Annotated in this window: 66 protein-coding genes (1 of these 66 running past the window's edge); 38 read left to right on the top strand and 28 right to left on the bottom strand. The window is 62.9% G+C overall.

Translation table 11 applies throughout. The features are described 5' to 3' along the window. Together G3O01_RS35995 and G3O01_RS36000 are read left to right on the top strand one after the other, a co-directional pair. Nucleotides 1-1,048 (top strand): glycosyltransferase (locus tag G3O01_RS35995; RefSeq protein ID WP_205811772.1); only part of this gene is annotated, 1,048 nt, incomplete at its 5' end. Then, nucleotides 1,045-1,716, top strand: a complete 672-nt coding sequence (locus tag G3O01_RS36000) for a lytic transglycosylase domain-containing protein (protein WP_205811773.1) — start codon at nt 1,045-1,047, stop codon at nt 1,714-1,716. The genes G3O01_RS35995 and G3O01_RS36000, both read left to right, overlap by 4 nt. A 51-nt stretch (nt 1,717-1,767) precedes the next feature. On the opposite strand, the gene G3O01_RS36005 is transcribed toward G3O01_RS36000, so the two are convergent. Together G3O01_RS36005 and hpnA are read right to left on the bottom strand one after the other, a co-directional pair. Further along, nucleotides 1,768-2,289, bottom strand: coding sequence for a hypothetical protein (locus G3O01_RS36005; RefSeq protein ID WP_205811774.1), 522 nt, complete (start codon nt 2,287-2,289; stop codon nt 1,768-1,770). A 108-nt stretch (nt 2,290-2,397) separates the two neighbouring features. Beyond that, nucleotides 2,398-3,405, bottom strand: a complete 1,008-nt coding sequence (gene hpnA, locus G3O01_RS36010; protein ID WP_205811775.1) for a hopanoid-associated sugar epimerase — start codon at nt 3,403-3,405, stop codon at nt 2,398-2,400. A 187-nt stretch (nt 3,406-3,592) separates the two neighbouring features. Here hpnA and G3O01_RS36015 point away from each other — a divergent pair, with 187 nt between their 5' ends. After that, nucleotides 3,593-3,889: an acylphosphatase gene (locus G3O01_RS36015; RefSeq protein ID WP_205811776.1), complete on the top strand. Its 297-nt coding sequence runs from the start codon at nt 3,593-3,595 to the stop codon at nt 3,887-3,889. A 66-nt stretch (nt 3,890-3,955) separates the two neighbouring features. Here G3O01_RS36015 and egtD read toward each other — a convergent pair whose 3' ends face one another. Next, complete coding sequence (gene egtD, locus G3O01_RS36020; RefSeq protein WP_205811777.1) at nt 3,956-4,936, bottom strand: L-histidine N(alpha)-methyltransferase; 981 nt, start codon at nt 4,934-4,936, stop codon at nt 3,956-3,958. 484 nt (nt 4,937-5,420) lie between these two features. On the opposite strand from egtD, the gene rarD reads away from it, so the two are divergent. Continuing rightward, nucleotides 5,421-6,311: an EamA family transporter RarD gene (gene rarD, locus G3O01_RS36025; protein WP_205811778.1), complete on the top strand. Its 891-nt coding sequence runs from the start codon at nt 5,421-5,423 to the stop codon at nt 6,309-6,311. A 15-nt stretch (nt 6,312-6,326) separates the two neighbouring features. On the opposite strand, the gene G3O01_RS36030 is transcribed toward rarD, so the two are convergent. Further along, complete coding sequence (locus G3O01_RS36030; RefSeq protein ID WP_205811779.1) at nt 6,327-6,869, bottom strand: Mpo1-like protein; 543 nt, start codon at nt 6,867-6,869, stop codon at nt 6,327-6,329. Between the two features lie 116 nt (nt 6,870-6,985). On the opposite strand from G3O01_RS36030, the gene G3O01_RS36035 reads away from it, so the two are divergent. Further along, on the top strand, nt 6,986-7,696 hold the full coding sequence (locus G3O01_RS36035) for a Crp/Fnr family transcriptional regulator (RefSeq protein ID WP_205811780.1): 711 nt from the start codon (nt 6,986-6,988) through the stop codon (nt 7,694-7,696). On the opposite strand, the gene G3O01_RS36040 is transcribed toward G3O01_RS36035, so the two are convergent. The 3 genes from G3O01_RS36040 to G3O01_RS36050 all read right to left on the bottom strand — a co-directional run bounded on the left by G3O01_RS36040 (nt 7,693) and on the right by G3O01_RS36050 (nt 9,266). Further along, entirely contained in the window at nt 7,693-7,950 is a 258-nt protein-coding gene (locus tag G3O01_RS36040) for a hypothetical protein (protein WP_205811781.1), read from the bottom strand. The genes G3O01_RS36035 and G3O01_RS36040 overlap by 4 nt on opposite strands. Next, nucleotides 7,943-8,692: a DNA/RNA non-specific endonuclease gene (locus G3O01_RS36045; protein WP_205811782.1), complete on the bottom strand. Its 750-nt coding sequence runs from the start codon at nt 8,690-8,692 to the stop codon at nt 7,943-7,945. The genes G3O01_RS36040 and G3O01_RS36045 overlap by 8 nt, the downstream gene beginning before the upstream one ends. A gap of 214 nt (nt 8,693-8,906) precedes the next feature. Then, nucleotides 8,907-9,266, bottom strand: a complete 360-nt coding sequence (locus G3O01_RS36050; protein ID WP_205811783.1) for a DUF3564 domain-containing protein — start codon at nt 9,264-9,266, stop codon at nt 8,907-8,909. A 217-nt stretch (nt 9,267-9,483) separates the two neighbouring features. On the opposite strand from G3O01_RS36050, the gene G3O01_RS36055 reads away from it, so the two are divergent. From G3O01_RS36055 to G3O01_RS36065, 3 genes are all read left to right on the top strand, one after another. Beyond that, nucleotides 9,484-9,906 carry a rubrerythrin family protein gene (locus tag G3O01_RS36055; RefSeq protein WP_205811784.1) on the top strand — a complete coding sequence of 141 codons (423 nt, stop codon included), beginning with the start codon at nt 9,484-9,486 and terminating at the stop codon, nt 9,904-9,906. A gap of 215 nt (nt 9,907-10,121) precedes the next feature. Further along, entirely contained in the window at nt 10,122-11,459 is a 1,338-nt protein-coding gene (locus G3O01_RS36060; protein ID WP_205811785.1) for a heterodisulfide reductase-related iron-sulfur binding cluster, read from the top strand. Between the two features lie 22 nt (nt 11,460-11,481). Next, nucleotides 11,482-12,063: a DUF3501 family protein gene (locus G3O01_RS36065; protein WP_205811786.1), complete on the top strand. Its 582-nt coding sequence runs from the start codon at nt 11,482-11,484 to the stop codon at nt 12,061-12,063. Here G3O01_RS36065 and G3O01_RS36070 read toward each other — a convergent pair. Further along, entirely contained in the window at nt 12,060-12,524 is a 465-nt protein-coding gene (locus G3O01_RS36070) for a GNAT family N-acetyltransferase (RefSeq protein WP_205811787.1), read from the bottom strand. The two genes, G3O01_RS36065 and G3O01_RS36070, sit on opposite strands and share 4 nt — an antisense overlap. A 102-nt stretch (nt 12,525-12,626) precedes the next feature. Between G3O01_RS36070 and G3O01_RS36075 the strand changes: the two genes are divergently transcribed. From G3O01_RS36075 to G3O01_RS36095, 5 genes are all read left to right on the top strand, one after another. Beyond that, entirely contained in the window at nt 12,627-14,090 is a 1,464-nt protein-coding gene (locus G3O01_RS36075) for a PLP-dependent aminotransferase family protein (RefSeq protein WP_205811788.1), read from the top strand. Nucleotides 14,091-14,127: 37 nt separating this feature from the next. Next, a complete protein-coding gene (locus tag G3O01_RS36080; protein WP_205811789.1) occupies nt 14,128-14,664 on the top strand; it encodes an SRPBCC family protein in 537 nt (178 codons plus the stop codon). 73 nt (nt 14,665-14,737) lie between these two features. Further along, entirely contained in the window at nt 14,738-15,826 is a 1,089-nt protein-coding gene (locus G3O01_RS36085; RefSeq protein ID WP_205811790.1) for an alpha/beta fold hydrolase, read from the top strand. 85 nt (nt 15,827-15,911) lie between these two features. Then, nucleotides 15,912-17,030, top strand: coding sequence for a 3-deoxy-7-phosphoheptulonate synthase (locus tag G3O01_RS36090; protein WP_346779249.1), 1,119 nt, complete (start codon nt 15,912-15,914; stop codon nt 17,028-17,030). Between the two features lie 58 nt (nt 17,031-17,088). Further along, entirely contained in the window at nt 17,089-17,412 is a 324-nt protein-coding gene (locus G3O01_RS36095) for a thioredoxin family protein (RefSeq protein ID WP_205811791.1), read from the top strand. A 718-nt stretch (nt 17,413-18,130) separates the two neighbouring features. On the opposite strand, the gene G3O01_RS36100 is transcribed toward G3O01_RS36095, so the two are convergent. After that, nucleotides 18,131-18,415 carry a hypothetical protein gene (locus G3O01_RS36100; RefSeq protein ID WP_205811792.1) on the bottom strand — a complete coding sequence of 95 codons (285 nt, stop codon included), beginning with the start codon at nt 18,413-18,415 and terminating at the stop codon, nt 18,131-18,133. A gap of 47 nt (nt 18,416-18,462) precedes the next feature. Further along, on the bottom strand, nt 18,463-19,443 hold the full coding sequence (locus G3O01_RS36105) for a glutathione S-transferase family protein (RefSeq protein WP_205811793.1): 981 nt from the start codon (nt 19,441-19,443) through the stop codon (nt 18,463-18,465). 161 nt (nt 19,444-19,604) lie between these two features. Here G3O01_RS36105 and G3O01_RS36110 point away from each other — a divergent pair, with 161 nt between their 5' ends. The 5 genes from G3O01_RS36110 (at nt 19,605) to G3O01_RS36130 (ending at nt 24,890) form a co-directional block, all read left to right on the top strand. Then, complete coding sequence (locus tag G3O01_RS36110) at nt 19,605-20,519, top strand: LysR family transcriptional regulator (protein WP_205811794.1); 915 nt, start codon at nt 19,605-19,607, stop codon at nt 20,517-20,519. A gap of 187 nt (nt 20,520-20,706) precedes the next feature. After that, on the top strand, nt 20,707-21,327 hold the full coding sequence (locus G3O01_RS36115) for a cytochrome b (protein ID WP_205811795.1): 621 nt from the start codon (nt 20,707-20,709) through the stop codon (nt 21,325-21,327). Continuing rightward, nucleotides 21,327-22,883 carry a glycosyltransferase gene (locus G3O01_RS36120; RefSeq protein ID WP_205811796.1) on the top strand — a complete coding sequence of 519 codons (1,557 nt, stop codon included), beginning with the start codon at nt 21,327-21,329 and terminating at the stop codon, nt 22,881-22,883. Before G3O01_RS36115 ends, G3O01_RS36120 begins: the two co-directional genes overlap by 1 nt. Nucleotides 22,884-23,103: 220 nt before the next feature. Beyond that, nucleotides 23,104-24,228, top strand: a complete 1,125-nt coding sequence (locus G3O01_RS36125) for an aromatic ring-hydroxylating dioxygenase subunit alpha (RefSeq protein WP_205811797.1) — start codon at nt 23,104-23,106, stop codon at nt 24,226-24,228. Nucleotides 24,229-24,425: 197 nt separating this feature from the next. Beyond that, the gene (locus G3O01_RS36130; protein WP_205811798.1) at nt 24,426-24,890 is read left to right on the top strand and encodes an SRPBCC family protein; all 465 of its coding nucleotides are present in this window, start codon (nt 24,426-24,428) and stop codon (nt 24,888-24,890) included. Between the two features lie 150 nt (nt 24,891-25,040). Here the strand turns inward: G3O01_RS36130 and G3O01_RS36135 are convergent, their stop codons facing one another. Beyond that, nucleotides 25,041-26,159 carry a porin gene (locus tag G3O01_RS36135; protein ID WP_205811799.1) on the bottom strand — a complete coding sequence of 373 codons (1,119 nt, stop codon included), beginning with the start codon at nt 26,157-26,159 and terminating at the stop codon, nt 25,041-25,043. Nucleotides 26,160-26,833: 674 nt separating this feature from the next. Beyond that, nucleotides 26,834-27,019: a glycine zipper 2TM domain-containing protein gene (locus G3O01_RS36140; protein ID WP_205811800.1), complete on the bottom strand. Its 186-nt coding sequence runs from the start codon at nt 27,017-27,019 to the stop codon at nt 26,834-26,836. A gap of 230 nt (nt 27,020-27,249) precedes the next feature. On the opposite strand from G3O01_RS36140, the gene G3O01_RS36145 reads away from it, so the two are divergent. From G3O01_RS36145 to G3O01_RS36160, 4 genes are all read left to right on the top strand, one after another. Continuing rightward, nucleotides 27,250-27,606, top strand: a complete 357-nt coding sequence (locus G3O01_RS36145; RefSeq protein WP_205811801.1) for a YciI family protein — start codon at nt 27,250-27,252, stop codon at nt 27,604-27,606. A gap of 148 nt (nt 27,607-27,754) precedes the next feature. After that, nucleotides 27,755-28,168 carry a YciI family protein gene (locus G3O01_RS36150; RefSeq protein WP_205811802.1) on the top strand — a complete coding sequence of 138 codons (414 nt, stop codon included), beginning with the start codon at nt 27,755-27,757 and terminating at the stop codon, nt 28,166-28,168. A gap of 31 nt (nt 28,169-28,199) precedes the next feature. Further along, nucleotides 28,200-28,619, top strand: a complete 420-nt coding sequence (locus G3O01_RS36155) for a VOC family protein (RefSeq protein ID WP_205811803.1) — start codon at nt 28,200-28,202, stop codon at nt 28,617-28,619. 8 nt (nt 28,620-28,627) lie between these two features. After that, nucleotides 28,628-29,905: an RNA polymerase sigma factor gene (locus tag G3O01_RS36160; RefSeq protein WP_205811804.1), complete on the top strand. Its 1,278-nt coding sequence runs from the start codon at nt 28,628-28,630 to the stop codon at nt 29,903-29,905. A gap of 3 nt (nt 29,906-29,908) precedes the next feature. Here the strand turns inward: G3O01_RS36160 and G3O01_RS36165 are convergent, their stop codons facing one another. Both G3O01_RS36165 and G3O01_RS36170 read right to left on the bottom strand, forming a co-directional pair. Beyond that, nucleotides 29,909-30,085: a DUF1427 family protein gene (locus tag G3O01_RS36165; protein WP_205811805.1), complete on the bottom strand. Its 177-nt coding sequence runs from the start codon at nt 30,083-30,085 to the stop codon at nt 29,909-29,911. A 32-nt stretch (nt 30,086-30,117) separates the two neighbouring features. Further along, nucleotides 30,118-31,074: an NADP-dependent oxidoreductase gene (locus tag G3O01_RS36170; RefSeq protein WP_205811806.1), complete on the bottom strand. Its 957-nt coding sequence runs from the start codon at nt 31,072-31,074 to the stop codon at nt 30,118-30,120. 139 nt (nt 31,075-31,213) lie between these two features. On the opposite strand from G3O01_RS36170, the gene G3O01_RS36175 reads away from it, so the two are divergent. Further along, on the top strand, nt 31,214-31,945 hold the full coding sequence (locus G3O01_RS36175) for a DUF429 domain-containing protein (protein ID WP_205811807.1): 732 nt from the start codon (nt 31,214-31,216) through the stop codon (nt 31,943-31,945). Nucleotides 31,946-31,965: 20 nt separating this feature from the next. Here G3O01_RS36175 and G3O01_RS36180 read toward each other — a convergent pair whose 3' ends face one another. The 4 genes from G3O01_RS36180 to G3O01_RS36195 all read right to left on the bottom strand — a co-directional run bounded on the left by G3O01_RS36180 (nt 31,966) and on the right by G3O01_RS36195 (nt 33,845). Beyond that, the gene (locus G3O01_RS36180) at nt 31,966-32,259 is read right to left on the bottom strand and encodes a DUF1330 domain-containing protein (protein ID WP_205811808.1); all 294 of its coding nucleotides are present in this window, start codon (nt 32,257-32,259) and stop codon (nt 31,966-31,968) included. 129 nt (nt 32,260-32,388) lie between these two features. Next, a complete protein-coding gene (locus G3O01_RS36185) occupies nt 32,389-33,192 on the bottom strand; it encodes a helix-turn-helix transcriptional regulator (protein WP_205811809.1) in 804 nt (267 codons plus the stop codon). A gap of 3 nt (nt 33,193-33,195) precedes the next feature. Next, entirely contained in the window at nt 33,196-33,657 is a 462-nt protein-coding gene (locus G3O01_RS36190; RefSeq protein WP_205811810.1) for a low affinity iron permease family protein, read from the bottom strand. Then, on the bottom strand, nt 33,654-33,845 hold the full coding sequence (locus tag G3O01_RS36195; RefSeq protein ID WP_205811811.1) for a hypothetical protein: 192 nt from the start codon (nt 33,843-33,845) through the stop codon (nt 33,654-33,656). Before G3O01_RS36195 ends, G3O01_RS36190 begins: the two co-directional genes overlap by 4 nt. Here G3O01_RS36195 and G3O01_RS36200 point away from each other — a divergent pair. The 12 genes from G3O01_RS36200 to G3O01_RS36255 all read left to right on the top strand — a co-directional run bounded on the left by G3O01_RS36200 (nt 33,838) and on the right by G3O01_RS36255 (nt 41,765). Beyond that, entirely contained in the window at nt 33,838-34,140 is a 303-nt protein-coding gene (locus G3O01_RS36200) for a YXWGXW repeat-containing protein (protein ID WP_205811812.1), read from the top strand. The genes G3O01_RS36195 and G3O01_RS36200 overlap by 8 nt on opposite strands. A 258-nt stretch (nt 34,141-34,398) precedes the next feature. Then, nucleotides 34,399-35,058 (top strand): RNA polymerase sigma factor, encoded by a 660-nt coding sequence (locus G3O01_RS36205; protein WP_277403076.1) that lies wholly within the window; start codon nt 34,399-34,401, stop codon nt 35,056-35,058. Next, nucleotides 35,055-35,507 (top strand): hypothetical protein, encoded by a 453-nt coding sequence (locus G3O01_RS36210; protein WP_205811813.1) that lies wholly within the window; start codon nt 35,055-35,057, stop codon nt 35,505-35,507. The genes G3O01_RS36205 and G3O01_RS36210 overlap by 4 nt, the downstream gene beginning before the upstream one ends. Next, nucleotides 35,504-36,031 (top strand): periplasmic heavy metal sensor, encoded by a 528-nt coding sequence (locus G3O01_RS36215; protein ID WP_205811814.1) that lies wholly within the window; start codon nt 35,504-35,506, stop codon nt 36,029-36,031. The genes G3O01_RS36210 and G3O01_RS36215 overlap by 4 nt, the downstream gene beginning before the upstream one ends. 99 nt (nt 36,032-36,130) lie before the next feature. Beyond that, entirely contained in the window at nt 36,131-37,621 is a 1,491-nt protein-coding gene (locus tag G3O01_RS36220; protein WP_205811815.1) for a DUF1800 domain-containing protein, read from the top strand. A 2-nt stretch (nt 37,622-37,623) separates the two neighbouring features. Continuing rightward, on the top strand, nt 37,624-38,784 hold the full coding sequence (locus G3O01_RS36225; protein WP_205811816.1) for a DUF1501 domain-containing protein: 1,161 nt from the start codon (nt 37,624-37,626) through the stop codon (nt 38,782-38,784). 60 nt (nt 38,785-38,844) lie between these two features. Continuing rightward, nucleotides 38,845-39,078 (top strand): YXWGXW repeat-containing protein, encoded by a 234-nt coding sequence (locus tag G3O01_RS36230; RefSeq protein ID WP_205811817.1) that lies wholly within the window; start codon nt 38,845-38,847, stop codon nt 39,076-39,078. Nucleotides 39,079-39,226: 148 nt separating this feature from the next. Further along, nucleotides 39,227-39,712 carry a VOC family protein gene (locus G3O01_RS36235; protein ID WP_205811818.1) on the top strand — a complete coding sequence of 162 codons (486 nt, stop codon included), beginning with the start codon at nt 39,227-39,229 and terminating at the stop codon, nt 39,710-39,712. 65 nt (nt 39,713-39,777) lie between these two features. Next, a complete protein-coding gene (locus G3O01_RS36240; protein WP_205811819.1) occupies nt 39,778-40,254 on the top strand; it encodes a VOC family protein in 477 nt (158 codons plus the stop codon). A gap of 106 nt (nt 40,255-40,360) precedes the next feature. Next, nucleotides 40,361-40,885 (top strand): GNAT family N-acetyltransferase, encoded by a 525-nt coding sequence (locus G3O01_RS36245; protein WP_205811820.1) that lies wholly within the window; start codon nt 40,361-40,363, stop codon nt 40,883-40,885. 254 nt (nt 40,886-41,139) lie between these two features. Further along, on the top strand, nt 41,140-41,412 hold the full coding sequence (locus tag G3O01_RS36250) for an AbrB/MazE/SpoVT family DNA-binding domain-containing protein (RefSeq protein ID WP_205811821.1): 273 nt from the start codon (nt 41,140-41,142) through the stop codon (nt 41,410-41,412). 8 nt (nt 41,413-41,420) lie between these two features. Further along, a complete protein-coding gene (locus tag G3O01_RS36255) occupies nt 41,421-41,765 on the top strand; it encodes a type II toxin-antitoxin system PemK/MazF family toxin (RefSeq protein ID WP_205811822.1) in 345 nt (114 codons plus the stop codon). 12 nt (nt 41,766-41,777) lie between these two features. On the opposite strand, the gene G3O01_RS36260 is transcribed toward G3O01_RS36255, so the two are convergent. Further along, a complete protein-coding gene (locus tag G3O01_RS36260) occupies nt 41,778-42,497 on the bottom strand; it encodes a GNAT family protein (protein ID WP_205811823.1) in 720 nt (239 codons plus the stop codon). 195 nt (nt 42,498-42,692) lie between these two features. On the opposite strand from G3O01_RS36260, the gene G3O01_RS36265 reads away from it, so the two are divergent. The 3 genes from G3O01_RS36265 to G3O01_RS36275 all read left to right on the top strand — a co-directional run bounded on the left by G3O01_RS36265 (nt 42,693) and on the right by G3O01_RS36275 (nt 45,205). After that, nucleotides 42,693-43,907 carry a DUF2252 domain-containing protein gene (locus G3O01_RS36265; protein WP_205811824.1) on the top strand — a complete coding sequence of 405 codons (1,215 nt, stop codon included), beginning with the start codon at nt 42,693-42,695 and terminating at the stop codon, nt 43,905-43,907. Nucleotides 43,908-44,155: 248 nt separating this feature from the next. Beyond that, entirely contained in the window at nt 44,156-44,482 is a 327-nt protein-coding gene (locus tag G3O01_RS36270) for a hypothetical protein (protein ID WP_205811825.1), read from the top strand. Nucleotides 44,483-44,620: 138 nt separating this feature from the next. Next, nucleotides 44,621-45,205: a flavin reductase family protein gene (locus G3O01_RS36275; protein ID WP_205811826.1), complete on the top strand. Its 585-nt coding sequence runs from the start codon at nt 44,621-44,623 to the stop codon at nt 45,203-45,205. A gap of 17 nt (nt 45,206-45,222) precedes the next feature. Here G3O01_RS36275 and G3O01_RS36280 read toward each other — a convergent pair whose 3' ends face one another. The 9 genes from G3O01_RS36280 to G3O01_RS36320 all read right to left on the bottom strand — a co-directional run. After that, the gene (locus tag G3O01_RS36280) at nt 45,223-46,068 is read right to left on the bottom strand and encodes an AraC family transcriptional regulator (RefSeq protein ID WP_205811827.1); all 846 of its coding nucleotides are present in this window, start codon (nt 46,066-46,068) and stop codon (nt 45,223-45,225) included. Between the two features lie 75 nt (nt 46,069-46,143). After that, nucleotides 46,144-47,625, bottom strand: coding sequence for a DHA2 family efflux MFS transporter permease subunit (locus G3O01_RS36285; protein ID WP_205811828.1), 1,482 nt, complete (start codon nt 47,623-47,625; stop codon nt 46,144-46,146). Nucleotides 47,626-47,759: 134 nt separating this feature from the next. Then, nucleotides 47,760-48,431 (bottom strand): glutathione S-transferase, encoded by a 672-nt coding sequence (locus G3O01_RS36290; protein WP_205811829.1) that lies wholly within the window; start codon nt 48,429-48,431, stop codon nt 47,760-47,762. Between the two features lie 106 nt (nt 48,432-48,537). Next, a complete protein-coding gene (locus G3O01_RS36295) occupies nt 48,538-49,761 on the bottom strand; it encodes a dienelactone hydrolase family protein (RefSeq protein ID WP_205811830.1) in 1,224 nt (407 codons plus the stop codon). 84 nt (nt 49,762-49,845) lie between these two features. After that, a complete protein-coding gene (locus G3O01_RS36300; RefSeq protein WP_205811866.1) occupies nt 49,846-51,486 on the bottom strand; it encodes an AMP-binding protein in 1,641 nt (546 codons plus the stop codon). A gap of 55 nt (nt 51,487-51,541) precedes the next feature. Next, a complete protein-coding gene (locus G3O01_RS36305) occupies nt 51,542-51,940 on the bottom strand; it encodes a RidA family protein (protein WP_205811831.1) in 399 nt (132 codons plus the stop codon). After that, nucleotides 51,937-52,380, bottom strand: a complete 444-nt coding sequence (locus G3O01_RS36310; RefSeq protein WP_205811832.1) for a thioesterase family protein — start codon at nt 52,378-52,380, stop codon at nt 51,937-51,939. The genes G3O01_RS36305 and G3O01_RS36310 overlap by 4 nt, the downstream gene beginning before the upstream one ends. After that, nucleotides 52,377-53,552 (bottom strand): acyl-CoA dehydrogenase family protein, encoded by a 1,176-nt coding sequence (locus tag G3O01_RS36315; protein ID WP_205811833.1) that lies wholly within the window; start codon nt 53,550-53,552, stop codon nt 52,377-52,379. The genes G3O01_RS36310 and G3O01_RS36315 overlap by 4 nt, the downstream gene beginning before the upstream one ends. 2 nt (nt 53,553-53,554) lie before the next feature. Beyond that, on the bottom strand, nt 53,555-53,975 hold the end of the coding sequence (locus tag G3O01_RS36320; RefSeq protein WP_205811834.1) for an enoyl-CoA hydratase family protein. 431 nt of this gene lie beyond the right edge of the window; the window shows 421 of its 852 coding nt (coding positions 432-852); its start codon lies beyond the right edge, outside the window; it ends in the stop codon at nt 53,555-53,557.

Consider the following 53,975-nt stretch of genomic DNA (forward strand, 5'->3'; position numbering starts at 1 on the left):
TCCGGGCGTCGCCGCCGTCGTGCCGGCGCGCAATGAAGCCGACGTGATCGCGCGGGCCGTCACGTCGCTGCTCACGCAGGACTATCCGGGCGAATTTCACGTGATCGTCGTCGACGACCACAGCACCGACGGCACCGCCGACGCCGCCCGCGCCGCTGCGCTCGCGCTGCAATGCCCGGACCGCTTGACGGTGATCAGCGCGAAGCCTCTGCCAGCCGGCTGGTCGGGCAAGGTCTGGGCGCAGTCGCAAGGCATCGAGGCGGCGCGCTCGCTCGGTTACACGCCGGAATATCTGCTGCTGACAGACGCCGACATCGGCCATCCGGCCGACGCGCTCACGCAGCTCGTGATGCGCGCCGACGCCGAAAAGCGCGATCTCGTCTCGCTGATGGTCCGCCTGCGCTGCGATTCGTTCTGGGAAAAGGCGCTGATCCCCGCTTTCGTGTTCTTCTTCGCGAAGCTGTACCCGTTCTCGTGGGTCAACAACCCGCGCAACCGCACGGCGGGCGCGGCTGGCGGCTGCATGCTGGTGCGCCGCACGGCGCTGGAAGAAGCGGGCGGAATCGAGTCGATCCGCGCCGAATTGATCGACGATTGCAGCCTTGCCGCGCGCATCAAGCATCGCGGCGAAGGCCGCCATCCGATCCGTCTCGACGTGGCGGCGCGCAGCATCTCGCTGCGTCCGTACGATAGCTGGCGCGAAATCTGGAACATGATCGCGCGCACCGCGTTCACGCAGCTGCGGTATTCCGCGTGGCTGCTGGCGGGCACGCTGCTCGGCATGACGATCATCTATCTGGTGCCGCCCATCGTCGCCATCTTGCTCGGACCGAAGGGCTGGCCGGCGTGGCTCGCGTGGGCCGCGATGTGCTGCGCGTATGCGCCGATGCTGCGTTACTACCAGCGCTCGCCGCTGTGGGCGCCGTTCCTGCCGCTGATCGCGCTGTTCTACGTCAGCGCGACGTTCGGCTCGGCCGTGCGTTACTGGCGCGGCAAGGGCGGTCAATGGAAGGCGCGTGTGCAGGCGCCCGCCGGGACCAATCAATGAAGCGGGCCGTCTGCCTGATCGCCCTTGCGCTCGGCCTGATGCAGAGCGCAATTGCCGACGATCAGACCCGTCCCGACCACACCTCCGACTATCTGCGCCAGAAATTCGGCCTCGCGAAAGAGAAGGCCGAGCAGATCTCCAACGCGGTGCGCGCCGCGTCGGAGAAATACGCGCTGCCGCCCGCGCTGATTCTCGCGATCATCTCGATCGAATCGCGCTTCAAGGAAAAGGCCAAAGGCGGCAACGGCGCGACGGGGCTGATGCAGGTCGTGCCCGGCGCGCACAGGCGCATGCTGAAGGACGTGAAGGATCTGACCGATCCGGAAACCAACATCGAAGTCGGTTCGGCGATTCTGTACGGCTACGTGAAATCGGCGGGCGGTGACCTGAACGCCGCGTTGAAGAGCTACGGCGGATCGCAGGCGTACGCGGAGAAAGTGACCGGCCGCGTGAAGTCGTTCGCGGACGTGGTGGACGCGGACGCCAGCGCGGTCGCGGGCGTGGACCAGCCGCTGCCGTCGCGCGACGGCGGGTGCGATGCGCGCTACACGTCGCTGTGTATCGGGCCCGTGGTCTACATGAGTCCCATCCCCGATGCGGCGAGCAGCCCGAGCGTTTCTCAGCGCGCGACCAGCCTGCTCAACGCGATACTGCCGCTGTCGCACTGAACCTGAAGCTGCGTCAGGCGCGCGGTGGACGGCCAGCCGGGCCGTCCCGCATCACTTCTGCGTCAGCATCATGTACATCTGGATAACCATGTCCGGCGAGAACTGGAACGGCACCCAGCCGTGGCCGGTGTGGCGCAACACCAGCAGGCGGTCGCCGTTCGACTGCTTCTGCGCAGCCATGACCGGATTTTTCGTCGACACGAAATGCCAGCCGGAAGGCAGGTTCGGCGGGACTTCGGGTTGCATCGACGCGCGCGCGTTCGACAGTTCTTCGATCAGCTGACCCAGTTGCAGCGGATGCAGCGTGACCGACTTGCCGCCGATCGTCATCGTGATTTCGTTCTGGCTCGGGCGCTCGATATGCAGCGTCGGCTTCTCTTGCGCGACGGGCTCGGCTTCCTGCGCTTGCGGTTCGGCAGCAGCAGTCTCAACGGGCGCGTCGGCAACCGCCGTCTGTTCGCCGTTCACGTGCTGGTCGATCGCCTCGGCTTTGGCTTCGCGCGAAGCCGTGGCAGCGTGAATGAGCTGATCGACTTCCGATTCGAGCGCGCCAATCTGTTCCTGAAGATTCATGCGTAGTTCTCTGGTAAGACCCGCGATTTTACCTTCTGCGTGCTGACGGCAGCTTTCGTGTCGGCAACGCGAGTTGTAACAAAGCGTGTGCGAACCGCTTGCGAGACCTCATTTCAGATAGCCGGACTCGCGGAACCAGTCGAGTGCGTCGCGCAGACCTTCGCGATACGGCCGCGCTTGGTAGCCGAGTTCGCGCTCCGCTTTCGCCGACGTGAAGTACATCTTGTTCTTCGACATCTTCAGTGCGTCGACGGTGACGAACGGCTCGCGCTTCGTGAACTTCGCGACGGCTTCCGCGCCCATCGCGAGCGGATAGAGCGGCCAGCGCGGCAGCGCGATGGTCGGCGGCTTGCGTCCGACCATGCCGGCGATATCCGCGAGCATCTGCTGGAGCGGCAGATTTTCGCCGCCGAGAATGTAGCGCTCGCCGATCTTGCCGCGTTCGAGCGCGAGGAAATGGCCCATTGCGACATCATCGACGTGCACGAGATTCAGGCCCGTATCGACGAACGCGGGCATCTTGCCGAGCGCCGCCTCGACAATGACGCGGCCCGTCGGTGTCGGCTTCACATCGCGTGGACCGATCGGTGTCGACGGATTGACGATCACGGCGGGCAGGCCGTCGTTCGCGATCATCCGTTCCACAGCGCGTTCCGCCAGTACCTTGCTGCGCTTGTACACGCCGATAGCCTGTTGCGGCGTCATCGGCGAGGTTTCATCGACGGATGCGCCCGAGTCCGTCACCTTCAGCGTCGCGACACTGCTGGTGTACACGATGCGCTCGACGCCTTCCTTCAAAGCAGCGCGCATGGTCGCTTCAGTGCCTTCCAGATTCGAGCGTTCGATCTCGAGCGGGTCCGGCGCCCACAGCCGGTAATCCGCCGCGACGTGCAGCAGATAACGCACGCCGCGCAGCGCGGCGCGCATCGACGCTTCGTCTCGCATGTCGCCGACGGCAATTTCCGCATCGAGCGATTCGACGTTGCGGCGCGGGCTGGTCGGACGCACGAGCACGCGCACCGCAAAGCCTTTCTGCTGCGCGATGCGTGCGACGGCCGAGCCGACGAAACCGGATGCGCCGGTGACGAGTACGAGATCGCGGGTTTGATCGGTCATTGCTTGCTGGGACGTGGTTGAAGGTTCGCAGAGGTCGGATTGTACGTGCTGCCGATGCCGCACGCCGCGCTCACGGCCTTAGCGCGTCGAAGGACGAGAAAAGCGCGTGAGCAAAGCGCGCTCGGCGCGACTAGAATGCCCGCGTAAACGCCTGAAAGGCATGGAAACGCATAAAGGAGGTAAGAGCATGTCCGGCACGGATCTCGATTCGCGGCTCGAAACGTATTACGTGCGGGTGCGCGGCATGGTACAGGGCGTCGGCTTTCGTCACGCGACGGTGCGCCAGGCGCACGCGCTCGGCATCCGCGGATGGGTGGCGAATCTGGAAGACGGTTCTGTCGAAGCGATGTTGCAAGGGCCGGCGAATCAGGTCGACCGGATGCTGTCCTGGCTGCGTCATGGGCCGCCGGCGGCGCGCGTGACGGAAGTTACGCACGAAGAGCGCGCCAGCGACAAACGCTTCGAGCGCTTCGAACAGCATTGAGTCGCAGCGGTTGAAAAAAAGCGCGCCGGCGTGTGCCCGCGCGCTTCTTCGTTGCTTACTGCACAATCAACGCGCTACCAGCAGGCTTTCCGCAAAGCCCCAATCGCGCTCGATCCATTGATGACTGCACGTGAAGTTTGCGTCGTCGGCGATCGCGTGCAGTTCTTCCGGACGATACTTGTGGCTGCTTTCCGTCCAGATCGTCTCGCCTTCCTGTAACTCGACTGTCAGCTTCGCGGCGTGAACCTGTGCTTGCACGCGGCGCTTCGCGCGCAGATGCATTTCGATGCTGCGCACATCCGGATTGAAGCGCGCGACGTGCTCGAAGGCATCGAGGGGGAAATCGCCGTCCAGCTCGCGGTTGATCCGCGCGAGCAGATTCAGGTTGAACGCGGCCGTCACGCCGATGGGATCGTCGTACGCGGAAATCAGCACGGGTACCGGCTTTTCGAGGTCGGTGCCGAGCAGCAGCGCGTCGCCGGGCGCGAGCATATTGCGGATGTCGCGCAGAAAACGCGTCGCCGCGAGCCGGCCGAAATTGCCAATCGTGCTGCCCAGAAACAGCACGAGCAGCGGTTCGTCTTTCGCGCGGCGCTTGCTCACTTCGGCGAGGCCGGCGAGGTAATCGCGCTCATATCCGACGATCGAAATGCGTTCGATATCGCCGAGTTCGCGGCGACACAATTGCAAAGCGGTGCGCGAAATTTCAATCGGGCTGTAAGTCGTGGGGCGTTTTTTGCAGAGCGCTTCGAGGATGCGGCGCGTCTTGCGGCCGCTGCCGCTGCCCAGTTCCGCGACGATTGCATCGTGCGGCAGGTGCGCGACGATATCGCTCGCGTGCTCGGCGAGCAGGCGCTCTTCGGCGCGCGTGACGCCGTATTCGGGCAGCGCGGTGATCACTTCAAAGAGGGCCGAACCCACTTCGTCGTAGAGATACTTCGACGGCAATTCTTTCTGCGGATGCTTGCTGAGGCCAGCGCGAACGGCGGCGGCGAATTCCGGCGATACGTCGTGCGACAGATGGTGCGATACGGCTGGCTGAGTCATGTTGGCTCCGTATTGTCTCGTTCCAGTGATGGCCTGCGGACTACTGCGGAAGAGCGAATGCGTTGGAGTGAGTGGACCGGTGCGTTCAGGCCTTACAAGCGTGAGCGCGATCGATGACCGGCGCGTGTCTGCGTTCGTGCGTTGAACGCGCACAAGCAGATTGAAAGCCGCGATGCGGCTATGAACGGAACACGGAAGCAAAAAACAGGCACGTGTTTCCGCCGACGATTCGCCGACGTCATGCGGCGCGGATAGTGAAGTTAGTTTTTATAGTCCATCGCGCGTGAATGTGCACGGGAAGTGCACGGCGCGAAAACGCGGGCGACTCGCGCACAACGGCTAGAATGCGCGCTTCACGCGAAGACGTGCCCGCTGACTGGGGTACCGCTCGCGCCGCGCAGTTAAAACAAGACTTAACTATGGACGACACATCTCGCGACATCGCACCGCGCTGCACGCCTGACCTTTCGCAGCGGACCAGCCGATGAGCGCCTATCAACCGGGACGCGGCATCGCGTTCTCCGTGAGCGCATCGACGCTATTCGCCCTGATGTCCGTGTACGCGAAGCTGCTCACGCCGCTGACGGGCCTCGATCTCTTCGCCTGGCGCGTGATCTGGACCGTGCCGGGCGCTTTCACGCTGATCGCACTGCGTTCGCGCCTGCCGCACCTGCGCGCGTTGTTGCAGCGCGTGATCCGCGAGCCGCGTACGGCACTGACGCTGGTCGTGAGCGCCGTGCTGCTTGGCGCACAGATCTGGGTGTTCCTGTGGGCGCCGTTGCATGGACGGATGCTGGAAGTGTCGCTTGGCTATTTCCTGTTGCCGCTGTCGATGGTGCTGATCGGCCGCTTTTACTATCGGGAGCGCCTGGAGCCGCTGCAGTGGCTTGCGGTTGCGTTCGCGGCGCTCGGCGTGCTGCACGAGCTTTGGGTGACGCACGCATTCTCGTGGCCGACGCTGCTGGTCGCGATCGGATATCCGCCGTACTTCGTGTTGCGCCGCAAGATCAATGCTGATTCGCTGACGGCGTTCGCAATCGAAATCTCGCTGCTGCTGCCTTTCGCGCTTGCGATGGCGCTGCAGGGCGGCTCGCTCGCGCTGCTGTCGGGTCGCATCGACATGTGGCTGCTGTTGCTGCCGGGGCTTGGCGCGCTCAGCACGATCGCACTCGCTACCTACCTGAAAGCAAGCCGTTTGCTGCCGATGGCGCTGTTCGGCATTCTCGGCTACGTCGAGCCGGTGTTGCTGGTGATCGTCTCCGTGACGCTGCTTGGCGAGAGCCTCACCGCGCAACAGCTTGGCACGTATGTGCCGATCTGGATTGCGGTCGGATTGACCGCGTTGCATAGCGCGCGGTTGCTTGCGCCGCGTTGAGCCGTTGCCGTTTCTCTAACGATGACGCGCTGCTGCATGCGCTGCGTCGAGCCGCGTCGGGCCGACTCTGGCTTCGATTGCTTCACGCAACGCGGGGCGCCAGCCAAACGCGAACAGCGCTTCGGCGAGCACGAACAGCGGTCCGATCAACAGGCCAACCACATCGTCGACGAAGGCGGGCTTGCGATGTTCATACGCGACATGTCCCACGAACTGGAACACCCAGCCGACCACGAACAGGCCGATTCCGGACGCAAGCCACGTCAAGACAGGCTGCTGCGCGAGCCACGCGCCACATGCAACGCATAACACCGACACGACCGTCATCATCAATCCGAGCGCCACGTCGAGCGTGAAGTAGTAGATCACGCTCAGACCGAACAGCACCCACGCCGGCGACACCGCGCACGGCAGCGTCGCGATAGTCCATGCGGGCCGGCTGAGCAGCACGGCGAGCGCGAGCACGATCATCGGAATGCCGATGAAGTGCGTCGCGATGTTGCGGCGGTCGCGATGATAGGCGGCGTATTGCGCGAGCTGGTCGGTGAGCGTTCTCATGGATGCCGTTTCTTTTCGAAAGTCATCATAATCGCGAGCGGCGCGCTGCGACACATTCGGCTAGCCGACAATTCGAACCCATCAGGCGTTATTCGACCGTCAAAGCGCATCGAACGATGACATCGACTGAGCTTATCAATCTGCTCGACCGCAGCGCGTGGTTTCGCACCGCGCCTGATGCGTTGCGCACGCAATTGCTCGAACTCGGACGCACGCGGCAACTGCCGGCGGGTCAGCGCCTCTTCAATCGGGGCGATGCCGACGACGGCTTCTATTGCGTGCTGGATGGCTTGATGCGAATAGGCGCGGCAAGTGCAAGCGGCAAGGAAGCATTGCTCGCGGTGATCGAGCCGGTGAACTGGTTCGGGGAGATTGCGCTGTTCGACGGCCAGACGCGTACGCACGATGCCTACGCGGAGCGCGACACGCTGCTGTTTCATGTGCCGCGCGCGCCGCTAACTGCGCTGCTCCAACGCACGCCCGCGTTCTGGCATGCATTCGGCCTGCTGCTCACACACAAGCTGCGCCTCGCATTCGATGCAATCGAAGAAGCCGCGCTGTTACCCGCCGCGCAACGCATCGCGCGGCGTCTCTTGCTGATGGCAGAGGGATACGGCGGCAGCGACGCGGGCGCGCTGCGCCGCGTGCTCAAGGTGCCGCAGGAAGATCTCGCGATGATGCTGGCGCTCTCGCGTCAAACCACCAATCAGATCCTCAGGCAGTTTGAAACGCAAGGCGCGCTCGCGCTGCGCTACGCGGAGATCGAGATTGTCGATGCAGAGAAGCTGCGAGCGTTCGCTGCATCGACGGATAGCGGCGGACGTTAGAACGGATTGTCGATCACGCCCGGCTTCGCGTCGGGCTCTTCCTTCACCTGATCCGGCAAGTGCGCTTCCGCCTGAAGCGCGGCGACGATGCCGTCGATCGCTTCTTTCAGCGCCAGCGCCGCTTTCAGGCCGCGCTTGTCCTTCGTGATGTCGAGCGTGCCGTTCACGACGACGCGCGTCGTGCCGTTGGAGACAGTAAGGGCGTCGCCCTGAATGTTGAGGACGTCGTCGTCGTTCGAATACGCTTTAAACACCTTTCAGCCCTCCCGGACGCTGGTCTTTAAGGCCTTCCGGAATGCCCGGAAAGCGGATGCCGCTCATCGATTCAAGCTCATGCACGGACTTCACCTCGTAGCGGTCAGTCGCGACGTTGTCGACGACGATCGCAAACGCGAGCTTCTTCGACGGCACGTAGACGACCTTGAACAACTGCGTCGGCACGAATACGCGCGTTGGTCCAATGGTCTGCAATTGCGAGCCGGAGAACATCGGGCCCGTGACAACATACGTGTCGTCGTACTTCACGGTCAGCTTGCGCACGGCCGTTTCGATGTGCGACCACAGGCGCTGGTTGTTCACGCGATTCTGCGGGACGATGTTCGCGAGCGAGAACGATTGTGCCATCGCGTCGGGATTCCATCGGTTGCCGGCGGGGCTCATATGACCGCGGTCGAAGCCGCTGCGCTTGTAGTCGGCGAGCGTCGCGCCTTCACCGTCGGGCAGCCGCGTGTCCTCGAAGAACTTGTTGGTGCGCACCATGTCTTTCGCGGCTTCGATATGGTCGCGCGTCAGATGCTCGGCGGACCACAGCGGACCATGCGTGATGCCTGAATGCAGAACAGCGAAATCCGAATAGCACAGCATGCGCGACTTCGGTGTCATTTTCGCGTTCGTGAGCACGGGCCACTGGGCGTTGGGCGTGAAATCCGTGCACGACGTTGCCGCCGATACATGGCTCGCGGCCATGATAAGCAGGCTGACTAACCACTTCTTCATAGATGGGAAATGCGAATGAGGGGGCCGCAAGTATAGCCGTGCGACCTATGCACAATGCAAGGGCTTACATGCCGTTACGCGGTGGTGCTGCGAGGAATGGCAAAAGCGTCACGACGCATTGCCGCAGGGCAAGTTCTACGCGAATGGGGATTGCCGTGAAGAAGGCCCGCGCGCGCCAGGGGATGAGCGACGCGGGCTCGAATACGAAGCAGGCTTAGCGTCCGAACACGCTGTGTTCGGCATTGACGGGCAGGCGGTCGACGGCCTGAAGGCGCCAGTAGCCGCTCATCGGCGAGTGCGTCCGGTCCGACGACCACGCCGCGCTACCTTGTACCGAACTGACCCGCTGCCGTCCGTCCACGTGCAGGCCATTCAGGGTGCATAAAGGTGCATCCGCGCTCGGTGCGCAGAGCTGGGTGACGCCGTTGGCGTCATAAAGTTCGCCCCATGGGGGCAGGTCGATCCCATCGTGTGCTTCTCTCGACCAGCGACGTTCGTCGGTGTCGAGCCATAGCACGGCGTAATCGTGATTGACGGTGGGGTCCGAACCGTTGATCAGTATCGTCAGCCGCATGCAGAAATCCCCCGGTGAAAGTTGAATGTGTGCGCTTCCTCAGTCTACTGCGGGCTGACCGTTATGCAAGGCAAACAGCTATCGGCTGGATTGAAAAACCCAATTGGGAACGCATCACCGAAATCCTAGATTTAAGGCACGGCTCAGGTGCGCGCGTCTGGCCGGTCGTTGCCTATAGAAACGCGCTCCCACATACAGGCTTTGGATGGAGGCTCAGATGTCGCAACTCAAGGGTTCGAAGACGGAGGAGAATCTGAAGGCCGCATTTGCGGGTGAATCACAGGCCAATCGCCGCTATCTGTACTTTGCAGCGAAGGCCGATGTCGAGGGACAGAACGACGTCGCGGCGCTATTCCGTTCGACAGCCGAAGGCGAAACGGGCCACGCGCACGGTCACCTCGAGTATCTGGAAGTCTCGGGCGATCCGGCGACGGGGCTGCCATTCGGTTCATCGCGCCTGAACCTGCAGGCGGCCATTGCGGGTGAAACGCACGAATACACCGACATGTATCCCGGCATGGCGAAGACGGCACGTGAAGAAGGCTTCGACGAAATCGCGAACTGGTTCGAAACGCTGGCAAAGGCGGAGCGCAGTCACGCGAATAGGTACACGAAGGCGCTCGAAGCACTGGTCGACTGAGTTGTACGCACCGGAGGTCTGGCCGGTGCATGGTGTCGGTTCCGTCTGCTGCAGGCTTGGCATGCAGACGGAACGCGACATTGCGAAATAAGCGCGAGACGAAGCGAGACGATCGCGATTTCGTGCACCGCATGCGAACAAAACAACGAACGCGCATTCGATAACGAAGCGCATAAAATCCCCCACAGCCCTGCATGGGCCAGGAGACTGAAGCCATGCCTCAAAAGGAAGGCAGTCTCGAAGCGCCGATTCGCCATCCGCTCGACTGGCAATCGGACGCGTTCTACGATCAGAATGCGATCGACGAAGAATTGACGCGCGTGTTCGACATCTGCGCAGGTTGCAGGCGTTGCGTGTCGCTATGCGGCGCGTTTCCCGCGCTGTTCGATCTCGTCGATGAAACGGACACCGGCGAGGCGCACGAGGTCGACAAGAAGAAATTCGGCGCCGTGGTCGACCAATGCTATCTGTGCGACCTGTGCTACATGACGAAATGCCCCTACGTGCCGCCGCATCAATGGAACGTCGATTTTCCGCATCTGATGCTGCGCGCGAAGGCGGCCGCATTCAAACGCGGCGAAGTGCAGTTGCGCGACAAGTTTCTGTCGAATACCGATGCGCTCGGCACGTTCGCCGGTATTCCGATCGTCACGCAGACGGTCAACGCGGTGAATCACACGAAGGCGGCGCGCGGTCTGATGGAAAACGCGCTGGGCGTCGACAAGGACGCATGGCTTCCCGACTTCGCAACGCGCAAGTTTCGCAGTGCCGCGAAGAAATCGCCGCAAGTGCAGACGAAGGACGGCGAGCGCACGCCCGGCAAGGTCGCGATCTACGCAACCTGCTACGTGAATTTCAACGAGCCCGGCATCGGTCACGATCTGCTCGCTGTGCTCGCGCACAACGAGATTCCGTACGAACTCGTATCCAGCGAGGCATGCTGCGGCATGCCGCTGCTCGAGCAAGGCAATCTGCAAGGCGTCGCCGCGAAGAAAGAGAAGAACATGCCGGTGCTCGCGCGTTATGCGCGCGAAGGCTACGCGATCATCGGCGCGATTCCGAGTTGCGTGCTGATGTACAAGCACGAGCTACCGCTGATGTTCCCCGGCGACGCCGACGTGCGCGCGGTGAGTGAAGCGTTCTGGGATCCGTTCGAGTACTTCGTATCGCGTCATCGCGATGGTCTGCTCAAGACCGACTTCAAAACGCCGCTCGGCAAGGTCTCGTATCACGTGCCGTGTCATGCGCGGGTGCAGAACATTGGACGCAAGACGTCGGAGACGTTCGCGCTCGTGCCCGATACGCAGGTAACGGTAGTTGAAAGATGCTCTGGTCACGCAGGCACCTTCGGCGTGAAGAAAGAATTTCACGCGATGGCGATGAAGATCGGCACGCCCGTTTTCAAGGCGATGGCGCAGCCGCAACCCGATTTCATTTCGTCCGATTGCCAGCTTGCCGGTCATCACATCGAACAGGGATTCGACGAAAACAGCTTGCCGAAAGCGCAACTCGCGCATCCGCTGACATTGCTGCGCAAGGCCTACGGCCTTTGATCTTCACTCTGCGAGGAAAACGATGAGCATCGCGAGGAACTCCCTGTTGTCGCTCGAAAACTATGCGAAGCAGCGCAAGACGATGCGCGAGCAGGTGATCGAGCACAAGAAGAACCGCATCGTGCGGCTGGGCAACCACCTGACGTTCCTGTTCGAAGACGAACTGACGATCCGCTATCAGATCCAGGAGATGCTGCACATCGAAAAGATCTTCGACGAAGACGGCATACAGGGCGAACTCGAAGCGTATCTGCCGCTCGTGCCCGACGGCAGCAACTTCAAGGCGACGATGCAGATCGAGTATGTCAACGAAGTCGAGCGGCGCGCGGCGCTTGCGCGCCTGATCGGCATCGAGGACAGCGTGTTCATGAAGGTGGACGGCGAAGAACCCGTCTACGCGATCGCCGACGAAGACCTCGAACGCGAGAACAACGAGAAGACCTCAGCCGTGCATTTCGTGCGCTTCGAACTGACGCCTGCCATGAAAGCGCGTCTGCGTGACGGCGCCGCGTTGCAGATCGGCTGCGATCATCCTGGGTATCCCGTCGAATTGCAGCCGGTTGCGGACGACGTGCGCCGCTCGCTCGTGAAAGACCTGAATTAAAGCGGCTTTCGATACACGACGAAGCCGGACAGATCCGCGACCTTGTCGTAAAGCTGCATCGCCGTTTTGTTTGTCTCGTGCGTGAGCCAGTACACGCGCTCGGCGTGCGCGGCCTTTGCGGCTGCATAGACGGCTTCGATCAACGCGCGGCCTACGCCTTTGCCGCGCTCCGAATCGAGCGTGAACAGGTCGTGCAGATAGCAGGTCGGCCCCGCCATCAGCGTGCTGCGGTGGTACAGGTAATGCACGAGGCCGACCAGCGTGCCGTCGGCGCGCTCGGCGACCATCGCGTGCATCGGCTCCAGTCCGTCGAAGAAACGCGCCCACGTGAGCTGCGTGATTTCGCGCGGCAGCGCCGTGTCATCGAAGCGGCCATAGAAACGGTTATAGCCGTCCCACAACGGCAGCCAGGCTTCGTAATCGGCGGGAACGACGGGGCGGATCTTCACAGCTTGCGTCACGGGTAGCGCTCCTTTCTTATAGCGACGGGTATTGTCGAAGCATAGGGTTTCTGTGGCACCATTGTTAGCTCCACGTCGAATGCAAAATCTGGAGCCACGCAATTGGACTACGGGCTGTTGATGTCGAGCTTCGCGAGCCAGGCGCCCGGCCGCAAGCTCACGCAGCAAAGTTTGCTTTACGAAAGCCTGCGTCATGCCATTCTGAACGGCGATATTCGCCACGGCAGTCAGCTAGTGCCGACGCGCGCGCTCGCCGAGCAACTGGGTATCGCGCGCAACTCGGTGCTGTACGCGTATGAACGGCTTGCCGAAGAGGGTTTTATCGCGGCGAGCAGGCATGGGTCGGTTGTCAGTTGTGTTGCGACGCCAGCCGCTGATGCGCAAGCCGCCGCCGTTCCGCCCGTCAGCCGTCTGGCGCAGCGTGTTGCAGGCTTGCCGCGTGATCGCGGCACGCGTGGCATTCCTTCGCCGTTTCAGGCGGGCGTGCCGGCGCTGGACGAATTTCCCGTCGCGCAATGGCGTACGTCGATGGAACGCGCGTGGCGCGCCGTCGATACACGCGATCTCGGCTACGGCAATTACGCAGGCCACCCGTCGCTCAGGCGCGCGGTCGCGGAATACGTGCGCGTGTCGCGCGGTGTGCGTTGCACGGCCGAGCAGGTGTTCATCACGTCGGGCACGCACACGAGCCTCGACCTGTGCGCGCGCATGCTCGCCGATCCCGGCGACACCGCGTGGCTCGAGAACCCCGGCTATCAGGGCGCGCGCATCGCGTTCCAGGCTGCGGGCCTGAACATCGTGCCGATTCCCGTCGATGCTGCCGGACTCGCGCCCACGCTAGCGCACTGGCAACGCACGCCGCCGCGCCTTGTCTACATTACGCCGTCGCATCAGTATCCACTTGGCAGCGTGCTGAGCCTGGAGCGGCGCTGGTCGATCATCGACAATATCGTCGAGCGCGGTGCGTGGATCATCGAGGACGACTACGACAGCGAATTGCGCCACAGCGGCCCGCCGCTGCCGTCGGTGCAAGGCCTGCGCGATGCCGCGCCGGTCGTTTATCTCGGCACCTTCAGCAAGACGATGTTTCCGGCGCTGCGCATCGGTTTCATGATCGTACCGGCGAGCCTCGCGCCGGAGATCGGCAGCGTGATCGGCGAGATGTCGAGGCAAGGGCGCGTCGCGGACCAGATTGCGCTGGCGGATTTCATCGAGAGCGGCAAATACGCGCGGCATTTGCGGCGCATGCGCCGCATCTATCAGCAGCGGCGCGAAGCGATGGTCAGCGCGATCTACACGCATATGAACGATCTCGTGACGGTGTCGTCAGACGGTAGCGGTATGCATCTGACGATGCGCCTCGACGCGCCGCTGCTGGATCGCGATGTCAGCAATGCGCTGCGCGACCAACGCATTTCGGTCTCGCCGTTGAGCACGTATTGCCATCAGGGCGAAGGCGCGGAGCGCTATAACGGCTTCATGCTCGGTTATGCGGGTGTGCGCCCCGAGATGGCCGACAGGCTCGTTGGCGAACTCGGCGCGGCGATTCGGGTTCTGATGCGGTGACGCGCGGCAGATCACAAGCAAACAAGGGAGAAACACAATGAACCAGAACGAAGCACTCGGCGTTTTCGACGGCACGCAGGTCGTGCGTTTCGAACGTCTGCTTCCCGGCCCGATTGAACGCGTGTGGGCCTATCTGACCGAGTCCGACAGGCGCAGCCAGTGGCTTGCATCGGGCGCGCTGCCGGTGCAGTCCGGTGGCGACTTCATGATGCGCTTCGATCACTCGTTACTGTCCGCCGCGCCTGAGCTTCCGCCAGAGCCGTATCGGCAGTACGCTGGCGGGCATGACTCGCTGCATCGGCTGTTGCGCTTCGAGCCGCCGCATGTGCTCGCGTTCACGTGGGGCAGCATTCAGGACAATCTTTCGGAAGTGACCTTCGAGCTATCGGAAGCAGGCGAGCAGGTGAAGCTCGTGCTCACGCATCGCAATCTGTCGGGCCGCGACGAGCAACTCGATGTCGGCCCCGGCTGGCATAGCCATCTCGACGTGTTGCGCGAACGCCTGAACGGTACCGCGCCAGCATCGTTCTGGACGATGTTCGAAGGCATCAAGGCACGCTACGACGCGCTGTGAGCGTCGCCCGGCAAGGGTTTCCGTCATCGTGTACGATCGCAAGCCATCGCGTGCACGTTGACGGAGACCAACAGTGTTTCGTTCGATTTTCACCCGCCTTGCGCTATTGAGCGCGTTCGCCTTTTCGCAGACCTTGCCTGCCGCGCACGCCGCCGACGCTTCAACCGATCCCACCGAACATGCGGCCGATTTCATCGCGCATGACTTTCATTTTTCCGACGGCACGATCTTTCCCGAACTGCGGATTCATTACGTGACGCTCGGCACGCCGAAGCGCGATGCGCACGGCGACATTACGAATGCCGTACTGCTGCTGCACGGCACGACGGGTACGGGCAAGGCGTTTCTCACGCCGCTGATGCGCAAGGAACTGTTCGCGACCGACGAGCCGCTCGACACGCAACGCTACTTCATCGTCATTCCCGATGGCCTCGGACGCGGCGGCTCGAGCAAGCCGAGCGACGGCATGCGCACGAAGTTTCCGCACTACGGCTATGGCGATGTAGTCGAAGCGAATCACCGGCTGCTGGTCGAAGGGCTGAAGGTGCGGCATCTGAAGCTGGTGCTCGGCACATCGATGGGCGGCATGCAGACGTGGATGTGGGGCGAGCGCTATCCGGGCATGGCCGACGCGCTGATGCCGATCGCCAGCCAGCCGATCGCGATGGCGGGCCGCAACTGGCTGTGGCGGCAGATGATCGTCGGCGCGATCCGCAATGATCCGGGCTGGCAGGACGGCAACTACACCGCGCCGCCCGTGCAATGGACGCGCGTGATGCCCATCTTCACGCTGATTACGGGCAACGCGGCGCGCATGCAGGAGCAGGCGCCCGACCGCGCGTCGGCGACGCGCCTGACGGAATCGCTTGTCGCCGATGCCGCGAAAACCGATCCGAACGACGTGCTGTACTGGTTCGAGTCGTCGTGGGATTACAACCCGGAGCCGGATCTCGGCGCGATCCGCGGCCGGCTGTTTGCCGTCAATTTCGCCGACGATCTGATCAACGCCACCGATCTCAACGTGATGCAGCGGCTGATCGGCAAGGTGCCGCAAGGGCGCTATGTCGAGATGCCGGAAACGGCGCAGTCGTATGGGCACCAGACGCTCGCGCATCCAGAAGTGTGGAAGCCGTATCTGATCCAGTTGATGAACGGCGGCTGACGCCCGCGCGGGAGGCCGGCTGCGCCGCCAGCGCGGCGAGTGCGATAATCGACGTTCGCCCCAAAATGCAGAGCTGGAGAATAACGTGAGCCGCATCGACAACCCCACACGCGACCAGGAAGCCGGCGTCGCCGATTCCACTCAGGACACCACGCGCATCGACGACACGCGCATCGGCGCGGTACGTCCGCTGATTTCGCCGGCGCTGCTGCTCGACGAACTGCCGTGCCCGCCAGGCGTGCAGACGCTGGTCGAGAAGAGCCGCGTCGAAATCGCCGATATCCTGCATGGTCGCGATGACCGGCTGGTTGTCGTCGTCGGCCCGTGTTCGATCCACGACCACGATCAGGCGATGGAATACGCGCACAAGCTGAAGACAGCCGCAGACGCGCTGCGCGACGATCTGATGATCGTGATGCGTGTGTACTTCGAGAAGCCGCGTACGACGGTCGGCTGGAAGGGCTATATCAACGATCCGCGCCTGGATGGCAGCTTCCGGATCAACGAAGGCTTGCGGCGTGCGCGGGAACTGCTGCTCGAAATCAGCGGGCTCGGTCTGCCGACGGGCACGGAGTTTCTCGATCTGTTGAGCCCGCAGTACATCGCGGATCTGATCGCGTGGGGCGCGATCGGCGCGCGCACGACGGAAAGCCAGAGCCACCGGCAGCTTGCGTCGGGGCTGTCGTGTCCTATTGGCTTCAAGAACGGTACCGATGGCGGCGTGCAGATTGCAGCCGATGCGATCGTTGCGGCTGCTGCGAGCCACGCGTTCATGGGAATGACGAAGATGGGCATGGCGGCGATCTTCGAGACGCGCGGCAACGACGATGCGCACGTTATCTTGCGTGGTGGCAAGAAGGGGCCGAACTACGACGCGGCGGGCGTCGAGGAAGCATGCGCTGCGTTGCGCAAGGTCGGTTTGCGTGAGCAGGTGATGGTCGATTGCTCGCACGCGAACTCGAACAAGTCGCATGAGCGGCAGATCGAAGTCGCGCAGGATCTGGCCAATCAGCTGACGGGCGGTGAGAAGCGCATCGTCGGTGTGATGATCGAGAGCCATCTGGAAGCGGGGCGGCAGGATCTGAAGCCGGGTGTGCCGCTTGCTCGCGGAGTGTCGATTACCGATGCCTGCATTGGCTGGACTCAGACTGAGCCTGTGCTCGAGGTGCTTGCGCAGGCGGTTCGCGCGCGACGTGCAGGCTGAGGGCAGGGTTTGATGTTTGCTGGCTAGCGCCGTGTTGTTGTCCTGTGTCTGGAGGCTTATGACTAACGCGAATCCCTATTCGAAGACCGCGCCGAGTCGTGAAGATGTCGATGCGATGACGGGCGTGACTGTTGTCGAGTTCGGCACCGACTGGTGCGGGTATTGTCAGGGGGCGCAGCCGGTGATCGGGAAGGCCTTTGCTTCGCATCCGGGGACGCGGCATCTCAAGATCGAGGATGGGCCCGGCCGGCCGCTTGGGCGGTCGTTTAAGGTCAAGTTGTGGCCGACCCTGGTTTTTATGCGCGATGGCGTGGAGGTTGCGCGGGTGGTGCGGCCTACTGATGCTGGTCAGATCGAGCAGGCGTTTGCTGCTGTTGCCTGAAGTTTTTTGTTTTTGCTTTTGCTTTTGTTTTTGCGCTGGCATCCGCGGTTTGTTAGTGGTTTGCTAGCGTTGCCCCTGTGCGGGGCGGCACCTACTTTTCTTTGCCGCGGCAAAGAAAAGTAGGCAAAAGAAAGCCGCTGAACACCGCTAATTCTTGACCACCGCCTGAGGGCCCCCAACGGGTCCTCTCCTTCATGCGGCAACCTCTCAGTCACCGCCGGTTGCCTGCGCCTTGAATCGGCGCTTCACCCGCTTCACACTCCAGCGTCGCCACATACGCGATCAAATCTCCCACGTTCTATAGCGGCAAACTGTGTGTAGGTTTTCGCGCCGCATGCGCTTCACTCCGGACTTAAAAGCACGATCGGTGTCGTAGGAGCGCTGACGTGTGAAGCACTTCGACCTACACACAGTTTGCCACCTGGGCGGCCGTAACCATTCGCTGCCGCCGGCTGCGCTACGGATGATTGAAGAAGGTGAGGCGATTATTCAAGGCGTTGGCAACGCGTATCAAACGGAGTGGTTGCCGTGTGAAGCGGAAGAACTGCTGTGGGCCCTCAGGCGGTGGTCAAGAGCGGGCGGTGTTAGCCCGCTTTCTTTGCTTACTTTCTTTGCGGCGGCAAAGAAAGTAAGTGCCGCCCCGCACAGGGGCAACGCTAGCAAACCGATAACAAACCGCGGATGCCAGCGCAAAACCCCCAAAAAAAACCACCCAGCGTCACCCTTCCGGCAAATCCCCAAACAGGCTATTCAAATCCTTAGTGTCTTCCGACAGGTTATATTCCTTCTGCACATCCTTAAGCGCCGCATCCACCGTGCGCTCAAACCCAATCGCATTACCAAAGTGCTTCATCGTCCAGTTGCAACCGCTTGCGTCCGGCTCCTGCAACTGCGGGCGCGGCACGCGAATCTTCACGCCATCTTCGACAACCTCTGGCGCGCGATGAATGCGCCTGCTCACTTCATCCTGTAGCTGCGAGGCAGTACGTGTCTTGCGTAGCATGAGCGTCTCCGTTCTACGAAATCCGATTAGCCCGCCAGTCTACGCCCTCACACAAACCGCTTGCGATCATGCAGCGCACTGAAGTCCTGCACCGGACCAAGCGGCACAATCCCCGTCGGATTCACCGATCGATGGCTCTCGTAGTAATGCCACTTGATGTGCTCGAAGTTCACTGTCGCTGCAACGCCCGGATGCTGATAAATATCGCGCGTATAGGCCGACAGATTCGGATAATCCGCGATACGCCGCAGATTGCACTTGAAGTGGCCGTGATACACCGCGTCGAAACGGATCAGCGTCGTGAAGAGCCGGATGTCCGCTTCCGTCAACCGGTTGCCGGTCAGGAAGCGCTGCGTCGCCAGCTTTTTCTCCAGCCAGTCGAGCGTGTCGAATAGCGGCACGACGGCTTCTTCATATGCGGCCTGCGTCGTCGCGAAGCCCGACTTGTAGACGCCGTTGTTGACCGTGTCGTAGACGCGCGCGTTGATCGCGTCGATCTCCGCGCGCAGCGGCGGCGGGTAGAAGTCGCCCGGCTCCGCGCCGAGTTCGTCGAACGCCGAGTTCAACATGCGGATGATCTCCGACGACTCGTTGTTCACGATCGTCCGCTGATGTTTGTCCCACAGGATCGGCACCGTTACTCGGCCTGTGTAATGCGCGTCGGCGGCGACGTAAACGTCGCGCAGATACTTCGCGTGATTGAGCGTGTCGGGCACGACGCCCGGACCGTCGGCGAAAGTCCAGCCGTCTTCCAGCATCAGCCAGTGCACGACCGAGACGCTGATTATGTCCTCCAGCCCCTTCAGCGCGCGCACGATCAGCGTGCGATGCGCCCACGGGCATGCAAGGCTCACATACAGGTGATAACGGCCCGCTTCCGCTTCGAAGCCGTCGCTGCCGCTCGGGCCCGCTTCGCCGTCGGGCGTCACCCAGTTGCGGAAGATGGCGTCCGTGCGCACGAAGCGCCCGCCCGTCGATGCCGTGTCATACCACTTGTCCTGCCATTTTCCGTCGACTAACAATCCCATTTCGGTGCTCCTTGCGTCCTGCATCCTGAACCAGCGCGCCATGCGTGCCGCCGCTGCGATGTTAGCCGCGCGGCAAGGCATCGGCAGAAGACCCTATGATGGACCCCGGTTCAAGTTTTGCCGTACGATTTTCCCGTTGATCTCATTCGACAGGTTCGCACATGTTGACGGACGAAGAGCTTGCGCTGCTCGAAGCGATACGCGAAAGCGGCAGCCTGTCGCGCGCGGCGGCGCGGCTCGGCAAGGCGCCGTCGACGGTGTCGCACGCGGCACGCCAGCTCGAAACGCGCTTCGACGCGCTGCTGTTCGACCGCCGCCGCTATCGTCTGCAACTGACGCCCGCCGGGCAGCTGCTCGCCGAAGAGGCGGCGCGCCTGATGCAGGACGTGTCGCGCATGACGCAGCGCGTGCGGCAGATCGCGAGCGGCTGGGAAGACCGCCTGTGGATCGTCACCGACGAACTGATGGAATTCGAAACCTTCATGCCCGTCGTCCATGCGTTCGACGCGCTGCAATCGGGCGTCAAGCTGCGTCTGACGACAGAAGTGCTCAGCGGCACATGGGAAGCGCTGCGCGACGGCCGCGCCGACCTGATCGTCGGCGCGACCAACGAGCCGCCCGCCATTCCGGGCCTGCGCTGGTTCGAACTCGGCGTGGTCGACTGGGTGTTCGCCGTGTCGCCCCGGCATGCATTCGCGAGCATCAAGGAGCCGTTGCGGCGCGAGCAGATCGCGAAGCAGCGCGGCATCGTCGTCGCCGATTCGTCGCGCGCGAGCGGCCGCGCTTACGGGCTGCTCGGCGGCCAGACTTCGCTCGCGGTGCCCAGCATGCGTGCGAAAATCCTCGCTCAGCGCGACGGGCTCGGTGTCGGCTGGCTGCCGCGCCAGCGCGTCGCGTCGCTGCTCAAGCGCGGCGAACTGGTCGAAAAGCCCACCGCCGATCCCCGGGAACCCAATGTGCTGTATGTCGCGTGGCGCGGCGATCAGGAAGGCCGCGCACTGAAATGGTGGCTCGACCAGCTTCGCGAGCCGCGCCTCGCAAAACGCCTCGTGCAGGGAATCGACCAGTTCGCGTGAACGCCGGGTTGCCTGAAACATCCGGAAATGCGACGGAAACGCGTGGTTCGCACGTTGAAGGAATAAAGCGACCGGATGGGGCGTTCTGTTGTTAAGACGATTGCAGTGCGCGGCAGTATTGAACGATCCCAGCGCCGCTTGCAGATTGCTTTCGCCGCCCCCTACCGATTTCCAACCAGAACGGCTCATGAACACATCGACAACTTCCCGCACGGCCTCGCGCGACGGCATCGACACGCTTTCCACGCCCGCGCACGCGTCGCGCTACACACGCACGGCGATGATCCTGCACTGGCTCATTGCGGTGCTCATCATCGTCAATGTGGTGCTTGGCCTGTCAGCCGATTCATTGCCGGACGACTGGGTGCGCCCCGTCATCGACACGCACAAGTCGATCGGCATCACGGTGCTCGGCCTCGCGTTGCTGCGCGTGCTGTGGCGCGCATCGCACCGGCCGCCGCCGTTGCCGCGTGAGTTTCCATCGTGGGAGCGCATGGCCGCTCATGTCGCACATTTCCTGCTGTACTTCATCATGATCGCGCTGCCGCTGTCGGGCTGGATGCACGATTCCGCGTGGAAGGCCGCGGCGACGCACCCCATGCACCTGTTCGGCGTGATTCCGTTTCCGCGTATCGGTTTGATCATGAATCTCGATCCCGCCGTGAAAGAACCGCTGCACGACAAGTTCGGCATGCTGCACACGTATCTTGGCTACGGGCTGTATGCGCTGCTGGCGATGCATATCGGCGGCGCGTTGAAGCATGAACTGCTCGACCGTCATTCCGTCATCAAGCGGATGGTGCCGTAATGGATATCGACGTGACTGAAGATGCCACGCTGACGGACGACGTCACGCTGATCAATCACAGCCTGTCGTCCGAGCCTGCTGCAACGCGCAGCGCGGGCCCGCAGCGCTCGCTGCGCGAAGCGCTGGCCGCCGCGTCGCCGCGCATCAACCCGCGCAAGGGCACGTGGCAGAGCGCCGTGATTCACGGCAGCGTGACGGCGCTTTGGCTGCTGCTGTTCGCGCGCGCGTTTTTCCTGCACGGCGCGTTCGCGTGGTCGACGGGCATCGCCTACGTGCTGTACGACACGCTGCTGCTCGCGTTCGTCACCGTGAAAACATTGCCGCTGATGCGCCGCTCGTTGCCCGCGCATCGTTCGGCCGACACCGCGAACCTGCCGACCATGGGCGTGATCGTCGCCGCGCACAACGAAGCGGCCGTGCTGCCCGTGACGCTCGCCGCGCTGCTGCGGCAGTCGCACGGACCCGCGCAGATCGTGATCGCCGACGACGGCTCGACCGACGGCACCCGCGCTCTGCTGACCAGCCACTTCGGTCTGAGCGAGCCCGCGCCCGGCGCGCTGAGCGCGCCGAGCAGCCGCTATCCGAACCTGTACTGGCTGCGCGTGCCGCACGGCGGCAAGGCGCTCGCGCTGAACGCCGCGATCGAAGTCATGACCACGGACACGGTCATGACCGTCGACGCCGACACCTTGCTCGCCGACAACGCCACCCTCGCCATGCGCGCCGCCTTCGCGCACACGCCGAAGCTGGTCGCGGCCACGGGCATCCTCGTGCCTGTCTGCAACCGCACGGCGAGTGGGCGCGTGTTCCAGTGGTTCCAGACTTACGAATACATGCGCAACTTCATCGCACGTTTCGCGTGGATGCGCGCCGACAGCCTGCTGCTGGTATCGGGTGCGTTTGCGTCGTTCCGTCGTGAGGCGCTGGTCGCTGTCGGCGGCTTCGATGCGCAATGTCTCGTCGAAGATTACGAACTGATTCACCGCCTGCGCCGCTATTCCGTCGATCACGACCTCGGCTGGGAAGTGCGCGTGGTCGGCGACGCGCACGCGCAGACGGAAGCGCCCGCGGAACTCGGCCAGTTCCTGCGCCAGCGCCGCCGCTGGTTCGCGGGCTTCCTGCAGACGCAATACTGGAACCGCGACATGACTGGCAACGCCCGCTACGGCACGCTCGGGCGGCTGATGCTGCCCGTCAAGGCGTTCGACACGATGCAGCCCATTTACGGCCTGACGGCCTTCGCGCTGCTGCTAGGTTTCGTGTTCGGCGGACACGGGCCGATCGTCGTGTCGATTTTCAGCGTGATCGGCCTGAAGACGGCAATCGATCTCGCGTTCTACGTGTGGAGCATCCATCTGTATCGCCGCTGGACGGGCCTCACGCGCGGCACGAGCCTGCCGATGGCCGTCGCCGCCGCGATCGCCGAGCCGTTCACGTTCCAGTTGCTGCGCCACGCGGGCGCGGCACTCGGCTGGCTGCAATTCCTGCGCGGCGGCAAGACCTGGGGCACGCAGCATCGCTCGGGTCTGGTCGGCGCGACACACAGCACGCAATGAGCGTTGCGACTGCAACGACCCCCGGCGCGGCGGGCTGGCTCGCAACGCGCCGGGACTGACTTTTGCTGACCGGTAGGCGATCTGTGTCGCCTACCGGCGGTCAGCCCTCATGAATCTCCGTGGCGACTTCTAGTAGACTGCTCGGGACACCGGTTTTCTAACTATCACACCGGCTCGGTCCCACGTGACCAGCCGACCGTTGTGCCTGGAGGTCTCTTTCATGCATGTAGTCGCTCCGTTGGACAGTAATTCCACCGATAACCCGTCCAAACCCGCCGTACGCGATCTGCGCCGCGTCGATATTCATCCCGACTACTGGTACCCCGTTTCATGGTCGCGCGAAGTGAAGCGCGGAAAAACGCTTGCCGTGCGCTTTGCCGGCGAGCCGATCGTGCTGGCACGCAGCGAAGCGGGCAAGGTGTTCGCGCTGGAAGATCGCTGCGCGCACCGGCAGGTGCCGCTGAGCGGCGGCGTGGTCGACGGCGAGGCGATCCGCTGCGGTTACCACGGCTGGACCTACGACTGCTCGGGCAAATGCATCGATGTGCCTTATCTCGGTCGCGAGCGCCTGCCGAATGGCGTGCGCGCGTATCCGTGCCGCGAATCGGAAGGGCTGATTTTCGTGTTTCCCGGCGACGCCACGCTCGCCGAGAGCACGCCGCTGCCGCCGCTCGGCTCCGTCGCCGACAAGGCGTACAAGACGCGGCGCTTCGGGCGCGAGGTGGGCTGCCACTACTCGTTCATGCACGAAAACCTGATGGACATGAACCATCAGTTCCTGCACCGCAAGCAGATGGGCAAGATGCGCGCACGTTCGCTCGGCCGGCGGCGCGGCGACGACTGGGTCGAAGTGGACTACACGTTCTCGCGCGAAGAGGGCCAGCAGCCCATCGGCGAGGCGCTCGTGTTCGGGCAGAGCCGCAACAAGACCAAGGTCGAGCACAAGGATGTAATGACGATCCGCACGCAGTATCCGTATCAGACGCTGCGAATCCGAACATCGGATGGCACGATCGTGATGGACCTGTGGATCTGTTACATCCCGCTCGACCGTGAGCAGCGCACCAATCGCACGTTCGGCCTGCTGTCCGTGAAGAGGCCGAAAATCGGCGCATTGCTCGACATCGCGTGGCCGCTGCTGGTGTGGTTCACCGAGCGCATTTTCAAGGAAGACCGCTGGATCGTCGAACTCGAACAGGCCGCGCACGACGCGCAAGGCGCCGACTGGAACCACGAAGTCTTCCCGGTGATCAACGAGTTGCGCGATCTGCTGCGTCAATGCGGCGCGCCGGCGGCGCGGCGGGTGATTCCCATCGAACCTGCGGCGGAGTCGGTTGCCGTTTGAGCATCCGGCGTTTCAAACGGCCATTGATCGGACGTTAGCGAGGTCCGGCGCCTGAACGTTCGGCGCCTCGCATTCACCGCGATTTTCTTCACGTGCCACGCGCGTCGTGGCCGATCGATCCTTCGACAATGCGTTATGCTTGATTTATCCGTCCCGCATCGGGCGGATGCTGCGCTTTGTTCGAAGGAGGCTGTCTCATGTCCGAGGATGGCGACGCAACTCCGCCGATCGCGGATCTGCAAATCATATCGACGCGCGTGTTCGATTTTCCGCGCGATCTCGTGTTCAAAGCCTGGACTGAGCCAGCCCATCTCGCGCACTGGTGGGGTCCGAAGGGCTTCACCAATTCCTTCCACGAATTCGATCTGCGTGCGGGCGGCAACTGGCGCTTCGTGATGCACGGACCGGACGGCGTCGACTACAAGAATCACAGTGTGTTCGTCGAGATCGCCGCGCCCGAGCGGATCGTGTTCGATCACGTGTCGGGGCCGTATTTTCGCGTCACGGCCACCTTCGATGCACTGAGCGACGAACAGACGCGCATCACTTTCTGCATGCTCTTCGAGACACCGGCCGTGTGCGCGCAGGTGAAGACCTTTGCCGTCAAGGCGAATGAAGAGAACTTCGACCGGCTGCAGAAAGAGCTGAAGCGGATGGCGTGACGCGTCGGCGTGGCGCGTGCTTCGGTATTCCATCAGTTCAATAGACGACGCCCTCACGTTCCGAAGAACGTGAGGGCGTCGTGGTCGCCTCGCGGGCCCGAGCTTGGGCGGGCCGACCGTACGCGTCAGCCCGCCACGCTTCGTGTGCGATTAGAAGCGGTGACGCATGCCAACCGATGCCACACCTTGACGGCGCGAGCTGGAGTAGCCGGTCACGTTGCCGTTGTCGATGACTGCGGGGAGCACGCTGTCCGGCGAGCTGACCAGCTGATACACGCCTTGCACGTACACGTCCGTGCGCTTCGACAGCGCGTAGTCGCCTTGCAGGCCGAACTGGTTGGCGTGGAAACGGGCGTCATCGACATTACCGTTCGTGTAGGTGTAGGCAACGCCCAGACCCAGCGCCGGCGTCAGGTTGTACTTGACGTTGGCTTCGTAGTTGTTGGTATGGAACGCGCTGGAGCCGTCCGCAAAGTTGTCGGCGCGGAATTGCGTCCATGCGAGGCCGAACACGGCCGGACCGAACGCGTAGCTTGCGCCTGCGCCGAACTGGCGCTCGCGATGGTTGATCGTGGAAACCAGCTGGCTGCCGTCCGACAGCGTGCGCAGGTTGGTCGCGCCTGCCGTGTTGCTGCTCGCCGGATTGTTCTGCTGGGCGTAGCCTGCGCCGATATGCAGACCGGCGATCTCATACGCTGCGCCGAAGCTGTACTCGCGGTTGTCCGCGAACTTCGAGCTGTTCGAGAAGCCGTACGTGCCGCCGAACGACAGGCCAGCGTAGTTGGCGCTCTTGAACTTGATCGTGTTGCTGCTCGCGTTCGTGCTGTCCTTGTCCAGGTTGTCCAGATTGCCGAGGTGCGCGAAGTTCGCGCCGCCCCAGCTGCCCGTTGCCGTCAGCGGCGCGACGAAGTCCTGCATTGCGTCGTACTGGCGGCCGACCGTGACCGTGCCCACGTCGCTCGACAGACCGACGTATGCCTGACGCGAGAACATCTTGCCGCTGTTGGCTTGCGAGCCGTTGTTCAGATTGAAGCCTTGCTCCAGCCTGAAGATGGTCTTCATGCCGCCGCCCAGGTCTTCGACGCCGCGCAGGCCGAAGCGGTTTTCATCGATTGCGCCACTGCCGAGCGCGTACTGGTGGCCACCATCGACGTTGCTCGTGTAGGTGAGAGCGGCGTCGAGCGTGCCGTACAGCGTGACGCTGCTTTGTGCGTGCGCGACCGATGCGAACGAGGCCACAGCGGCCGTCGCGATCAGAATCTTCTTCATCTGTGCTTCCTTCAGTTCTAGGGGCAATACGAGGCTTGACTACAAACGGACAAGCGATGCATGCCACGTCCAGTACGAAGTAAGACCACTCAACTTGCCCTGTTAGGGGAGGCGCAAGTATAGAAAGGCACCCTAACTATCGATTGATATTATTATTGGAAATAGTCTATTTCTAAAAAAGAAAAGAAGGTATTAGATAATTGATTTTATTTGCTTTTCGGTGGTATCGAATTTCCGGATTTTTATTGGTATAAATCCGGATGTTGTGATACGGCAACGGAGTGTGGATCTGATTTTATTGAGACAAATCATATCTAAAAAATGCGGGCGGTGCATTTAAGGAAGGTGATGATATCAAGACGGGAATGTTCGTCTTGAAGGCTTGCAGATAGGGATGATCGGTAATGGTGCCGTTGCAATGCAGTGTGTCATAAATCGAAAAACTTGATGAACTTTTTAGCGTGAGCGTGATCGCTTGATGGAAGAATTTAATGATAAGTATAAAAATTTGAAAATCAATAATACGAACGGTGCTTTGTTTGGATAACAAATAATTGCAAATTGGTGTGAGAAATGCAGGTCGACATTTCTTGACAAAACATAAGGCGACACCTGCCATCCAGTTATCGCCAATTTAAAAATTTTAAACAATTTCATTCCGTCTCAATTGCCACTCACTTGCCAAGTTCGTGACCAATGATCCCGCCAGCGACGGCGCCGCCAACCGTACCCACTGTGCTGTGCGTCGTCTCGTGCCCGACATAGCCACCCGCTGCCGCGCCGCCGACGGTGCATCCGCTCACGAGCGGCACCAGCGCCACTGCAGCGATTGCGACGCGGACGATATCGCGCTTCAACATGTCGTGCTCCTGCCTGATTGAAGATGCATACATGTCAGCAAGCGTTGTGCCATTTCCATCAGCGGAATGCCCATTCGCGCAGCAGACCTTTCCCGCCCGCGTTGCCACTTTGCTAGACTGCCTTCGCCAGCAGAATCATCGTTTGCTGCGATAGCCGCCGCGCCACCCGTCTCACGAAGTACGGCACCCCTCGAACGCAGCGGCCCCGACAACCGGAACACGGAGTCACCATGTCTTATATGCTGCTGATCGTCGAACCTACCGAACAACGCGAGGAACGCGGCGAAGTCGCGGGCCGCGCCGTCTACGACCGCATGCTGAAATACCGCGCTGAACTGCAATCGCGCGGCCAACTGATCGCGGCCGAATCGCTCGCGCCCAGCAAGAAGGGCGTGCGCATCGAGAAACGCGATGGCGAGACGCGCCTGATCGACGGGCCGTTTGCCGAAGCGAAGGAAATGATCGGCGGCTTCTTTTTGCTGAACGTCGATACCTACGAAGAAGCGTTTGCGCTCGCCGCGCAATGCCCGGCCGCCGAGTGGTGCTCGATCGAAATCCGCAAGGTCGCGCCGTGCTACGACTACTGACGGCGCTTGCCAGCGCGCCTGTCGATTCAGCGTAAAGGGTTTTCCCTGGCCGTCACGCATGTCGATCCCGTCACGCGCCGCTCGTCGTGGAAGTAAGAAGCCGCCACGGGGCTTCCTTATTCACGAGGATTCACGAGGAGAGACGGCGATGCGATTCATGATCCTGGTCAAGGCCACGGCGGACAGCGAAGCCGGCAAGATGCCGGAAGACGAACTGATCGCGCAGATGGCGACGTATCACGAAGCGTTGCAAAAGGCGGGCGTGCTGCTCGACGCGTCGGGTCTGCAGCCGAGCGCGAAGGGCTGGCGCGTGCGCTATGCCGACGGCAGGCGCACAGTGACGGAAGGACCGTTCGCGGAAACGAAAGAGCTGATCGCGGGCTACACGGTGATCCAGGTGCGCTCGCGCGAAGAAGCGATGGAATGGGCGCGCCGCTTCCCCGCGCCGTTCGGCGAACACGCCGACGGCGAGATCGAAGTGCGTCAGATGTTCGATCTCGACGACTTCGAGCCGGGCCAGTCGATCGAACGGTTTCGCAAGATCGAAGGCGCAAACCATTGACCCTGCACCCGTGAGCTTTCGAGGAACGATCATGCACAAGCAAATCTATGTGAACCTCGCCGTGAGCAGCGTGGAAAAATCACAGGCATTCTTCGCGCAACTCGGCTTCACGTTCGACAAGAAATTCACCAACGAGCAGGCCGCCTGCATGGTGATCGGCGAAAACATCTACGCGATGCTGCTCGCGAAAGACTTCTTCCAGACCTTCACGAACAAGACGCTGTGCAATCCGAAGGAGAGCACGGAGGCGCTGATCTGCCTGTCGTGCGACAGCCGTGCGCAAGTCGACGATCTGGCCAGCAAGGCGCTGGCGGCGGGCGGCGCGTTGCCGCGCCCGGCGCAGGATCACGGCTTCATGTACGAGCGCAACTTCGAGGATATCGACGGCCATATCTGGGAGCTCGTGTACATGGACCCGAACGCCGCCATGCCGGCGGCCGACGCGTCTTGAGGCCGGCCGTGACGACGGCTGCGACCCATCGTGCCATCGAGGCGGTCTGGCGGATCGAATCCGCGAAGGTCATCGCACACGTCGCGCGGATCGTGCGCGATGTCGGCGTGGCCGAGGAACTCGCGCAGGACGCGCTGGTGGCCGCGCTCGAAAACTGGCCGGATGCGGGCGTGCCGGACAATCCCGGAGCATGGCTGATGGCGACCGCGAAGAACCGCGCGCTCGACCGCTGGCGCCAGGATGCGCTGCACGCGCGCAAGCATGAGGAACTCGGCGCCGACATGGATGCGCGCGAGGCGCACATCGTGCCCGATTTCGTCGATGCACTCGACGCCGCGCGCGCCGACGATATCGGCGACGATCTGCTGCGGCTGGTGTTCACTGCGTGTCATCCGGTGCTATCGAAAGACGCGCGCGTCGCGCTCACGCTGCGCCTGCTCGGCGGCCTGACGACGGATGAAATCGCGCGCGCGTTTCTCGTGCCCGAGCCGACCATCGCGCAGCGCATCGTGCGGGCGAAGAAGACGCTGTCGGCGGCGAAAGTGCCGTTTGAAGTGCCGCAGGCGAACGACCGCGCGGTGCGGCTCGCATCCGTGCTCGAAGTGATTTATCTGATCTTCAACGAAGGCTATTCGGCGACAGCGGGCGACGACTGGATGCGTCCGACGCTATGCGAAGAAGCGCTGCGTCTAGGGCGCGTGCTCGCGGGTCTGATGCCCGACGAAAGCGAAGTGCACGGCCTCGTTGCATTGATGGAGATTCAGGCGTCGCGCACGCATGCGCGCGTCGATGGAGACGGGCGACCCGTGCTGCTGCTCGATCAGGACCGCAGCCGCTGGGATCCCCTCCTGATCCGGCGCGGGCTGACGGCGCTCGCGCGCTCGGAAGCGCTTGGCGGCATGAGCGGTCCGTACACGCTGCAGGCCGCGCTCGCCGCCTGCCATGCGCGCGCCCGCACGGCAGCGGAAACGGATTGGGCGCAGATCGTCGCGCTATACGATGCACTCGCCGAAGTCGCGCCGTCGCCGGTGGTCGATCTGAACCGCGCGGTGGCCGTCGGCATGGCTTACGGGCCGATGGCCGCTTTAGAACTCGTCGATGCGCTCGCCGACGAGCCTTCGCTAAAAAACTATCACTGGCTGCCGAGCGTGCGCGGGGATCTGCTCGCCAAGCTCGGCCGCGACGACGAAGCACGTGCGGAATTCGAGCGCGCCGCATCGATGACGCGCAACGCGCGCGAACGCGAACTGTTGCTCGAACGCGCGCGCGGCGGGCGCATGCAGTAAGTGTCAGCTTGCGACGTGCGCGAGCAGCGAGCGCACGAACGGGATTGCGTGTTCGCCCGCAACCATGCCAAGCAGTCCGAGCAGCGCGACGATAGGCGGCGCGGGCGACTTCACATCGACGATGTTGTACAGCAGTCCGACGACGACACCCGCCGCCAGCGACACGAGATACGGCTTCATACGAGTCTCCGGTTTGATTTCAGCGGGTTGCATCACATCGTGATGACGACGCGTCCGCGCGTGCCGCCTGCGACGGCCGCATACGCATCGCGCGCCTGTTCGAGCGGGAACGTCTGCGCAATCGACGGCGCCTGCAACGCGCCGCTATCGAACACGCTGGCCAGTTCCGTCATCAGCCGTGCGGAATCCGCGACGCCAAGCTTCGCGCTGTCCGCGCCGAACAGTTGTGTCTCGTTGTGATAGAAGTCGATCAGATCGAACTCGACGCGCCGCTTGCCCGTCGCGCTGATCTCGACCACGCGGCCGCGCCACTTCGCGAGCTTCAGCGCGGTTTCGAACGCGACGCCGCCGACGGCGTCGTACACCACATCCGCGCCGCCGAGTGCTTTCACGCGTTCTGGCGCGCGTTCGTCCAGCGGCACGTAGTGATCGAGAAGACGGCCTGCGGGCGAATCCGCATCCGGCTCGTGACGATCGACAGCAATCACGCGGCAGCCGCGCGACTTCGCGATCTGCACGACCGCCCCGCCCACACCGCCGCTCGCGCCGATCACGGCCACCGTTTCGCCAGCGATGAGCTGTGCATAATCGACCACGCCGAGCCAGGCGACCACGAAGTTCACGCCGATCGCCGATGCCTGCTCGTGCGTCAGCGTGCGCGGCTTGCGCGACAGCGCGCCGACGGGAATCTTGATGAACTGCGCATGCGTGCCGTCGCGCGTGAAGCCGATATCACCGCCCGTGCCCCATACTTCTGCGCCGATCCATTCGGCGGGACCGTCGACCACGACGCCGCTGAAGTCGCGGCCCGGCGTGCGCGGCAGTGTCGTGTGGCTGAAGTGGCCGGAGAGGTTCTTCACGTCGCTCGGGTTCACCGAGGCCGCTTTCACCTGCACGACGGCGCTGTCGGCGTCGGCGGCGGGTGTCGGCAGATCGACGGGGTTGAGGACTTCGGGGCCGCCAAATGCGTTGAACTGGATCGCTTTCATTGCCGCTCCTGCGGAATCTGTTGAATTCGATGGGTTTCGCTGGCTGTTTCACGATGCGTGAAGCAGCGTATGACGGCAGTCTAGATGACCGGCACGACGCTGTTCAGACAAGTACTTTCGAATATCGGACAGGGAACGGATGACGCGACAAAAGACAGACCTGCTAGGCGTGGACGGCTGCAAGGGCGGCTGGTATGCGGTCAGGCAGCACGCCCGAACAGGCGCGATCGAGACGCGCATCTGCGCATCGTTTGCCGAGGTGCTCGCGTGGGCGCCCGCGCTCGCCATCGTGGCGGTGGATATGCCGATCGGCCTGTCATCGGCGGAAAACCGCGCGTGCGATGCCGAAGCGAGGAAACGCCTGAAATGGCCGCGCAGCGCGTCGGTATTTCAGACACCGGCGCGTCAAACGCTCGGCGTGAAGGACTACAGGAAAGCCTGCGAGCTGAACCGCGAAGCGACAGGCAAAGGCATCTCGCAACAGGCCTTCAACATTCTCAGCAAGATCGCCGAAGTCGATACGGCGCTACGCGAGAGCGCGATCGATGCAAAACGCGTGTTCGAAGTGCATCCGGAGCTTGCCTTCATGCAACTTCGGATCGAACAAGGCGGCGAAGCCGTGGGGCTTAAGGAAGGCAAAACATCGGAAGCCGGGCACGCGAAACGAAAAGCCCTGCTTGAACCTGTTTTCAGCGCGGCTCTGCAGACCGCCCTCGACGAACGCATCGCGCGGCACGCACAGAAAGACGACGTGCTCGACGCATTCGCAGTGCTATGGAGCGCGCGCCGCATTGCAGCGGGCAGCGCCGTCGTGCTGCCCGAAGACGAGCCGCGCGACAGCGCCCATCTGCCGATGGTGATCCGCTACTGAGCGCCCCTGCTACCAAAGAATCACTCCGTGCCGCGCACGATGCGCAGGTCGCGTTCGGCGCCATTGCCCAACGCAGCCAGCGCTTTCTTGTAGTCGTCGGTGTCGTAGGCTGCGACGGCCTGCTCGTAGGTCGGGAATTCGACCACCACGGTGCGCTCTTTCAGGCCGCCCTCGCGAACTTCTTCAGCGGGGCCGCGCACGATGAACTTGCCGCCAGCAGCGGCAATGGCCGGCGCTGCCAGTTGTGCATAGGCAGCCAGCGCCGCCGGATCGTTCGTCTTGCGGTAATGGGTGACCCAGTATCCCTTGCTCATCTCACGTTTCCTTTCGTTAAGGTTTGGCCATGGCGACGCCGGCCGGCTGACCTGCCGGCGCCGCTGGTGCCCACGATTCTCGCTCAACAGCCGCAAGCGCGCATGCCGGCAGCGCGCCGCGTGCCGAACTCAGGACTTTAGCGCAGCCGGCACGGCCAGCGTCGCGTGCGGGTTGAAGTCGGTCGGTGGCGCGCCGAGCTCGCGGCGGAACATGTCGCTGAAGCTGCTCGGCAGATAGCCCAGTTCGCGCGCGATGCTGTTGACGGCGCGTCCTTCCGCGAGTCCCGACACCGCGACGGCCAGTTGCACCTGTCTGCGCCACTCCGCGAAGCCAATGCCGAGCTCGCGCGTGAAGAGCCGCGCCAGCGTGCGCACGCTCGCGCCGACCGACTCCGCATGCTGCTCGAAGCCGATCGCATTCGACGGATTGCCGATTACCGCGCGGCACAGCGCGTCGAGCCGCCGGTCCGACGCATCGGGCAGCGGAATGCGCAGCGACGAGCGCGGCGCATGCTCGAGTTCCAGCATCGCGAGCCGATATGCGGTGCCCAAATAGTCTTCATCGCGCGTCTGCGCCTCTTCATGTTCGGCAATCGACGCGATCAGCTCGCGCAGCAAACCGTTGATCTCAAACACGTCGCTGCGTGCGCTCAGATGACCGATGCTGCGCTCGTGGAAATACAGGTTGCGCATTTCGACGTCGCTCATCATGTGGATCGAATGCTCGGTGCCGGCAGGCAGCCACACGGCGCGCTGCGGCGGCACGACGAGCGCCTCGCGCCCGGTTTCGACCCACATCACGCCCGATACGGCATACAGCACCTGAGCCCACGTATGCGAATGCGGGTCGATGCGCAGCCCGCGCGGATAGTGCCGCGCGAGCGAATGGCCTTTGTCCGCGTCATGCAGCGCGGGCGGTGTGGCTTGCGTCATGGTTCAGTGCGTGTTGCGCTTCTTGTTGACGTCATTGTCATCGTCATCGCTTTCGTCGATGAACGGCGAGTCCGTATCGGTGCCGCCCTTGCGCAGCGCGCCGCGCGCTTCCTCGGCGAGCTGCTCGTAGCGTTTGCGAAAGCGTCCGAGATCCTTTTCGTTCAGCTCTTCGAGATCGAGCAGCGCATTGTGCGCGCCGTCCAGCGCGCGGATCAGCTCGTCGAGCTTGATCTGCATCGCGGCCGTGTCGCGGTTCTGCGTGTTCTGTATCAGGAAGACCATCAGAAAGGTGACGATCGTCGTCGACGTATTGATCACCAGTTGCCAGGTATCGCTGAAGTGGAACATCGGCCCGCTGACACCCCACACGACGACGAGCACCACCGCGATCACGAACGTTGCTGGTTTTCCCGCCATCGTCGAAAGACCCGTCGAGAACTTCGAGAACCAGTTGTTGTTTGTCACTTGGCGCTCCTGTCGTGTGAAGAAGTCCAGCCCTGACGATACCGATTCCCCTGCGCACGCGCCAGTTTGCCCGGCCGGGCGAAATCGAACGAAAAAATCCGCGACGGATTTTTGCGGTTCGCGCGTTTAACCCCAAAACCGGCCGATTTCGGACCGTTGATGGACTCAAGGGAGAACGCAATGAACATGCAAAAACTGGTCCGCGTCGCCGCGGCGGGTGTGGTGGCGCTGAGCGCTTCGGCTGCGTTTGCGCAGGAGGTGATCGTCGCGCCGATGGCGCCGCCCGGGCCGCGCGCCGAAGTGATGCCGCCGCCGCGTGCCGGCTACGCATGGGATCCCGGCCACTGGCGCTGGGCGGGCGGCCGCTACGTGTGGGTGGGCGGGCACTGGCAGACGATGCGCCCGGGTTATCGCTGGGTGCCGGGGCATTGGGTCGCGCATGGCCCGAACTGGCGCTGGGTTCCCGCGCACTGGGTGCGCTGAGCACTGCGACGGGAGACTGAAAGCGATGAAGAAACTGCTTTTGATCGCGTTGCTTGCAACGACACTCGCGGGCTGCGTCGTCGTGCCGGGGCGGCCTTACTATTACCGGCCGGCTGTCGTCGTATATTGAGCGGGCGCAGGAAGGGCATGAGCCGGCGTTGACCGCGCGTGTTGCGCGGTTCGCGGCGCTTGTATGAAGTCGGCGGATCAGAACAACAGGGAGCGACAGCAAGTGACGTCAGTACGACTCGCCGCGACATGCGCCGCGCAATGTACGCGGCATGCGCGGCTTACGCGGCTCGTGTGGCTCGTGTGGCAAACGCGGCGGAGCAGCGCGCGTTGAGCGAGCGCGATCCGGACGCGGAGCTGGTTGCGGGCGTCGGCAGGCAGGAGCCGGCTGCCGTGCGCACGCTCGTTGCGCGCAAGTTGCCGCGTCTGCTGGCGCTCGCCACGCGGATGCTGGGAGACCGTATGGAAGCGGAAGACGTCGCGCAGGAAGCGTTCATGCGCATCTGGAAGCAGGCGCCGCGCTGGCGCGAAGGCGAGGCGCGTTTCGATACGTGGCTGCATCGCGTGGCGCTGAATCTCTGCTACGACCGCTTGCGCGGGCACCGCGAGGAACCGGCCGATGAGTTGCCCGATGTGCTGCCCGACGACGCCGATCCAGCCGCCACGCCCGATGCGCAACTCGAAGCGCAGTCGCGCGACGCGCGCGTGCGTGCGGCGCTTGCCGCGTTGCCGGCGCGTCAGCGCGAGGCCCTCGTGCTGAACTACTACCAGGAACTGTCGAACATCGAGGCAGCCGCTTTGATGGGCATCACCGTCGATGCGCTCGAAAGCCTGCTGGCCCGCGCGCGCCGCAATCTGCGCGCGCAACTGGCGGGCGACGATCTTGCCGGAACGAGGACCAGGCGATGACACCAGAAAGATTTCGCGCAATCGTCGATGCGTACGGTGCTGACGCGCGTCATTGGCCCGCAGCGGAGCGCGCGGACGCGAGCGCCTGGGCCGCACAGCATCGCGTCGAGGCGGACACGCTGCTCGCGCAGGCCGCGCAACTCGATGCATGGCTCGCGAGCGATCCCGTTGCCGCACCTGATTCCGCTTTCGTCGAACGCGTGGTTGCTTCGGCGCCGTCGCGTCGTCGGCGGCGCTGGCTGTCGTTCGCGCAGCCGGGCAACCGTTCGCGTCGCGCGGGCTTGTGGTGGTCGGGCGCGGCGTTCGCGGGCGTCGGGTTGATCGGCGGGTTGGCTGGCGCGTTTGCAGTGTCGTTTTTCCTTGTGACGGGCAGTCCGTCGCCGGGACCTGAGTCTTCGTATCTGACAACTGGATTTGGCGGCACGGCCGCAGACTGGAGTGGCGAATGAGCGGACGTGCCTGGAAATTTCTGCTGGTGGGCTCGCTGGTGCTCAATGTGTTTTTGATCGGCGGCGTGGCGGGCGGCGCGTATCAGTGGTTTGCCGCGCATGGCCGCACGACGGCCACCGCCGCGCAGCCGCAGCCACGCGCGCTGCGGTTTGCGGCGGAAGAGTTGTCGGTGGAACGGCAGAGGCAGTTCGTCGATGCGTTGAAGGACGCGCGCCGCGAAGCGCGCGAGTACGCGCGCGAAGGACGCGACGACCGGCGCGAAGTGCTGCGCTTGCTGGCCGCGCCGCAACTGGACCGAACGGCGCTCGATCAGGCGCTGAACCGCACGCGCGAAGCCGATATCGCGCTGCGCTCGCGCGTCGAGCAGGGCGTTGCGGATTTCGCAGCGACCTTGTCGCCCGAGGAACGCGTGAAGTTCGCGGAAGGCTTGCGCGAACGCGGGCAATGGCGGATCGCGCAGGCGCAGCAACAGCGGCAGCAGCAAAAGCAGCCAGCGCAGAACGATCAACCTGCCAGCGAATAACCCATCGCATTCGAAATAAAAAGAACAGCGACGGAAAAGCGTCTCACGCTCCGTTTAACGCATAACGAACCACACACGACAGGCGAGACAGGAGCGACCATGGCCAATTCACCCGCTGCAATGACGGCGCCGCCGTTGAGCGCGGCCGCGATCGCGCTGAATCGTTTCGGGCTCGGTGCACGCTCCGACGAAGCGCCGCCGGCAAATCCGAAGCATTGGCTTGTCGCACAGTTCGACGCGTATCAGCCGATGCCCGCGGCATGGGCTGCACAGCCGTCGACGCTCGCCATTGCCGCCGAACTCGCTGACGAACGCCAGCAGGCAATGGCGAATGCCACTAACTCTGCGTCGAATCCGGCCTCAACCCCGGCGGCGAGCAGCAATCCCGACGACGCCCGCAAAGCCGCCCGCCAGGCCGCGAACAAGGCGGTGCGCATGGAATCGCGCGACACCTATCGCTCAGCAGTGAACGCTCGTGTCGCAAGTGCACTGACGAGCCCCGCGCCGTTCGTCGAGCGGCTCGTGCACTTCTGGTCGAATCACTTCGCGGTGTCGATCGATAAAGGCCCTGTCGCGCCGTTCGCCGGTGCGTTCGAAGCGGAAGCGATCCGCCCGCATGTGCTCGGCCGCTTCGAAGACATGCTGGTCGCCGTCGAACGTCATCCCGCGATGCAGCTTTTTCTCGACCAGACGCGCTCGGTCGGTCCCGACAGCATCGCCGCGATGCGCGCCGCGCAGCGCAATCCGAACCGCAAGCCGGGTCTCAACGAAAATCTCGCCCGCGAAATCATGGAACTGCACACGCTCGGCGTGCGCAGCGGCTACACGCAGGAAGACGTGACCGAATTTGCGCGCGCGATGACGGGCTGGAGTATTGCGGCGGGGCAAGGTCCGCAGCCCAACAATGCGCCGCCGGGCGCGTTCGTGTTCCGTCCACAGGTGCATGAGCCCGGCACCCGGACCATCATGGGCCGCCGCTACGACCAGCCGGGCGAAGGGCAAACGCTGGCCGTGCTGCACGATCTGTCGACTTCGCCCGCGACGGCGACGCATATCGCCACCAAGCTCGCGCGCCACTTCGTCGCGGACAATCCGCCGCCCGACGTCGTCGATCAACTGGCCACGGCGTTCATGCGCAGCCGCGGCGATCTGCCGACGGTGTATCGCGCGCTGATCGACAGCGATGCCGCCTGGTCGTCCGTCGCCGTGAAGTTCAAGTCGCCGTGGGAGTGGACCATTTCGTCGATGCGCGGCCTCGGCATGCGCGAGCTGACCGGCAACGCGGGCAACGCCGTGCAGATGGCGCCCGTGCTCACGCAACTCGGCCAGCAGGTGTGGCGGCCGGGCTCGCCCGCCGGTTACGACGATATCGCCGCAAGCTGGGCCGCGCCCGATGCGCTCGTGCGGCGCGTCGAGATCGCGCAGCGCTTCGCGGCGCGCGTCGGCGACCGGCTCGATGCGCGCTCGCTCGGTCAGACATTGACGGCAGGCTCGCTGAGCGAGCCGACGCAGCTTGCCGTGTCGCGTGCCGAAAGCGCATCGACGGCGCTCGCGCTGCTGCTCGTGTCGCCCGATTTCCAACGGAGATGACCATGCTCACTCGCCGCACCTTCATGCGCGTCGCCGCTGCCGGCGCGGGCGCGATGCTCGTTGCGCCGCAGATGGTGTTCGCGCGCGCCGCGACCGACCGCCGTTTCATATTCGTGATCCAGCGCGGCGCCGCCGACGGCCTGAACATCGTCGTGCCGTACGCAGACCCTGCTTATGCGACGTTGCGCGGCGCGCTTGCTGTCGATACATCGGCCGCCACGAAACTCGACGGTACGTTCGCGCTGCATCCGTCGCTCGTGCAGATCGGGCAGATGTATGCGCAGCGCGAGGCGCTGTTCGTGCATGCCATCGCGTCGCCGTATCGCGACCGCTCGCATTTCGACGGACAGAACGTGCTCGAGACGGGCGGGACGTCGGCGTATCAGGTGAAGGACGGCTGGCTCAATCGGCTGGTCGGCATGATGCCGGGCGCAGCGTCCACCACGCACGAGAACGCGATCGCGTTTGCACCGACCGTGCCGATGGCGTTGCGCGGGTCCGCGAATGTGGCTTCGTATGCGCCTTCTGGTTTGCCTCAGGCGCCTGACGATCTGCTCGCGCGCGTCTCGCAACTCTACGAGCAGGACGCGCAGTTACGTCCGCTATGGGAATCGGCGATGGCGGCGCGCGGTCTCGCGGGCGACGCGGGCGCGCGCCAGGACCCGGCGAGTCTCGGCAAGCTCGCGGCCGGTTTTCTTTCGCGCGACGACGGGCCGCGCATCGCGATGATCGAGACGGGTGGCTGGGACACGCATAGCGCGCAGATGCCGCGCCTCGCCGCGCAGCTCAAGGCACTCGACACGATGCTGGCCGCGTTGCGCGACGGGCTCGGCCCGGCGTGGAGCAAGACGACGGTGCTGGTTGCAACCGAGTTCGGACGCACGGCGGCGGCGAACGGCACGGGCGGCACGGACCACGGCACGGCATCCGCGGCGATGGTGATTGGCGGCGCGGTGGCGGGTGGGCGCGTGGTCGCCGACTGGCCGGGCTTGCGGCAAAGCGATCTGTATCAGGCGCGCGACCTCAAGCCGACGGCTTCGCTCGATGCGCTGATTACGGGCGTCGCGAGCGAAAGCCTCGGGCTCGATCCGCATCGCACGTCGCGCACGCTGTTCGCACAGGCGGGCAATGCGCCGCCGATGACAGGGCTGATTCGCGCGTAGGCCGCGCGGGCCGGTTCAGATTCAACTAACAAGCTGAAGCCAACAGGGAGAGAACTTCAAATGATCGTATGCAATCTGCAATTGACGAAACTTCGCACGTTGCTCGCGGGCGCGCTTTGCGCGTCCACGCTGTCCGCCTGCTATGTCGTCGAGCCAGGACGGCCGCCGCAACCGGCGCCCGTTGCCGAAGTGATCGGTGCGCCGCCTGCGCCTGGATACCGGTGGGTGAAGGGTCACTACCGGTGGGAGGCCAATCACTGGCAATGGGTACCGGGCCACTGGCGGGCAGTTTGAGCCGACCGAAGCGCGTCTGATCCGGCTCGAAAAAATAATCGGTTGCGCGTGTCGATCTGAAGATGGCTTACTCGTCATAGTGATGAAGACTCGCTGATCGGGCGAAACTTCGTCACTCATGGACCTCTTCACATCAGGAGACACGATCATGTCCACGCCAGCCGTCAAGCCCATCCCCGAAGGGATGCACACGTTGACACCGCACATCATCGTCGCGGGCGCGGCCGAAGCAATCGATTTCTACAAGAAAGCATTCAATGCAGTCGAGCAGGTGCGCCTGCCCGGCCCCGGCGGCAAGATCATGCACGCGTCGCTGAAAATCGGCGATTCGACGCTGATGCTCGTCGATGAAATGCCCGATTGCGGCAATGGCGCGTCGTACGGGCCGAAGGCATTGAAGGGCACGCCCATCGTGCTGCATCTCTACGTCAACGACGCCGACGCCACCATCGCGCAAGCGGCGGCAGCGGGCGCGAAGGTGATCATGCCCGCCACCGATATGTTCTGGGGCGACCGTTACGGCCAGGTCGAAGATCCGTTCGGCCACCGCTGGTCCGTCGCGACGCACAAGCGCGACGTCACGCCCGAAGAAATGAAGTCCGCCATGGAACAGATGGCGCAAGGCCGTCAATAACGGCTGCCGTCGGCGCGCGGCTGCGAAGCCCGCGCTGCCGCGCGCCAGAATGCCAAGGAGATGGGATGGACAAGATTACGACATGCCTGTGGTTCGACGGCAATGCGGAGGAAGCCGTCCGGTTCTACACGGGCATTTTCCCGAATTCGAGCATCGGCGACATCACGCATTACGGCGATGCCGTGCCGGGTAAGGCGGGCGAAGTGCTGACCATTACGTTTCACCTGGAAGGCCGCGAATACGTCGCGCTGAACGGCGGTCCGCAGTACACGTTTTCTCCGGCGATCTCGATGTTCGTTAAATGCGAAACGCAAGAGGAAGTGGACACGTATTGGGACAAACTGCTCGAAGGCGGCGGCAAGCCCGTGCAATGCGGCTGGCTCACGGACCGCTTTGGCCTGTCCTGGCAGATCGTGCCGACCGCGATGATGAAGTTCCTCACCGACAAGGATCAGGTCAAGGTACAACGCGCGATGCGCGCAATGATGCAAATGGTGAAGCTAGACCTGAAAGTGCTCGAAGCGGCTTTCAACGGGGAGTGATGTTGCCGGGTTTTGCGCGCGCTCGTTTGAAGCGGGTTGGGCGCGGCGCGCGCATCTGCGATCATCTGCGCTTTCCTCTTCGCCGGTCTTGTGCCGGATATGCGCGATGAATCTTTCCGCCTGTGAGTTCGAAACCGATCGTCTGATCTTGCGTCCGCATGTCCTCGAGGATTTCGAGGAAAGCTACGCGTTGTGGTCCGATGAGACTGTCACGCGGTTTATCGGCGGCAAGCCTTTTAGTCGTGAGGAAGTCTGGTCGCGCCTGCTGCGTTATGCCGGGCATTGGGCCATGCTCGGTTACGGCTATTGGGTGATCCGCGAGAAAAGCAGCGGCCGCTTTGTCGGCGAGATCGGTTTCGCGGACTATCAGCGCGAAATCGAGCCGCCGCTAGGCGCGCCCGAAATCGGCTGGGCGCTGATGCCGGCGATGCACGGCATCGGCTACGCGACGCAAGCCGTGCGCGGCGCGCTCGCATGGGCCGATGCGAAGTGGCCGCACGGCGACACCGTCTGCATCATCGCGCCCGACAACGTGGCGTCGCGCCGCGTCGCGGCGAAGTGCGGCTACGTCGAGGAGCGGCAGGCGACGTATAAGGGGCACGCGACCGGGGTGTTTCTCCGGTCGGTCTGAGCGGTTTTCAGTCTTTTCCTGCCCGTCCTATATCTTCCGGCCGAATTGTCCGAGACCCCCGCCGATGCGACATTTGTCACGCGAATGCATCGGTCATTTGAACCACCCAATCGCACGTAGATACAGCGTTGACACATCAACCCGCGCCGCGTAGCATCAAGGTATCTACATCGTAGATACGCGGCGCTTCTGCTCTCTTGCAGAGCTTCAAGGAGGCAATCGTGTATCTGGATCTTTCGAGCGAAGGTGGGGCTATGGCTATTCAGACAATCAAGCGGTGGGGCAACAGTCTTGCGGTGCGTATTCCGGCAAGCCTGGCTGACGAACTTCACCTGCGCGAAGATCAGGAAGTCGACATGGTGGTGGCAGACGGTGCGCTCGTCGCGACGCCGGCCATCAGGACGTTCAATTGGGACGAGTATCGCGAGCAACTCGCGGCGCGTCCGGAAGACGTGCATCCGACCATCGATCGTGGCGCGGCAGTGGGTTCGGAACTCGCCGACCCAACCGGCCAGGACGACTGGTAAGGAGCAACATGAAAAACGGCGTTCCCGAGATCGGCGATGTAATGTGGATCAGGCTTGAGCCCGTGGTTGGGCACGAGCAGGGCGGCAGGTATCCCCGGCCCGTGATCGTGCTCTCTCACGAAGCGCACAACGGCCCGACAAATCGCATCGTCGCCGTGCCATGCACGACCAGGATTCGCGGGCTGGCCACGGAAATTCCCGTGTCTACGTTACCCAAACCGTGCGTCGCGCTGATCGACCAGATCACGACGCTCGACTGGGTTGCGCGGCAAGGCGAATTCAGAGAAGAGCGGATCGCCCAGCCAGAACTGGATGCGATCCGCCGCAGTTTGAAAGCATTCCTGATGATGTAAGCGCTCGGCGCGTCAAGCGCGCTGCGCGCCGATGCACGCCTGCAACGTCTTCCGCTGCTTGCCTTGCGCATCGAAATTTCCTTCATCGAGCCATTGCGTGAAGCCCGCGCGCAGCGCCGGCCATTCGCTATCGATGATCGAGAACCACGCGGTGTCGCGATTTCGGCCCTTGTACGTCACGGCCTGGCGGAAGATGCCTTCGAACGTGAAGCCGAAGCGGGCCGCCGCCGCGCGCGACGGCGCGTTCAGCGAATCGCATTTCCATTCGAAACGCCGGTAGCCAAGCTCGTCGAACACGCGTTGCATCAGCAGGAAAATGCTTTCGGTCGCCATGCGCGTTTTCTGCAGCCGCTGCGAGAACACGACGAAACCGACTTCGATCACGCCGTTCGCCTTGTCGATGCGCATCAGCGAGAGCGTGCCGACGGCCTTGCCCGTCGCCAGATCGACAACGGTGTGGTGCAGCGGATCAGGCGAGGCAGCGCACGACGCGAGGAAGTCGCGATACGCATCGCGCGTTGCGAACGGGCCGACGGACAGGTACGTCCAGTCGCGGCCATCGGCCGCGGCGCTGTACGCCTCATACAGCTCGTCCGCGTGGCGCTCCACGTTCACCCGTTCCAGCCGGCAGTAGCGGCCGGTCATGGGTTGATCGCCCGGCGCCCTGGCGGGTTGCCACTGCGGCATGGGTTCGCCGATCGCCTGGCCGTATTCGTTGACTCGTTGCACCACGTGATTCTCCCGTCGCTCGTGCTGTTTGAAGTATGCCAAGCGGCCACGATACGGCAAACGCAGTGCAGCAGTAAGAACCAGGCGCCTGCTATTCGATGGAGCCAGCGTCGTTGGCGCATCGATAGCGAACGTTTGGAACTGAAAGGCTGTCGATACAGAATGATCCTGATCGCTCCCCATCCTTGAGAGGTTCGCATGCTCGACGTCGCCGATGAAATCGCCCGGTTCAATGCGGGCCGGGACCCCGAACGACTCGCGATGAAATACGCGCGCATGCGCACGTCGCCGTTCGTATTCCTGCGCGGAACGTGTCATCTGTTCTACAAGCGTCTGTCCAAAGGCAAGGTGCTGGACGGCTCGCCACATGCGTGGATCTGCGGCGACATGCATCTGGAAAATTTCGGCAGTTACAAAGGCGACAACCGGCTCATTTACTTCGACATCAACGACTTCGACGAGGCCTGTCTCGCGCCATGCCTGTACGAGATGATCCGTCTGCTGACGAGCGTGCTGGTCGCGGCCGACGACCTCAAGCTGAGCCGCGCCGAGGCGCTCGCGCTGTGCCACACGGCCGTCGATGCCTACGCCGCCGCGCTGCGCTTCGGCAAGGCACGCTGGATCGAAGAGGAGACGGCGGAAGGCATGGTCGGCGAACTGTTCGCGGCGCTGCATCAACGCTCGCGTGCCGATCATCTGAACCGGCGCACCGATCTGAAGGGAAAAAAGCGCACGCTGCGCGTCGACGGCAAGAAGGCGCTGCCCGTCAACGACGACACCCGCGCGAAAGTCACTGCCTTCATGAATGACTTCGCGAAGCACGAGCCGAATCCGCAGTTCTTCGAGATTCTCGACGTCGCGCGCCGAATCGCGGGCACGGGCAGTCTGGGCGTCGAGCGCTATGTGATTCTCGTCGAAGGCAAGGGTTCGCCCGACGGCAACTATCTGCTCGACATGAAGCTGGCTTTGCCGTCCGCCACCGCGCCGAATGTCGACACGCCGCAGCCGAAGTGGAGCAGCGAGGCCGCGCGCGTCGTCGAAATCCAGCGGCGCAACCAGGTCGTGTCGCAAGCTTTCCTGCATGCCGTCGACTTCGAAAAGCGCCCGTTCGTGCTGCGCGGCCTGCAGCCGTCCGAAGACCGTGTCGCGCTTGAAAACTGGAACGGCAAGCTGCCGAGGCTGGAATCCGTCGTGCGCAATATGGCCGAACTGATCGCGTGGGCGCACTTTCGCAGCAGCGGCCGGCAAAAATCCGCCATCGCCGACGATCTGATCGCCTTCGGCGAAGACACCAAATGGCAATTGCCCTTGATCGAACTCGCGACGCAATGCGAAGCGCAGGTCACGAGCGACTGGAAAGCGTACAGCGAAGCATTCGATCGCGGCGCTTTCAAGCTGAAAACGAAGGCGTGAGGATCCGGAGTCGAACGTGCGCCAGCAAACGTTCGAAAGATCCGAATATGTTGACGGGCTTTACGGCGACGCCCCAGATGTGTAAATCTGACGTTGGCGTCGTGGTCAAAAGTGCGTCGTGTTTTCGGGCTTCATTCGCTCTGCAAGTCCTGAACCACGCCAATACCCGACGCCGTGAACGGGCGCGTCGCCCGTGAGGCATGAACAATGCCTGTGAACGAGTCACTTCCACGACAGGAGACGGCACTATGGAAATCGAAGCGACCGCATGGTTCCCGCTGGACGACTATGCGCCCGTGAGAGACGGGTGGTACGAAGTCCAGCTGGTGAGCGGAGACACGGCATTTGCCAAATTCATCGAAGGCGGATGGACCGAAAAGCCGCTCCTCGTGTTCACCCACTGGCGCGGACTGAGCGAAGATCCCGCCCGCGTGGACGAACCGGAAACCATCGACGCCGAAGCCACCGCGGCCGAGGGCGTACGCGCTGCATGGAACGCCTTCTTCCCGGGCGCGAACGGTGAAGCGCACAAACCGCTCGACGCCACGCACGGCAAACCGCCGACGACGCACTGAATTCCTATCCATGCGGATCTGCGGGCGGCGCATCGGCGCCGCCGTTTTTTTGTGCAGCGTGTTTGCGTCGCGGCACGCAATCTTCGCGTTTCACCAGCCTTCGCTAGAATGCAGCGATCGATATCGCGAAGGTCTCACATGCAATCATTCCGGCAACCCGTCGATCTGTCGCGCGCCACGCGCCTTCTGAACCATGGTCCCGTCACGCTGGTCACGAGCGCGCACGACGGGCGCTCGAACGTGATGGCGGCTTCATGGGCGATGCCGCTGGACTTCGTGCCACCCAAACTCGTCGTCGTGATCGACGCGAAGACATTGACGCGCCAACTCGTCGAAGCAAGCGGCGTGTTCGGCCTGCAATTGCCCACACGCGGCTTCGCCCGCCACACGCTCGCGGTTGGTTCGAACGCGGGTGTCGAAATCGACAAATTCGCCGCGCTCGAACTCAAGACGTTTCCCGCCGAAAAAATCGACGTGCCGATGCTGGAAGGCTGCGTCGCCTGGTTCGAATGCAAGGTGATTCCCGACGACGCGCAGCGGCACGATCTGATCCTCGCCGAAGTGGTCGCGTGCTACGCGGACAGCCGCGTCTATTCGGAGAACCGCTGGCATTTCGGCGACGACCACGACATGCGCACCTGTCATTACGTCGCAGGCGGCACGTTCTTCGAAACCGGCGACACGTTTGAAGTGGAAGCTGCGCCGCTCAACGACAAGCGCTGAACCGACGCAACGCGTGCTCAAGCCTGCAGCGGCACCCAGATTTCGACGCCGCCCATGCCTGTAACGGGATTGAACTGCTCGCTGTAGCGCTCGAAGTTCGGCGCATCGGCGGGCGTGTGGCCGGACTCGGGCAGCCACTTGTTCCAGATCGTGTTGCACGTGCGGCGGATCGTCGAAATATGCTCGCGATGCGTGAACACCGCATAGCGCTGCGCACCGATGCGCACGCGGCTCAGTCCGTCTGGCAAGGCCGAGAAGTCGGCGACTTCCACGCCGCATAGGTAGTCGAAATTGCCTGAATCGTCGGCGTTGTAGCAGACGCCGTAGGCGACGTTGCCGACCTGTCCGGGCACCTTGCCGAAGATCGTGTTGAAGCGCTGCCATTGCGCGGGAATGGCCGAGCTGCTTTCGCAGTTGTAGCGCTCGCTCGATCCGGCGACGAGCAACGGCTCACCGTCGACGAAACGCGGCGGCTCGAGATTGGTGAGAAGAGATTCATCCATTTTGATCGGCTCCACGAGTGCGATGTTGTCGAGATGACCTTGCGCGCGCAACGCGTCGGGCGTGAGCCCGAACTGCTCGCGAAACGCGCGCGTGAATGCCTCGTGAGAGCCGTATCCTGCATCGACAGCGACGGCGAGAATATCGGGCGCGCCGCGTGACAGAAGCCGCGCCGCTTCCGTCAGGCGGCGCGCACGCACGTAGCGCATCACCGCGTAACCTGTCGCGGCTTCGAATGCGCGCGACAGATGAAAGCGCGACACGCAACCGCAACTGGCGATATCGTCGAGCGACAATTCGTCGTGAAAGTGGCTTTCGATAAACCACAACGCCTTGCCGGCAGGGTTTCCAACTGGGTTCATACGGACTCTCGTTTCGGCATGAACCCAGCATATCGAGCGAAGCATTGGCTCATTTGATCGCGCTTGCGGTCCTGCTCATGGCGATTGCTCCATCGACTGCTTCAACGCATCGTCGTCGTCGCGCTCGCGCTCGCGCTCGCGCTGCGTAGCTTGCGAGCCGGGCCGCAACAATGCGCCGCCAACTGCTGCGGCCAGCGCCGCAAAGATCGCGCCGAACAGAAACGCAACGTGATAACCGCTAGCGAGCGCAGCGGGCGTATCGGCGAGTTGCGCACCGCCGCTCGCCGACCGCGCGGCCGCGAGGCTCGCCAGCACCGCGAGCCCCAATGCGCCGCCCATCATGAATGCCGTGTTGACGATGCCCGACGCAAGGCCCGAATCCGACGGGTCGACATCGCTCATCGCAGCGAGCAGCATCGGATTGAACGCGACGCCCGCGCCGATGCCGAGCAACACCATGCCGGGCAGCACATCGGCGACGAAGTGTCCGTCGACGGGCGCACGCGCGAACAGCAGCAAGCCGAGCGCCGCGAGAAACAGGCCAACCGCGAGCGGCTTACGGATGCCGAAGCGCATCACCATCCGCGCGGACAATCCGAGCGAGAAAAAGCCCATGATCAGGTTGGCGGGCAAGAACGCGAGGCCGACCTGAAGCGGTGCGTAGCCGAGCACGCGTTGCAGATACAGCGCGGAGATGAAGAACCACGCGAACATCGCAGCCGCCCACAACACGCCGACCACGTTGGCCGTCGCGACGTTGCGCAGCGTGAACAGTTTGAGCGGCATCAGCGGATGCGCGACGCGTGCTTCGATGACAAGGAACGCGCCGAGCAGCACGAGCGCGACGACGATCAGTCCGATGGTTTGCGCGGACAGCCAGCCCGCCTCGTTGCCGTTGACGATCGCATAGACAGCGAGCATCAACGACGCCGTGACAGTCGTCGCACCGGCGACGTCGAGCCGCTCGCCATGCGCGTGTCCACGGCCTGCCGGCAGCAGCGCCAGGCACGCTACATACACGGCAATGCCGATAGGCAAATTGACGAGAAAGATCCAGTGCCAGCTCAGCAGATTGGTCAACAGCCCGCCGAGCAACACGCCGATGCTGCCTCCGCCCGCGCACACGAATCCATACACGCCCATCGCTTTGGCGCGCTCGCCTTCTTCGGTGAACAGATTCATGATCAACGACAGCGAAACGGCCGATACGACCGCACCGCCCAATCCTTGAATGGCGCGCGCGCAGACCAGCATGACCTGCGAGTTCGCGAGCCCGCACGCGAGCGACGCGAGCGTGAACAGCGTAATCCCGGCGAGAAACAGCTTGCGATGCCCGTACAGGTCGCCGAGCCTTCCGCCGAGCAGCAAAAAGCCGCCGAAGGTCAGCATGTAAGCGTTGACAACCCACACCAGCGCGGTTTCCGAAAAACCCAGGTCAGCCGCGATGGACGGCAGTGCGACGTTGACGATCGTCGTATCGAGCACGATCATCAGCACGCCCATGCATAGCACGATCAGTGCAAGCCAGCGTTTATTGCCTTCGATGTTATGCGTCATGCGCGCGATTCCTCCATGGCTGTCGATGCGCTTTCAGTCTAGCCAGCGTTCGCGCCTGACCGCAACCGGAAAACCGCTGCCCGCGCACCGCACTTATGGATACGACGATCGAAGGGCGGAAAAATCGACGGCGCTCAGCTCAATAGTTCGTACTTGCCGCCGCGTTCGAGCGCGCGCTGATACGCGGGCCGGGCATGAATCGTGTCGAGAAAGCGCGCGATGGACGGATATTTCGCATCGCGGTTGCCGCGCGCGGTTGCGGCTTCGAGCGGAAAGCTCATCTGGATATCGGCGGCTGTGAACGCGTTGCCTGCAAACCAGCCAGTTTCGCGCAGCGAATCTTCGATATAGCCCATATGCAGCGCGATTTGCGGATCAACGAAACCCGATTGCAACGTCGACGCGATTTTCTTTGCAATAGGCTTCGCGAAGAACGGCATCGGCGCGCTGCCGATACGCATCGCGACCAGTTTCAGCAACAGCGGCGGCATCGCCGAGCCTTCCGCGTAGTGCATCCAGTATCGGAATTTCCGTCGCTCGGGCGTACCCGCAGCGGGCTCGAAGCGCCCTTGCCCGTAGCGTTCGAGCAGATACTCGATGATCGCGCCGGATTCGGCAACCGTCACATCGGCATCCGTGATGACGGGCGATTTGCCGAGCGGATGCACGGCGCGCAGTTCGGGCGGCGCGAGCATCGTCTTCGGATCGCGCTGATAACGCTTGATCTCGTACGGCACGCCGAGTTCTTCGAGCAGCCACAGCACGCGCTGCGAGCGGGAGTTGTTCAGGTGATGGACGATGAGCATGAGCGGGCGGCGAAAACGCGCTGTGAGGCCGGACGTCGGCGGAGCGGACATCATACGAGGCCGCGCGAGAGGGCGGCCTCTATTCGTTACGTTGCGCGAGCAACCATCATGCAGACCACTTTTTGCCCATCAATTCGTTCGACGGCAACTTCTCGTCGAGCAACTTGCGTGCGCTCTCGATGCCCGCGACAGGCAAGCCCTTCGGATCGAGCAAGCCTACCTGCACGAGCACGGAAGCCTGATCCCAATAGATATGCTCGTTATACAGCTTGTCGCCGCGGAAGCAGACAACCGCCAGCATCGGCACCTCGAAGTACTTGCCCGTCGGCGCGACGCCCGGCAGCAGCCAGTCGATCTCGCAGCTATGCGTGCAAGCAAAGATGAATTCATCGACGATGCGATCGGAGCCGATGGTCCGCGAAATCGGGATCAGCTTCGTGTCCGGCGGATTCGAATTGACGAAGTGATTCGTATAGAAGCGCTTGAGATTGTCATAGCCGACACCGCCTGTCATGGTCGGAACGTGGTTGACGTAGGGTTGCGCGACCATCGTCGGCATCACGGCTTCGACGTCGCGCGTGGCGAACTCGAAATAGCAGTGCTGTTCCCACAATGTGTTCAGATCGTAGATCGGACCAAGCACCTTGCGCAGCAGCGATAGCGTGCGCGAATACGCCATCATCGCAGCGGGCTTGTCGTACTGCGGGCGTGACGACGATGCGAACGCGTGATCGCAACCCGCATACACGTACTGCTCGATGTTGCCATGCGCGCGAAATGCTTGAGCGATCTGCTCGCGAACAGGTGCCGGGCAGTACGCGTCGTTTTCGGCGAAGTGGAAAACCATCGGGCAGCGGATGTTCTTTACTTCGTCCAGATACGCTTCGAGGCCGACGCCGTAATAGCTCACCGCGCAATCCACGTCCGTTCGCGCAGCCGCAAGCAATGCGAGCTTGCCGCCAAGGCAATAGCCGATCGTGCCGATCTTGCCTTGCTGTTCAGGCAATGCGCGCAAGGCATCGAACGTCGCGGCGATATCCTGCACGCCGAGATCGATATCGAACTTTGCGTGGAAGTCGAGCGCACGCGTCATGTCGTCGCCGTCGTAACCGAGCACGACATTCGGCTGCATGCGCCAGAACAGATCGGGCACGAGCACGACATAGCCTTCTTCGGCGTAGCGGTCGGCCGTCTGCTTCAGATAGTCGTTGATGCCGAAGATTTCTTGCAGCAATACGAGGCCCGGACCGGAGCCTTGCGCGGGACGCGCCATGTATGCGTTGAAACGGCCGCCATCGCGAGCGGCGACTTCGATAAAGGAACCGGCCATCAAATTGCTCCTCGATTGTGGGAAGACGGGACTGCGCGCGTCGCCGCTTTTATCGTCCACCACGATCGAATGAAGCGTGTGGCGCTACATCGCACGCAAGGCGAAACGTTTGAGCTTGCCCGTTTCCGTGCGAGGCAGCGCGTCGATAAAGGCAACGACGCGCGGATACTTGTACGGCGCAACGGTATTCTTCACGAATTCCTGCAACTCTGCGACCAGTTTCTCGTCCGCGCTGTAGCCCGTATTGAGCACGACGAAAGCCTTCACGATCTGGCCACGCGTTTCGTCGGGTACGCCGATCACGCCGCACTCGGCAACGGCCTTGTGCTGCATCAATACGCTTTCGACTTCCGGTCCGGAGATGTTGTAGCCCGCCGAAACGATCATGTCGTCGGCGCGTGCCTGATAGAACACGTAGCCATCTTCGTCGATATAAACGGAGTCGCCGGGCAGATTCCAGCCGTCGCGCACGAACTTCAACTGACGTTCATCGGCGAGATAGCGGCAGCCTGTCGGCCCGCGCACAGCAAGCTTGCCGAGCGTGCCTGGCGGAACGGGGCGCATATCGTCGTCCACGGCTTGAATCGCATAGCCAGGAACGGCCTTGCCGATCGCATGCGGTCGCACCTCATGTCCCGCCGACGAGATGAAGATATGAATCATCTCCGTGCCGCCGATGCCGTCGATCATCTCGATGCCACTAGCCGCACGCCATAGCGCGCGTGTCGAATCCGGTAGTGCTTCACCGGCAGACACGGTCTTCTTCAGCGATGCAATGTCGAAGCGCGGAACCAACGGCGCCATCTGCCGATAGAACGTCGGCGCGGTGAACATCACCGTCGCATGAAAGCGCTCGACGTTTTGCAGCAGCGTTTCAGGCGTCTGCTTCTCGATCAGCACCGTCGACGCGCCCGCGCGCAACGGAAAGCACAGCAACCCGCCCAGGCCGAATGTGAATGCGAGCGGCGGCGTGCCGCAAAAGATATCGTCGGCAGTGGGCTTGAGAACATGGCGCGGGAACAGGTCGCACATCGCGAGCACGTCGCGATGAAAATGCATGCAGCCTTTGGGCGCGCCCGTGGTGCCGCTGGTGAAAGCGATCAGGCAGACATCGTCGGCGGCGGTATCGCAGGCCTTGAATTCAGCGGGTTTGGATGCCGCGAGGGTTTCGAGCGAACCCGCTGCGTCTTCGTCGTGAAAGATCAGCGTCTGTTTCAGGCCTTCGCAGAAGTACTCGTCGCCTTGCGTCGAACAGCGCGCGAGTTCTTCCATCAACCGTGTGTCGCACAAGGCCGCGCCGATTTGCGCCTTGTCGATGATCTGCTTGAGTTCCTTTGCGCGCAGCAGCGGCATGGTCGGCACGACGACGAGCCCCGCCTTCAATGCCGCGAGAAACGCGACCGCCATCTGCAATGTATTCGGCCCGCGCAGCAGCACGCGATTGCCAGGCTGCAAACCCATTTCATCGATCAGCACATGCGCGCTGCGATTGACCATCGCGAGCAGTTCGCCATACGTGGTCGCGTGCGGCTTGCCGTCGATATCGGACCACACCGCAGGCCGGTCACGATGACCGCTTTCGACAGCACGATCGAGCAGTTCAGTCGCGCAGTTGAAACGCGCCGGGTAGGCGACGTCCGGATTGTCGAGCAGGAACACCGGCCATTGATCCTGCGGCGGCAAGTGATCGCGCGCGAAAGTATCGACGTGAGCTGACGGTTCCATCATGAAACTCCCCTGCCATACGTGCGTGGTGTGCGAAATGGTTCGGTCTGTGTGTCTAGTCTGTAATCACAGCTGTTGCTTCAATCTCAACCTTGGCGTCGTCCTCGATGAGCGCGACAACCTGCACGGCGCTCATCGCGATGTCGTAATCGCCGATCAGTTCACGAAATGCCTGGCCAATCTCTTTCAGCGATGCGAGGTACTCGCGCTTGTCCGTTACGTACCACGTCATTCGCACGAGATGTTCGGGCCGCCCGCCCGCTTCGCGCAGCACGGCGAGCACGTTGCGCAGCGCCTGTGTGGCCTGCTCGGCGAAGCGGTCGCTCGTCATGCGCGCTTCTTCGTTCCAGCCGATCTGTCCGGCGATGAACACCTGCGTGCCGCTCGCCGCGACGCCATTTGCATAGCCCTTCGGCTTGACCCAGCCTGCGGGCAGTAGCGATCGTTTCTTCATGAGCGTTGCTCCTCGGTTTGCGCGGCGTGCGGCGCGAATGTGGCGAGCGCGGCGGCGATATCGTCCGGAATGTCGATCGACTGACCGCTTTCGAGCGATGTCGTCACGAGCACCTGCGTTGCACGAAAACGCACTTCGTCGTTGCAATGCGCGACGATGTCGATGCCGATCGAGCGTCGCCCGATGCGCGTGACGCCGAGCGACAGCGTGATCGTTTCGCCCATGCGGCTGGGCCGCGAGAACTCGCAAACGAGCTTCACGATAGGCAGTCCGACGCGGCGCGTCTGGATCATGTGCGCGTAGTCGATGGCAAGACGCTCGTTGAACCATTCTTCGACGAGCATGTTCGTCATCACCAGATACTGCGGAAAGTAGACGATGCCCGCGGGATCGCAGTGCGCGAAGCGGATGCGCATCGGCATGTCGAAGGTGGCGGTCATTGCGCGTGCTCCTTCAGCAGATCGCGCCCGACGATCAACTGTTGCACTTCCGTCGCACCTTCATAGATCCGCAGCGCGCGGATCTCGCGATACAGCCTTTCGACCGTCGTGCCGCTTTGCACGCCCATGCCGCCCCACAGTTGCACGGCAGCGTCGATCACCTGTTGCGCGCCTTCGCTCGCGTGCCACTTCGCCATCGCGGCCTCGCGCGTGACGCTTTCGCCCTGATCGCGCAGCCATGCAGCGCGATAGACGAGCAGCGCGCTGCTGTCGATGGTCAGCGCCATCTGCGCGAGTTTTGCCTGCGTCAACTGGAAATCGCCGAGCGTCTGGCCGAACATCTTGCGCGACGCGGCGCGATTCAGTCCTTCCTGCATCGCGCGTCGTGCAAAACCCAATGATGCCGCCGCGACCGACGTGCGGAAGATATCGAGTGTGCGCATCGCGATCTTGAAGCCTTCGCCGGGTGCACCGAGCATCTGGCTGCGCGGCACACGTGCGCTGGAAAAATGCAGGCGCGCGAGCGGATGCGGTGCGATCACGTCGATACGTTCGGCAATCTGCAAGCCCGGCGTATCGGCATCGACAATAAACGCGCTGATGCCGCGTGAGCCGGGCGCTTCACCTGTTCTGGCGAACACGACGTAGAAGTCCGCGATGCCGCCGTTCGAAATCCACGTCTTGTCGCCGTCGAGCACGTAGTTGTCGCCGTCCTCGCGCGCCTGCAACGCCATCGCGGCCACGTCGGAGCCGGCTTCGGGTTCGGACAGCGCAAATGCGGCCAACGCTTCGCCCCTCGCAACACGCGGCAAATAACGCGTCTTCTGTTCGTGCGTGCCCGCAAGCGTGATCGCGCCGGAGCCGAGGCCTTGCATCGCGAGTGCGAAATCCGCGAGGCCGTCGTGTTTTGCGAGCGTTTCGCGCAGCAGGCAAACGGCGCGCGTATCGATCGTGTCGCCGTGCCCGCCATACTGCGTGCCACCGACGCCATACTTCAGCCAGCCCGCTTCGCCCAACGCGCGCACCAGTTGGCGACACGTTGCATCGACATCGTCATGTTGCACATGCGCGAGATGTCGTGCGGCCCATGTTTCGATGCCCTCTGCCAACGCGCGATGACGTGCTTCGAAGAATGGCCACGCCAGCGCGCAGTGCGGATCGTCGTGATTCACGATCAGTCTCCTTCGAACACAGGGCGCGACTTCGCAGCAAACGCACGATACGCGCGCTCGAAGTCACGGGTCGTCATGCAAATGGCCTGCGCTTGCGCCTCCGATTCGATGGCTTCGTCGATGCTCATGCTCCATTCCTGATGCAGCATCTTCTTCGTGACGCCATGCGCGAATGTGGGGCCGGCGGCGAGATCGGCAGCGAGTTTCGATGCTTCGTCGAGCAACGATTCGGGCGCGCACAAGCGGTTGTAGAAGCCCCAAGCGTAGCCTTCGTCGCCGCTTGCCGAACGCCCCGTGTAGAGCAATTCTGCTGCGCGTCCTTGTCCGATGATGCGCGGTAAGATCGAGCACGCGCCCATATCGCAACCGGCAAGGCCCACGCGCGTGAACAGAAACGCGAGCTTGCTGCGCGCGGTGCCGAGA

This window comes from Burkholderia sp. Ac-20365 (assembly GCF_017104715.1).
Taxonomy (GTDB): Bacteria; Pseudomonadota; Gammaproteobacteria; order Burkholderiales; family Burkholderiaceae; genus Paraburkholderia.

Coding starts and splice junctions, on each gene's coding strand:
- G3O01_RS36100 (WP_205811792.1), bottom strand. CDS start 18,415: ATGCTACGCAAGACACGTACTGCCTCGCAGCTACAGGATGAAGTGAGC.
- G3O01_RS36265 (WP_205811824.1), top strand. CDS start 42,693: ATGCTCGACGTCGCCGATGAAATCGCCCGGTTCAATGCGGGCCGGGAC.
- G3O01_RS36305 (WP_205811831.1), bottom strand. CDS start 51,940: ATGAAGAAACGATCGCTACTGCCCGCAGGCTGGGTCAAGCCGAAGGGC.
- G3O01_RS36225 (WP_205811816.1), top strand. CDS start 37,624: ATGCTCACTCGCCGCACCTTCATGCGCGTCGCCGCTGCCGGCGCGGGC.
- G3O01_RS36175 (WP_205811807.1), top strand. CDS start 31,214: ATGACGCGACAAAAGACAGACCTGCTAGGCGTGGACGGCTGCAAGGGC.
- G3O01_RS36295 (WP_205811830.1), bottom strand. CDS start 49,761: ATGGCCGGTTCCTTTATCGAAGTCGCCGCTCGCGATGGCGGCCGTTTC.
- G3O01_RS36210 (WP_205811813.1), top strand. CDS start 35,055: ATGACACCAGAAAGATTTCGCGCAATCGTCGATGCGTACGGTGCTGAC.
- G3O01_RS36135 (WP_205811799.1), bottom strand. CDS start 26,159: ATGAAGAAGATTCTGATCGCGACGGCCGCTGTGGCCTCGTTCGCATCG.
- G3O01_RS36215 (WP_205811814.1), top strand. CDS start 35,504: ATGAGCGGACGTGCCTGGAAATTTCTGCTGGTGGGCTCGCTGGTGCTC.
- G3O01_RS36245 (WP_205811820.1), top strand. CDS start 40,361: ATGAATCTTTCCGCCTGTGAGTTCGAAACCGATCGTCTGATCTTGCGT.
- G3O01_RS36255 (WP_205811822.1), top strand. CDS start 41,421: ATGAAAAACGGCGTTCCCGAGATCGGCGATGTAATGTGGATCAGGCTT.
- G3O01_RS36030 (WP_205811779.1), bottom strand. CDS start 6,869: ATGAGAACGCTCACCGACCAGCTCGCGCAATACGCCGCCTATCATCGC.
- G3O01_RS36310 (WP_205811832.1), bottom strand. CDS start 52,380: ATGACCGCCACCTTCGACATGCCGATGCGCATCCGCTTCGCGCACTGC.
- G3O01_RS36205 (WP_277403076.1), top strand. CDS start 34,399: ATGCGCCGCGCAATGTACGCGGCATGCGCGGCTTACGCGGCTCGTGTG.
- G3O01_RS36015 (WP_205811776.1), top strand. CDS start 3,593: ATGTCCGGCACGGATCTCGATTCGCGGCTCGAAACGTATTACGTGCGG.
- G3O01_RS36170 (WP_205811806.1), bottom strand. CDS start 31,074: ATGAAAGCGATCCAGTTCAACGCATTTGGCGGCCCCGAAGTCCTCAAC.
- G3O01_RS36220 (WP_205811815.1), top strand. CDS start 36,131: ATGGCCAATTCACCCGCTGCAATGACGGCGCCGCCGTTGAGCGCGGCC.
- G3O01_RS36180 (WP_205811808.1), bottom strand. CDS start 32,259: ATGAGCAAGGGATACTGGGTCACCCATTACCGCAAGACGAACGATCCG.
- G3O01_RS36045 (WP_205811782.1), bottom strand. CDS start 8,692: ATGAAGAAGTGGTTAGTCAGCCTGCTTATCATGGCCGCGAGCCATGTA.
- G3O01_RS36285 (WP_205811828.1), bottom strand. CDS start 47,625: ATGACGCATAACATCGAAGGCAATAAACGCTGGCTTGCACTGATCGTG.
- G3O01_RS36290 (WP_205811829.1), bottom strand. CDS start 48,431: ATGCTCATCGTCCATCACCTGAACAACTCCCGCTCGCAGCGCGTGCTG.
- G3O01_RS36300 (WP_205811866.1), bottom strand. CDS start 51,486: ATGGAACCGTCAGCTCACGTCGATACTTTCGCGCGCGATCACTTGCCG.
- G3O01_RS36105 (WP_205811793.1), bottom strand. CDS start 19,443: ATGGGATTGTTAGTCGACGGAAAATGGCAGGACAAGTGGTATGACACG.
- G3O01_RS36140 (WP_205811800.1), bottom strand. CDS start 27,019: ATGTTGAAGCGCGATATCGTCCGCGTCGCAATCGCTGCAGTGGCGCTG.
- G3O01_RS36150 (WP_205811802.1), top strand. CDS start 27,755: ATGCGATTCATGATCCTGGTCAAGGCCACGGCGGACAGCGAAGCCGGC.
- G3O01_RS36230 (WP_205811817.1), top strand. CDS start 38,845: ATGATCGTATGCAATCTGCAATTGACGAAACTTCGCACGTTGCTCGCG.
- G3O01_RS36130 (WP_205811798.1), top strand. CDS start 24,426: ATGTCCGAGGATGGCGACGCAACTCCGCCGATCGCGGATCTGCAAATC.
- G3O01_RS36095 (WP_205811791.1), top strand. CDS start 17,089: ATGACTAACGCGAATCCCTATTCGAAGACCGCGCCGAGTCGTGAAGAT.
- G3O01_RS36115 (WP_205811795.1), top strand. CDS start 20,707: ATGAACACATCGACAACTTCCCGCACGGCCTCGCGCGACGGCATCGAC.
- G3O01_RS36125 (WP_205811797.1), top strand. CDS start 23,104: ATGCATGTAGTCGCTCCGTTGGACAGTAATTCCACCGATAACCCGTCC.
- G3O01_RS36165 (WP_205811805.1), bottom strand. CDS start 30,085: ATGAAGCCGTATCTCGTGTCGCTGGCGGCGGGTGTCGTCGTCGGACTG.
- G3O01_RS36235 (WP_205811818.1), top strand. CDS start 39,227: ATGTCCACGCCAGCCGTCAAGCCCATCCCCGAAGGGATGCACACGTTG.
- rarD (WP_205811778.1), top strand. CDS start 5,421: ATGAGCGCCTATCAACCGGGACGCGGCATCGCGTTCTCCGTGAGCGCA.
- G3O01_RS36110 (WP_205811794.1), top strand. CDS start 19,605: ATGTTGACGGACGAAGAGCTTGCGCTGCTCGAAGCGATACGCGAAAGC.
- G3O01_RS36065 (WP_205811786.1), top strand. CDS start 11,482: ATGAGCATCGCGAGGAACTCCCTGTTGTCGCTCGAAAACTATGCGAAG.
- egtD (WP_205811777.1), bottom strand. CDS start 4,936: ATGACTCAGCCAGCCGTATCGCACCATCTGTCGCACGACGTATCGCCG.
- G3O01_RS36055 (WP_205811784.1), top strand. CDS start 9,484: ATGTCGCAACTCAAGGGTTCGAAGACGGAGGAGAATCTGAAGGCCGCA.
- G3O01_RS36035 (WP_205811780.1), top strand. CDS start 6,986: ATGACATCGACTGAGCTTATCAATCTGCTCGACCGCAGCGCGTGGTTT.
- hpnA (WP_205811775.1), bottom strand. CDS start 3,405: ATGACCGATCAAACCCGCGATCTCGTACTCGTCACCGGCGCATCCGGT.
- G3O01_RS36145 (WP_205811801.1), top strand. CDS start 27,250: ATGTCTTATATGCTGCTGATCGTCGAACCTACCGAACAACGCGAGGAA.
- G3O01_RS36270 (WP_205811825.1), top strand. CDS start 44,156: ATGGAAATCGAAGCGACCGCATGGTTCCCGCTGGACGACTATGCGCCC.
- G3O01_RS36155 (WP_205811803.1), top strand. CDS start 28,200: ATGCACAAGCAAATCTATGTGAACCTCGCCGTGAGCAGCGTGGAAAAA.
- G3O01_RS36120 (WP_205811796.1), top strand. CDS start 21,327: ATGGATATCGACGTGACTGAAGATGCCACGCTGACGGACGACGTCACG.
- G3O01_RS36195 (WP_205811811.1), bottom strand. CDS start 33,845: ATGTTCATTGCGTTCTCCCTTGAGTCCATCAACGGTCCGAAATCGGCC.
- G3O01_RS36080 (WP_205811789.1), top strand. CDS start 14,128: ATGAACCAGAACGAAGCACTCGGCGTTTTCGACGGCACGCAGGTCGTG.
- G3O01_RS36275 (WP_205811826.1), top strand. CDS start 44,621: ATGCAATCATTCCGGCAACCCGTCGATCTGTCGCGCGCCACGCGCCTT.
- G3O01_RS36240 (WP_205811819.1), top strand. CDS start 39,778: ATGGACAAGATTACGACATGCCTGTGGTTCGACGGCAATGCGGAGGAA.
- G3O01_RS36005 (WP_205811774.1), bottom strand. CDS start 2,289: ATGAATCTTCAGGAACAGATTGGCGCGCTCGAATCGGAAGTCGATCAG.
- G3O01_RS36250 (WP_205811821.1), top strand. CDS start 41,140: ATGGCTATTCAGACAATCAAGCGGTGGGGCAACAGTCTTGCGGTGCGT.
- G3O01_RS36060 (WP_205811785.1), top strand. CDS start 10,122: ATGCCTCAAAAGGAAGGCAGTCTCGAAGCGCCGATTCGCCATCCGCTC.
- G3O01_RS36280 (WP_205811827.1), bottom strand. CDS start 46,068: ATGAACCCAGTTGGAAACCCTGCCGGCAAGGCGTTGTGGTTTATCGAA.
- G3O01_RS36000 (WP_205811773.1), top strand. CDS start 1,045: ATGAAGCGGGCCGTCTGCCTGATCGCCCTTGCGCTCGGCCTGATGCAG.
- G3O01_RS36050 (WP_205811783.1), bottom strand. CDS start 9,266: ATGCGGCTGACGATACTGATCAACGGTTCGGACCCCACCGTCAATCAC.
- G3O01_RS36185 (WP_205811809.1), bottom strand. CDS start 33,192: ATGACGCAAGCCACACCGCCCGCGCTGCATGACGCGGACAAAGGCCAT.
- G3O01_RS36200 (WP_205811812.1), top strand. CDS start 33,838: ATGAACATGCAAAAACTGGTCCGCGTCGCCGCGGCGGGTGTGGTGGCG.